This window comes from Ochrobactrum vermis (assembly GCF_002975205.1).
Lineage (GTDB): Bacteria > Pseudomonadota > Alphaproteobacteria > Rhizobiales > Rhizobiaceae > Brucella > Brucella vermis.
This window is the reverse complement of the sequence record NZ_PCOC01000003.1, coordinates 55844-113514: the sequence shown is the minus strand read 5'-3', so window position 1 is coordinate 113514 and position 57671 is coordinate 55844. Positions and strand designations below refer to the sequence as shown.

Here is a 57671-nt window from a genome sequence, read left to right as displayed (position 1 = left end):
TCAGAAGATTCGAGATCGTCGTCTGACGGTTATCCAGGCGACTGCATTGCTGGATCTCAGCCGCAGCCAGATCCATCGTCTTTTACAGGCTTACGACAAGCTTGGGCATTCGGGCCTGATTTCGGGACGACGCGGACGCCCGAGCAATCGTCGTTACAGCGAGGATTTCCGGAATGCGGTGCTTGATTTGATACGGGCTTATTATCGGGATTTTGGGCCGACACTGGCCTGTGAGAAACTTGTCGAACGCCACCAGCTTTCGGTCAGCAAGGAGACGCTGCGGCAATGGATGACGGTGGCGGGTTTGTGGACGTCACGGCGCGAACGCAAGCGACAACTGCATCAGCCGCGCGGTCGGCGTGATTGCTTTGGTGAACTGGTACAGATCGATGGTTCGCATCATTGGTGGTTTGAGGAGCGGGGTCCCAAATGCGCCCTCCTCGTTTATATTGACGATGCCACGGGCAAGCTCCTGCATTTGCGCTTCGCTGGATCAGAGAACACGTTTGATTATTTTCATGCGACGAAGGCCTACCTGCGGCAATGGGGCAAGCCGCTGGCCTTTTACAGTGACAAGCATGGTGTGTTTCGCACGACCCATGGTTCGCAGAAAGATCGCACGAGCGGTCTGACCCAGTTTGGCCGGGCGCTTTATGAACTCAACATCGACATTATCTGTGCCAATACCCCGCAGGCCAAAGGCCGTGTCGAGCGGGCAAACAGAACTTTGCAGGATCGTTTGGTCAAGGAATTGCGACTGCGCGGCATTGATACGATCGAAGCAGCCAATGCATATGCGCCGGAATATATTGCAGACTTCAATGCCCGTTTTGGCAAGGAGCCGCGCAATCCGAAGGATATGCATCGACCGCTGGCCGCGCATGAGAACATCGATGGTGCGATGTGCCGGAAGGAAGTACGGACACTGTCGCAAACACTGACGCTGCGTTACGACAAGGTGCTGTTCATCCTGGAGCCGACGGAGCTTGCAAAGCGGCTGGCTCGACAAAAGGTGATTGTCTGCGACTATCCGGATGGCCGTCTGGAGATCATGCATGGTACGGACACCCTGCCCTACAGAACATTCGACAAGCTTCGTTCTGTTCATCGCTCGCCTGTTGTCGAGAACAAGCGACTGGATGACATGCTTTCGATTGTGGCCGAGATGCAGGCAGGCCGGGAATTGCAACGCAGCAAGAGCGGTCCCCGTCGCACAGGTCAGACGAACCATCTGTTTGGCGTGCCTGATGGCAGTGTCGGGAACGGGTATCAGAAGCGTGAGCGCAAATCGCGCACCGCTTACATGAACGATCCTGAAGTTATCGCGCGTCGGGAAAAAGCGTTGGCTCGGTTGGCTGCGACCGAGTGAAATGGCCAGATCAATGACATTTGGCACTCTCAAAGCTAAAGCCGAAGGGCACCTATCGACCCGCCCCCATTCCTCGCTTGCAACCCTGACCAGCCTCTTATGGCGGTCTGGCGGCGCAAACCGAAAGACAAGGTGCTGATCCACTCGGATCAGGGCTCACAATTCACCAGCATGGACTGGGCTTTGTTCCTCAAGCACCACAATCTGGTTCACTCGATGAGCCGCCGGGGCAACTGCCATGACAACGCGGTGGCTGAGAGCTTCTTCAACCTGCTGAAGCGAGAGCGGATACGCCGCAAGGTCTACCGTTCACGCGATGAAGCTCGTCAGGACGTGTTCGACTACATCGAAATGTTCTACAAGCCAAAACGCAAACACGTCAGGAACGGGATGCTGTCGCCAGTCGAGTTCGAGAAGCAGCAGAAAATATAACCCGAGGGTGTCTACGAAACTCGGGGCTATTCAGCTGCCGAGTTTCCAGCGTGAGTATCAGAAACGGATCTGGAAACCGTACCTTAGAGTGCATGGTGTTCGATATCGTGTGCTTCAGATTGCGGGTCAACAAACTCAACGTGACTACCCAATCGCCTTCAAACCGAGTCTAATTGCAATAATTAATTACAAAACTTAACCCGAGAAGCGCGTCAGAGACGATAAACTACGCTTGAGGTAAGTTCCGTAGTTCTTATGCCCCGAGAGCGTTCTATCCTTTACTATGGTTATTCCCCTTACCATCGTCCGCACGGGCCAGCCGCTAATTGTCATACCCTCGTAAGGGGTATAGTCAGCACCGTGCTGAAGCATCTTGTTCGTGAGTGTCACGATCCGGTGTGGATCCCATAGCGTGATATCCGCATCTGCGCCAATGGCGATTGTTCCCTTCTGGGGATAAAGGCCGTAGAGCTTGGCATGGTTGGTCGAGGTTATTGCGACAAATTGGTTGAGATCGATCCGGCCTTTCATCACTCCTTCAGAAAAAAGAATGGGGAGGCGAGTGGCAACCCCAGGGATGCCATTCGGGATCCACCGGAAGTGTCGCCTACCGTCGTCGTTGAGCTTGCCCTCCGGGTCATTAAAACGGAACGGGCAATGGTCGGACGAAAACAGGTCAAAAACTCCCTGTTCGATTCCCTCCCAACAGGCTTCTTGACTTTCTTGATCACGTGGAGGAGGCGAACAGACATATTTGGCACCTTCGAGTGCCTCAGCGTCAAGATCATCTGCCGTTAGCATCAAGTACTGTGGGCAGGTTTCGCCCACAATCTTTTGTCCGCGCTTTCGGGCCTGTCGGATTTCTTCCATCGCCTGCCGGTTTGAGACGTGAACAATGACAATTGGGGTTTCTGCGATTTCAGCTAGTGACAACGCCCGATGTGTTGCTTCGCGTTCGACAGCGATTGGGCGGGTTGTCGCATGGTACTTAGGTTCGAGTTTCCCCTCCGCTTCGTGCCTGTCTATAAGGTATTTGATTGCGTCTTCGTTCTCACAATGCACCATCACGAGTGCACCGGTCCGCCGCGCCGCATCAAGGGTAGACAGAATCTCATCGTCTCGAAGTCGTAGCGCTTCGTAGGTCATGAATACCTTGATCGAGGTATAACCATCCGCAACAATTGCCGGCAGCTCTTGACCAAGAACCTGAGGTGAAGGATCGGTGATCACCATGTGGAAGGAAACGTCGATATGACATCGGCCCTCGGCTTTAGCGTGATAGACGCGCAGCGCATCCCGTAAGCTCTGCCCCTTCTCCTGCATGCAGAAGGTAATGACCGTGGTATTGCCGCCGATCGCCGCGGACCTGGTCCCGCTTTCGAAATCGTCAGCCATAACGATGTCGGGGCCTGATGGCTGGTCAAGATGGACATGGCTGTCTATCCCGCCTGGCATGACATACATGCCTGTGGCATCGATAGTCTCGTCGGCGTCGGGCAAGCTTGAGGCAAGAGCGGCAATACGGCCGTCAATGATGCCGACATCACTCCTGAAGAGATCGCTTGCCGTCACAACAGTTCCATTGCGTATGACCGTATCGAAATGCATATATCAATTCTCCTAACAGGGTTTCAGCGCGCGGACTGCTCGTCGTTGATGGTTTCCCCGCGATTTGAGAGCACATTGTCGAGAGCGGATATTAGATGATCGACTTCCTCAATGGTGTTGTAGTGGACCATCGAGACGCGTAGCATCCCGTTATGATCGGTAACATTGAGATATTCCGCCAGTCTTCTGGAATGGAAATCACCAAAGCGGATGGCGATGTTCTCCTTGTCAATGGCCTTGCATATCTCGGCCGCATCGGATCCATCAATGCGGAAGGATATCGTTGGGACCCGCCTGCTGTCGCGATTAACGAGCTCGCCAATGATTTCGCAATCATTGCGCGATCGCAAATAGTCAAGAAAACGGTCCGTTAGGGCATCTTCGTGTTGCGTAATAGCTTCGAAGGCTTTCTCGATCCGTTCCCGCGTTGAGCCCATCGCGCCAGCCCGACTACCGAGTTCGCAGAGATAGTCGACAATGCCGCAGGTCGCATAGGCCAATTCGTAATTGGGATTGCCGGGTTCGAGTTTGCCGGGAACTTTGTCCTTACCATAGAAATAATGGTACAGAGGATCCAGCTCCAGCAGCAGATCATATTTCCCGTACATAATCGCGTAATGCGGCCCGTAAGTCTTGTAGAGACTGAACACATAATAGTCAGCGTCCAGCGCCTGGACATCCACAGCGCGATGCGGAGCATAAGCTACTGCATCAACGCACAATTTCGCGTTCCGCGCATGAACGAAGTCGGCAATTGACCGAATGGGATTAATCCATCCCAGGATGTTCGAGGCGTGAGTGACGCAAACAAGCTTCGTGCGCGCACTCATCAACGGCTCGAGATCGGCGAGTTCCAGCGTAAGGGTCTTCTTGTCGAGCGGCCAGAACTTCACAACAATGCCTGCCGCCTGCAACCGGTCCCAGGGACCGATGTTAGACTCATGGTCACTGACGGTGACGACTATCTCGTCACCTGGTTTGAACTGGCCCGTCATGGCTCGGGCCAAGTTCTGCAGCAGCACAGTGGTTGAGCTGCCGAACACAATCTCTTCCGGCCGATTGGCGTTGACGAGGTGCATAGCAGCGGTGCGTGCTTCGTAGAGTGCTTTTGCAGCATCCTGGGAAACAGCGTATGAGCCGCCGATCTGAACGTTCTTCTCGATCAGAAATGTGTTTATCCGGTCTAGTGCGCCTTGGACAATCTGTGATCCTCCGGCATTATCGAAAAAAGTCCAGCCACGTCCCAGACCGGGAAACTGACTGCGTGCAAAATCCAGGTCGAGTGGCGTTGTATTAGCCATTCCTTTGTTCCTTAAACGAGTGATGTTTCAATGATTGAGAACGGCGCGCAGGAAAGAGCGTGTTCGATCTTCGCGGGGCGTATCAAATATTTCCGAAGGCGTTCCCGCCTCGACGATGAGCCCACCGTCCATGAAAATGACGCGGTCGGCAACCTGCCGGGCAAAGCCCATTTCGTGGGTCACAACGATCATGGTAACGCCTGTTCCGGCGAGCCTGCGCATCACATCGAGCACTTCCCCCACCATTTCTGGATCAAGGGCAGAGGTTGGTTCATCGAACAAAAGCACCTTCGGCTCCATGGCAAGGGCGCGAGCAATGGCCACACGCTGCTGCTGTCCCCCTGAAAGCTGAGAAGGATATTTGTCCGCTTGCTCGGCGATACCGACACGCATCAGCAGATCCCGTGCCTTGCGCTCCGCCTCCGAAGGAGCCGTGCCGCGCACCCGGATCGGAGCCAGCATGACGTTGCGCAACACCGTCATGTGCGGAAAGAGATTGAATGACTGGAATACCATGCCGACTTCAGCGCGTACTTTGGCAAGTCCAGCGCCCTCGCCCACCGCGATGCCGTCGACGGTGACAATGCTCTGAGGGTCGAAAGATTCCAGATGATTGATGCATCGGATCAAAGTCGATTTGCCGGAACCCGAAGGACCGATGACACAGACGACCTCTCCTTCGACGATATCAAAGTCGATGCCGTGGAGAACCGTGAAGTGGCCGAAAGCCTTCTTCAGTCCGCGGATGGAAATGAGAGCAGTCATCAGCGCCTCCCCCGGCTGAAATATACTTCAAACTTGGCAACCACGCTTACCAGTGGCCAAAGCAACGCAACGTAAATGGCGGCCGCACCAATGAGAGGCGTGGGATTGGCGGCCAGCGATTGCGCCTGGGTTGCCTGCTTCAGGAGATCTGGCATCGCAACAACAGAAGCAAGCGCAGTATCCTTCAGAACATTGATGCAATTATTGGTGAGCGGTGGAATAACAACGCGGATCGCCTGGGGTAGAATAACGTCGACCATCATGTATCTGTTTGAAAGGCCCAGTGCCGCCGATGCCTCAAACTGCCCTTTGGGAATTGCCTCGATACCCGCGCGGAAGATTTCCGCGGTATAGGCAGCCGAAACAAGGCTAAGCGCGGTAACTGCAGACAGAAATGGAGATAACTTTATCCCGATGAAGGGAAGCGCGTAGTAGACGATGATCAAAAGTACCAGCAGCGGTATTGATCGGAAGAAGTCAATATAGATCCGGATCAATGACTTAAAAAAGGCCGACAAATAAAGACGGCCGACAGCGAGGCAAAGCCCCCCAGCTAATCCGCAGAGTATGCTCGTGACGCCAATTTTGAGCGTAACGAGCAGTCCCCATAATAATTGCGGCAAGCTATCGAGCAACACTCTGACGTTAAAGAAGGTATCGATGAGATTCATGCCGATTGGCTCCCTCAGAAAACCGGCGGGGCTGAAACCCCGCGGAATTGTCAGTTCACTTGGAACCCGGTATGTCGAACACTGCAACCGTTGAGGTAGCGTCCTCGGCTTTTGCACCGAACCAGTTTTCGTGCAGTTTTGCGATGAAGCCCTCACCCTTAAGCGTTGTGATGACGGCGTTCACTTCTGCGGCGAGAGGGTCGCCTTTCTTGAACATCATCGAGTATTTCTCGCCAGTGGGGATCCGCTCAACTACCTTCAAGTCAGGCTTGTCCTTGACGTAATAGAGGAGCGCAGGGATATCGCTAATATAACCATCAATCCGTCCTGCAACGAGATCCAGCATCGCTGGCGAAAGTCCCTCGAAACGACGTACTTCACCGAACTTGTAATCTGATTTGTTCTTTTCGACCCACATATCACCGGTTGAACCGGTATCAACCCCAATAACTTTGCCCTCCATCTCCTTGAGACCCGTTATACCTGTCGATGCTGTAACGGTGAGGGATTGGTCGCTGTCATAATAAGGCTGCGCAAAAGCGACAGACTCCAGTCGCTTGTCGGTGATGGTAATCGACGAAATACCAATATTGATCCGGCCCGATTGAACGGCCGAGAATAGACCGTTGAACGGCGTGTTTACGAACTCAACGGACTTTCCCAGCCGCTTGCCGATTTCGTTGACGAGATCAACCTCGAAACCAGTAATCTTGCCGTCTGCGTCCTGGAATTCCCACGGTACATTGCCGATATTGGCTCCTACCGTCAGATCAGCAGCATGACCGGCACCGACACTAACTGCAAAAATGGCTGCCGATAGCAGCATGGACTTGAATTTCGTTCTCTGCGTCATTTGGTTCCCCTTGCTTTTCTGTGGAAAGCTCTTTTACATGGTCATACCGGTCTGACCAGTTCGACCAGATGAGCATATCTATTTGCGCTTTGCAAGTCGATCAATGAGAAATAGATATTTGAAACCCGCTTTGCCGGGCAGGAAAGAGGTACAAATGCTCAACAAAACACTCGTTCCGCAATCGGTAGCGCGCGAGATTCAGTCGATGATCACGGACGGTGTGTTGCAACCTGGCGAGAAAATTCCGTCCCAACGCGAATTCTCGCAAAAGTTCGGCATCAGCCGCGCTTCTCTGCGCGAAGCATTGCTAACATTGGAAACGCTCGGTCTTTTGAAGACGGAACCGGGCCGCGGAACATTCGTTGCCGGTCCGGCATCCGACCAGTCAGGCAATATGGCGCCTTGGCGCTATTCGGAGAGTTATTCCGTATTTGATGTCTTTCAAACACGCATCATGCTTGAAGGAGAAATCGCACGTTTAGCTGCGGGCCGATTGACCCAGCTCCAGCTTCATCAGATGGAAGAAACAACACGCGCGATGGAAGAGGGATGGGCTTTGCAGGATCGCTTATCGAACGTGGAAGCGGATCTGGAGTTTCATGGCCTCATAGTTTCTGCCTGTTCCAACGCAGTACTGCGTACACTTTACGATACCATGCGCGATCAGTTGGCTGAAACACAGCGCCAACCCATTCCTAGAACTCTTCCAGAGCGGATGAAAGAATCTATAGCCGAACACCGGCGTATTATTGCAGCACTCGCTGCTAATGACCCCATGGGTGCGAAGAAGGAAATGCAGGCACATATTCGAAATACCGCGCAATGTGCGGGGCTTGCACCATGAAGCCAAGGTTTGTTGATTATCGTCTATTTCAAAACATATTCCCAAACCTGCAGCGTAGCTAGACCCCCTCGCCCATACCGGCACGAATGTAGCCCGCTTATCCGATGCTGGCTATCGCTGGCGACAAAAACACAGAGACAATGCCACCTGGAATCTGCGAGGATTGAGGTCGTAGCGTACCAATAATATTTTGAGCTCCAGTCCTTCCTTTCCCGGTCTTCCCAGGGCAGAAATGCCCCATTGGCCACGCCGCTATTGGGTGTGCTTGTCGATTGCAGAATACCGAAGCCCGCACGGATCATTCCCAGATTGCCAGTCCGAAGTTTTACGCTTTGCATGGTATCATGGCTTCAAAAGGGACTTAACGCGCTGTCGCACAAGATTTTCGTTTCAAGTCGCCTCAAGAGTTAGCGCCCTAAGTCGGCTGCCGCTCCTCGCGCCGAGATCTACGAGTCACATCGCGCTATTCCATGAGCACAGAGAACGGCGGCAACCTCGCTCTTACCTATGGAAATTCGCAAGAATCCCCATTTGCGCGATAAACTGTAGATCGTTCATTGCAAAACGCAAAAATTTATATATCATTTCCTTTATCACGAAAGGGAATCGCATGATCGACGTTCGCCAAATCATCCTTGATGCAGTGCCAAAGGATCTTCTTCTCGACCTAGAGGATCGGCTTCGTGCAGAAGCATTGAAGGCCAACGACGTTGTGCGGCGTGAGCTCTCGTTAAATTCAAAGCGCAGTCGAGAAGCCGAGGGGCAGATCCGCTTTCGTTTGCAGGAGCAAGGCTACGAAGAAGTAGTCCAGCTTCACGGTGGGCACCTGCTGACTGACGGCGTGATGGTGGGGACAAACTTAAAGGTTTTCCAGCCCTTTGCCAGGTTTGTTGGCTCTAAAACCGGGGTGATTCTTGGCTTCGCCTCCATGCCCGAGCGTAAGAAGATCCCCCCGAAAAACATGTCCCGCGCGGCTGGTGTAACGTTGAATGTTAGCCTTCAATCCAGCCTCTTCTCCGATGAGCGCAGCCCGCAACCAACTGACATCTTCGCATTGTTTCTGACGGCGCGAGATCGCGAGCGCGCAGGGATGATCGAAGAGATCGCGATTGGTGTCATTGGCTCAGACTACGAAGACTTTGTCTTTTATGAATCGCTTGAGAGTTTCCTGGGTGGATATGGCGCACAAACACCATCGACTGGCCCGCAGGATTCGCAAAGTGGAGGTAGCGTAGTCAAACTTCGTGAGGCACGTAAATTGTTTGTTGCTCCAGAAAAACGACAAGACGAAGATTCTGAAGACGGCACGGGTGAATAAAGTCACCCATTAGTTTAAAGCATGCAAAACGTTTGATGCTCCGTACCGTCAAGTACGGAGCTTGTTGGATTCAAGGCTATGAGAATTGGCACTCCGGGATTCATCCCCGCCCGTTTAACCGAAGCGCGTGACGCAAGGCGCGTGACGACAAAATCTGCACTTGCAAGGCGTTTGGGTGTGAGCCCTACCTCCGTCTCCCGCTGGGAAGACGAAGGCGCTGATCAAAGTCCAGATTATGCGACACTCCTCCGCCTCGCGAACGAGCTTCAAGTGCGGCCTGAATTCTTCCTACGCCCGCCTTTTGCTAGCGAAAGGCCAACATTTTTGCGATCGCTCGCAAGTACCCTGGTTCGAGACTTGAATTACCAGAAGGCGCAGATGCACTGGCTTCAGGAAACCAGTTTCGTCCTCGGCCACTACGTTGATCTTCCCGAGGTAGATATTCCCGATGTGCTTTCAGGAGGCAGTTATAGCGAATTGCGCGACGACGACATCGAGCGGATCGCTTTACAACTCCGGCGGCATTGGAACCTGGGAGAAGGTCCTTGCGGCGATGTTGTGGCCTTGATGGAGCGCATAGGTATCGTTGTGGCAACCATTACAATGAACACTACAAAGCTTGACGGCCTGTGCAGTTGGTCTCCCGTCGATGAGCGCCCCCATGTTCTGCTCGCGACTGACAAGATGTCGTTCCCTCGTCGACAGATGGATGCCGCGCATGAACTGGCCCATGCGGTATTGCATAAAAATGTTTCGGAATCTGAGTTCGAAGAAAACCTTCGTCTTATCGAGAACCAAGCATTCCGACTGGCAAGCGCTCTGCTTTTACCCTCGACGAGCTACCCTCACGAAGTGAGACATCCTTCACTTGCAATGCTTACGACGCTCAAGGAGCGCTGGAGGGTTTCCATCAAAGCACAGATCAAGAGGCTCTCCGATCTCGAAATTATACCGGAGGACCATTCCCGCCAACTGTATAAGCTTTACTCCGCCAAGGGTTGGGCTAAAGGCGAGCCCCTTGATCAGCAGTGGCCAATTCCGGCTCCCAAGGCGTTGCGTGACAGTCTGACCCTGATCGTCGACAATGGTATCAGGGGGAAAGCCGATCTTCTGGCGACGGAGTTTACCGTTTCAGCGGCGGACATTGAGGCCCTTTGCGGTCTACCGAAAGGTTGGTTCGAAAGAGAGGTGGCTGAGGTAGTTACGCTGAGGGCTGGCAGTGATCATTCATCACGAGCGTCAACTGGCACTGGTGAAATCGTACCCTTTCCTTTCGGAAAGGGCTGATATATGCCTGCTTATATTCGACCTTTTACCGGTGGCTTGTTAAGGTAAGCCTGCGGCCGGTAATGCGAACGTGTTAGCGGGCTAGAACGGCTGAACGGCTTTCGCTAGATTTGTATGATCGTCATATGAATCAAACGAAATGCATACCACGCCTCCTCCAAAAGATGCTCTTGCAGACGGGATGAACGATGATTGATCGGAAGCTACGATCACCAGGGAGCATCTTGGATTCTTATTGAGATTACCACCGTCCTTTTCGCGGCTCGGGCAAATGGCAAACTAGTCAAGACAATCGAGCGCGCGGTATCTTGAAAGCTGGCATTAATAGTGTCATCAACAGCGACTTCCGCGTTCGCACGGTCTTATGATGGTGTATGAATGATGTCAGGATTCGCCAACTTGCTGCATAATGACATCCGCTACACTATCGGAGGCCGCCTTTACGTCCTCCTCCCGCCAAATCTTCATTGTCTTGGGCATGGATAGTGCGCGGTCTAGCAAAACCGCTTCAGCCAGGTTCGCTCGATCAGTCTGAGCAAAGGCATTCACGGCATCCCTGGGCACCAACCACGCAATCAGGTCGGCCGCCTGAAGGCCAGGCACGTCGTCATCCGGCATGAACGAGGGCGAGTTCACTAAGAGGCTGCGTATTTCACTGAACACGGACAGTGATTTCATTAAATCGCGTGTTGCGATTTCACTAAAGTGCGGACAGTTTTTGGCGTCTCGTTTTCAGGCCTGTCCTTTGATCATTGTCAGTTGTTTTCGTGATTGAAGCCTGGCGCGGCGTCAATGCCGGATTTTGCCTTTCGCATGCTATCCCCCTCTAAATTGATGCGATGAGCATTGTGGACGACGCGGTCCAATATCGCATCGGCGACCGTCGCATCCCCAATCAGGTCGTGCCAGGTATTCACAGGAACTTGAGCGGTGATGAGTGTCGACCTTCGTTGGTATCGCTCTTCGATGATTTCAAAGAGATGGAAACGCTGCTGATCGTTGAGCGTGTGGGTGGCGAAGTGGTCAAGTATCAGCAACTGGACCTTCATCAGACGGTTCATGAGCCTTGGATAGCGACCGTCCAGCTTGGCCATGGCGAGGTCTTCGAAGAGACGGGGCGCACGAACATAGAGAACCGTGTGGTCGTGTCGGGCAGCCTGACGTCCCAGCGCACAGGCCAGCCACGACTTGCCAGTGCCAGTCTTCCCTGTAACGATCAAATTCTCATGGTTCTTAAGCCATTGTCCCTGCGCCAGCGCCATTGTCGCCCGTCGGTCGAGATTACGGGCCGCATGGAAGTCGATATCTTCAACACTGGCTTCCGGAAAGCGCAGCTTTGCCGCCACCAGACGCGCCGTCAGCCGTTTATCGGCGCGCACGGCGATCTCCCGGTCGAGCATGAGGCCCAGCCACTCTTCCTTCTCCATCGCCCGGGCTTCGGGTTGCTCCGCCAATTCTCGCCAGGCGGCTGCCATGCCTGACAAACCGAGCGTGTACATGTGGTCAAGCGTTGGATTGGTCAACATTGTCATTCCTTCTTTCTGTGGGTTGGCGATGCTGACAGACTTCGTTTCGTGCTGTCAGCTCGATCGATGAAGCCTGAGGCCCCTGGGGCGAGAAGCTTTCCACATTGCGTAGCGCCTCAGGGGCTTCAGGCAGGACGCCAGCGTTATTGCCAGCGATTTCAATGGTAATAGCCGCGACCGCGAATGTTGGAATGAGTGGGCAGCGGCTTGCCGGTTTCCATGACCGTGCCCGCCCGGTCGAGCCCGGACTGAAGAATGGAACGAACCGACGTATACGTCAGCGCATTGATGACAAGCGCCCGCTCGCAGGCGGCATCAAGGCGGTCGTGTTCATAGCGTCGGGCAAGGGAGAGGATGCCAAGCGCTGCGCGATATCCCTGTTCCGGATGTGGTTTGTCGCGGATGACCCGTTCGACAAAAATTCCTGTATTGGTGCTGATGCCGTTGGCCTGCCGGATCAGGCTTGCCGCGCTCATTCCGGCATGCCGCTGATGGGATTTGGGCATATGTTCTTTCACCGTGACGTGTCCGTTGCGCTCGGAACGGCGGCGATGGGACGCGACGCGCTTATGGTTGAAGAATATTTCGACCATCCGATGCGTCAGGCGCACGGTGATCATTTTGCCGATCAACTGATGCGGCACGGAATAGAAGGTCTTTGCCACCTCGACGTGGTAGTCGGGATGGACCTTGGCTGATTTCCACTCCGCATATTCGAAGTCTGTCGCCGGTAGCGGCTTTAGAGCCTCGCGCTCTATCTCTTCGAACAACTGACGGCGGGTTTTGTCGTAATGACGCATGACGCGACCATTGAGGTCTTCAAGAAGACCGGCAATGGCGATATTCAGATCCTCCAGCGAGAAGAAGGTCTGGTTGCGAAGCCGTGCCAGAATCCAGCGTTCTGCGATTAAAACCGCGCCCTCAATTTTGGCCTTGTCCCGGGGCTTTTTTACCCGCGTTGGCAAGATTGTCGTGCCGTAATGTTCACTAAAGGCTTCAAATGTCGCGGTGATCGTCGGCTCAAACCACAGGGCAACCGCGACACCTGACTTGAGATTGTCGCAGACAATGGCCTTCGTAACACCACCAAAATAGTTCAGCGCCCGTTTTTGCCCTTCGATCCAGTCCGGCAACTTCTGGCTCAGGCTGGCATAGGAGAAGGTCAGATTGGATGCCGGAAGAACGGCGACAAAAATCTGCACCTGACGGACCTCTCCGGTCTGTGGATTAACGATCGGTACCGTCTGGCCCGCATAGTCGGTCTGCATCGTCGCTCCGGCCTCATGCCGGTTGCGATAGGTTGCAGATGTCTTGCGTTCAAAAGCTGCAAACCGGGTCGCAAACCACGTAAAGCCGTAACCGTTCGGATGAACTGCGCGATATTCCTGCCATAACAGCGTCAGCGTCACACCCTTGCGCTTCAATTCTCGCGCAACGTAGGCAAAATCTGGAGCCTGCGTGTCCCGAGGTGGCCGACCCGTTCGTTTGAACACCACTTTCTCGAGATGCGCGTCATCGTCATAGGCCACAGGCAAAGGCCAGCTGCAGAGACCCGCTTCACGGGCCCTGTACAAATAGGTGGAAACAGTGGTCTTCCCCATTCGAAGACGTTCTGAAACCTCTCGAACAGATAAGCCCTGTTCAAAGGTCAATCGCAAAATAGATCGAATATCCCTCATCGTAATTGTCCCGGATCAACGCCCATGAGACCAAATTGGATTAATTGAGAAGAGAGGGTTTTCGGCTCATCATAGCTTATTCAAAGGAAGCGAAGATGAGACAGAAAACCGTACCTCAGACATCTGCGTCCGAGAAAACGATCAAAGACATCCGGCGTGCCACGCGTAAACATTATTCGGCAGAGGATAAAATCCGCATTGTTCTGGAAGGACTGCGCGGGGAAGACAGCATTGCTGCGATCTGCCGCCGCGAGGGGATCGCCGAGAGCCTTTATTATAGCTGGTCGAAGGAATTCCTTGAAGCTGGCAAGAAGCGCCTTGCAGGTGACACTGCCCGTTCTGCGACCAGTGACGAGGTAAAGGCGCTACGTCGTGAAAGCCGTGACCTTAAGGAAGCATTGGCCGACGTCACGCTGGAAAACCGCCTGCTCAAAAAAAGCATGATCGGGGATGGGGGCGACGACGAATGAGATATCCCGCCACCGAGAAGCTTGAGATCATCAGGTTGGTCGAGCAATCGCACCTGTCGGCCAGACAAACCCTCGACCGGCTCGGCATTCCAAGGCCGACTTTCTATCGCTGGTATGACCGGTTCCAGACCCAGGGTGTCGAAGGGCTGGAAGACCGGACGTCTGCGCCGTCACGGGTTTGGAACCGTATCCCCGACGATATCCGGGATCGTATCATCGAAATGGCGCTGGATCATGCCGATCTGTCGCCGCGCGAGCTGGCGGTGAAGTTCACTGATACGGAAAGTTATTTTGTATCAGAGGCTTCTGTCTATCGTCTGCTCAAAGCCCATGACCTTATCACGTCGCCAGCTTATATCGTCATCAATGCCAATGACGAGTTCAAGGACAAGACCACACGGCCGAACGAGATGTGGCAGACCGACTTTACCTATTTGAAGGTTATCGGCTGGGGCTGGTTCTATCTATCGACCATCCTAGACGATTATTCCCGTTACATCATCGCCTGGAAGCTGTGCACCAGCATGAAAGTCGATGACGTCACCGACACGCTCGATCTGGCACTGGCCGCTTCAGGCTGCGATAAGATCAAGGTCGAGCACCGGCCACGCCTGCTGTCGGACAACGTCCTAAGTGCGGAAGAAAATGGGCTTGGCAGGCAAAGTTTCTCTGTTCGTCAGCATGCTCACGCTGCATGACGCTCGTCAAGTCACATCGTCGAACCAGGCGGCTTCCACTGGCATGGGAAAAGGTCTCGTCCATAGCAAACACAGGGTCCATCATTTTGGCCCTCACCGTCCTTAACACGAGCTTCTGATCCAGGTGGAAGACCCAAGCATTGTCTACAGGGTCATCCGAAGGATGCCCTCACGGCTCTAACTGACAGAGGTTCTTCCACCTGGTACCCGCCCTTCAACGAAGGGCCGGTAATCTGAACCATTTTTGATGACAGCGTGTACGACACGCGCCATCTTGGCGGTAATAGCGGTCATTGCCTTGCGGCGGAGATCGGGATTGTCACGATCTCTCGCGATGTAGCGTTCGAATTTATGTCGGAAGCCGTTCTCACGCTGGCGGATGGCAACTTGCCCAGCAATCCACAGGGTTCGCCGCAGCCGCGCGTTGCCGAATTTGGAAAGCCGGGTCTGGCCGCGATACTGGCCCGATTGCTGTGTCGACAGATCCAGCCCGCAGAATTTGAGAAACTGACGGTGATGATGAAAGCGGCGTAGGTCCCCAGCCTCCGCAATGATCGTTAGCGCGTTGATCGGACCGATCCCGGGAATCTGCCGCAGTATCTGATAATCACGGCTGTGTCGCAGCAGATCATCGGCCTGTGCTTCGATCTCGTTGCGTTGGCGGATCAGGCTGCGGGCTTCGGCGACAACCATCCGAAACATGCGAATTGCAGGCGCATCCGGCGGCAATGGCAAGCCAATAGAGGTGCGGGCAGTCTCATAAATATCCATTAAAATCTGTGACTTGCTCACTTTCCTGCCGACAACATCCCATGCTGCTTCGACGAACTTCTCCTTCGTCAGTGTCGTGATGCTCGATGGTGTGGGGAAGGCATCGAGGAACGCGAAGAACCAGTCGCTGCGACTGTTACCCCGGAAACGCTCGATCTCTGGAAAATACAGCGGCAGGTAATGCGTCAGGATGCGATGTTGGATCTCGGTCTTGGCGTTAGCAATGGCTTCGTGTGTCTTCGACAATTCCTGAACGTCGTTGATGCCAGCACGCAAGGGATCATGATAGACCTGAGTCGAGTGGATCCTCAACATGTGCAGGATCACCTGCGCATCCTTGGGGTCGTTTTTGTCCCAACTGTTGTGCAAGGCTTCTCGCGTGCGGGCAAGCGCCAGCGACGACACCAACCGCGTTTCGAAGCCGGCTTCCACCAACCGCCAGGCGATCGGACGATGATAGTTACCCGTTGCCTCAAAGGCGCAGACCACCGGTCGGTCATATGATTGCAAAATCTCGATCAGATGGTCATGTTCTGCACGCGTATTGAGAACAGACAACCGACGGCGGCGTTTATGGCCGGGTGCTTCGATCAACACTTCATTGCGAACCTTGGCGATGTCGATGGCTACCAACACGGCATCGGCAGGTATAGAATTCTGACTGGTCATGGTCGGTCTCTCCGGAATGAGTTGCGAACACTCACATTCTAGAGTTACTTCGACTGGCCATGGCCACCTCAAACGATGCGCGCTTGCAGCAAAAAAGCTGCGCGCATCGTTCTCTCGGTGGCTCCAATTCTTCCTTCCGTAGGTGCTACGGTTCGTGTTACGTCGCTTCCGACCTTGGTGATTGGCTGGACAAATACAAGATAGACCAAGTCCACGGCGCTCCCGGTCACCCGCAAACGCAGGGTAAGATCGAACGTTGGCACCAGACGTTGAAGAACCGCATCCTGCTCGAAAACTACTTCTTCAAGGAAGACCTTGAAGCCCAGATCGCGGACTTCGTCGAACATTACAATCACCGACGATACCACGAGAGCCTCGACAACCTCACGCCCGCCGACGTTTACTTCGGACGCGGCCAGACCATCTTGCTCGAACGTGAAAGGATCAAACGAGATACCATCAAAAAACGCCGCTTGAACCACCAAACCAAAGCAGCTTAAATCAAACCGAAAACCGAGCCGGAAACTCCAATCTCCAAAAACACAAATAGTGTCAAATCATTCGACGACGGACAGATTTTGTGTTTCTGGAGATCATGGCTGGATTCACATCAAGGATAAATTCGTGATATCAGTTTTCTCATAACCGATCCCGACCGTTCATTCTTCTCCGGGTCAAATGCCACCGATCTTCTTTCACGGCCGTCTATCGTCAGTCAGACACTCACCTTCGACTGCGATTTCGATCGCCCGACGCACCGCCTCCTCTGCGGCAAAGGTGGCGATTTCGACTTCGTGTGCGGAACAAGGACGAATTCCGAAACCCCACACTGTGTACATCTCATTTCGAGCCAGCGTCGTGTTACCTGGATCCACCACTTTTAGTGCGTATTTGGTTGCAGGTGGGGTCATGGGGGCGGCTCCATAGAAGCTCCCGCTACTGACTTCGAGCTGACCAACCTGGCAGCGCACGCCGTCGAATTTTTTGAGCGCCGGCGGCAAGCTACCAGCAAGGGCGATCGCATTAATTTTCGAAAAATGACCGTACAGCGAATAGCAGTATTCGGTATCCAGATCGAAAATGCGCAGCCGTGAGATCAGCCGATCGACACCTTCATATTGCAAGATACAAAAGTACGCACACCCGTCACTAACCGGAATGTCCGCTTCATCAAGCACCTGCGCGTTCTCGCCGAATATGTCCCATGGAATTTCTTTTAACATTTCATCATCTCTAACAAGCCAATAGATATATTGTGAGACCAATCAGCCACCGGCGCAAACGGATCATGAACGCCGATGAGAATTTTTAACGTGGCACGTTGAACGGTATTGTGTAACTGGATGAATACGACCGTTGCGACGAGCACAACTGGCAGGTTTGGGACGGTACGGTTTGACAAACAGCCAAGAGCGCAGAACCTGAGGCAATGGGCCGATCGTCCAGATCGCACTCAAAGAAGCCTGCCGTCACATCCGCCAGGTCCGCGACGACCGTGCTGAATGGCTGATTCCGGGTTTCACCAGGCGTGACGAATTGAGGCCGGCAACCCAAATAAGAAAACCGGGAGCACGTATGACGCGTGCTCCCGGCTTTATATTTCGATAGACTATGGGTTGCCAAATGGCCGCTTACGCGAGTGCCATTCTCATTTCACCAATATATTCTCCGCGCTCCCAGAAATGGCCCCATGCGGTGTTTTCGTAGTTGGCCCGGGGAAATCTGTAGAGCGTCAACCGGACAGAACCTTGCTTTCCAAGTGCGAGCAACCGCTCGCGATAGGTTGTGGCTACACGGATTGCGAATTCATTCGCGAAATCGAATTGATACTCACCATTGATATCAACGCTTTCGACAAAACACTCGTTGGTGTCGTCAACAATCACCACACATCCATTGAGCGTGGAATAAGCGCGACAGGCTCGTCTGAAATCGTGCCAGACCGAACCTTGTCCTGATTGATTATAGCGTTTTTCGACGGTGGCCTCATCGGCGAGGAACGAAAAATGTCCCTCCTCAAAATCCTTGAGCATGCGCGCTGCAATACCGTTGCTCGTTTTGTCGATACCGTAGTCTAAAGGCGAAGTTCCAATCATTGAAAAATCCTTTCCTGAAAATGATTGTCTGTCAGCTTCAAAAAGCGCTGACTTCTATAGTAAAGCACATTATTACAATAATATCAAATGCTTACGCTTTTGCAACTGGTCCAATGGCGCCCAAACGTCCCCAAAATGGCTTCATTTCGATGCGTTTTAATACCTGTTTCATGACATAATGTCGCATGTTGGGACGCGTCGGTGGCATCCGCAATCAAATCGCGGATTTTAATATCTGGACGATCTGAAAGCGCTATTGATCCGGGCAATGCCAGAAAGCCCCTGACCAAACCATCGGGCTTGATGGACCTCGGCTTAGATCTGGATAGCAGACACGACGTTTGCCCCTGTCCACCAATCACCATTTTTCCTTCCCGCTCGGCAACCACGACGAAAAAGCGGCCTGGAGATCGGAATGCTACCGTATCACGGACAAATCCGTAATAGCACAAACCAGAGTGTTCATGTCATGGGTTGCGGTCCAGATTTTACTACCGACATCGTTGTCGCCACCCCCTACCTATTAGATCAGCCCCGTGTCAGTTAGGCTCCCGTGCAGTGCATAGTGGGTTATTCGATAGCTATCACCCAGTCCCACCGAAATCCGTTTCTGTCCTGTTCCCACCTGTAACCGTAAGGGTTGCAGACAATGCGGCTTCGGCCGATCTGAACGTCAAAGGCATGATGCGTATGGCCACAGATCCATAAATCCGGAGCCTGTTCGGAATGCAGGATGTCATTGAAAGCCTCTGCGCCAGAGGCAAACAGAAAATTTGCCTCTTGCCCCGCATAGGCGGGCGGCGTGCAATCGGGATGCGGCATGTGATGGGTCAATACCACAGTGGAGCCGTCAAATGGTTCTGCCAGCTTTTGTCGGATGTAAGCTGCATCTGAACGATGCAGCTCCAGCATATCCTCCGGCGTGAACCGTTTGCCATCCTGCATGGAGATTGCATGAAAATCATTGAGCATCTGACGCGCCATCCACATTCGCTGCGGCAAATCAGACTTCGCGACGAGTTTCATCAGGAAATCGACCCATAGGCTTGCGCCAATGAAGCGCGTATTGCCGATAATCACCTCATCCGCATCGAGGCAATAAAACCGCTGCGGCCATTGCAGAGAAAGCGCCTCGATTGCCTTGATGGTCTGCCTGTCGCTTTCAAGCGAACGGTCCCGGTCGTTCATAATCCATTTGTTCTGATAAAATTCGTGATTGCCAGGGACATAGATAATCGGCTTTTCGTAGCTCCTGATTAGGAATTCTAGCGTTATGTGGAGATCTGGCGCCGCATTGAGATCGCCGGCAATCATGATCACATCGCAGTCCGGTGCTTCTTTACGGGATGGATAGACAACATCCTGTAGTTCATTATGCACGTCAGACCAGATCCAGAGTTTCATGCCATTCTCCCCTTATTCCTATCCGTATTATCGAAGCCGTTTTCGTGTCAGGTTTTCCAAGAAAGGCCGCCGCGTTTCTGACAGACATGGAGAAACTTCCACATCGGCTGTCCTGCCGATTGATGTGCGCAGCCTGATCAGTTTCATTCTTTCTCATTGCCCGATGTCTTTTTGGCCAAGCCGGTAAAAGCGGCTGAATGTGCGCGCGTAGTTTCGGTCGAGATCGAGAAGCCAGAGCTCTGACGTGATACCGCTGGGCACAATGGGGCCGAGCCGGGGATGCTCGAATAACACGCCTTCAAGACATGTTGCCGGTCGTTTGCTCAGCTTCCAGCTTGTGATTGCTGGCGAATTTGCCAATATCCGTTCATCCGGATAATCACCCTGGAATATCCGCTCGAGATCCATGACCAGAGATTTCAGCATCCTGATTTCAAGCTCGAGCTGTTCGCGATTGTATTTTCCGTTTTTGATTGTGACCGTCATGATGTGTTCCTGATGAATGAAGAAAATAAGGGATCGTTTGGGCGCGCAATAACGCGCCCGGGAATAGGCGTATCCTGACGTTCAACGCCTCTGATCTGTGTCGAACGACAAAGCTGGCCATTCAGCGGGAATGAGATGCCCGTTGACTATTCGCCATGTAGCAGATCCTCTGTTGTCGACACCCGACTATTTTCGCGATGGCACCCGCTCTCACCGGTTTGACGTTAACCGATAATTGAAAAGGCTGATGTCCCTGTTCGACGGTGCCGCAGCAATTATCCTGTGCCAGGCCAACGAATAACGGAGAAGTCCGTGATAGCTGCTTCCGTCGGCTTTACACGCGGCCAGTGCCCCGCTTGCCCCAGCGCGTCAGTGCGACACGGCACCAGGCGTCAGCACGCGAACTTGCGGTAAAGACATGCGATCGAGTGCTTCGATGGCAATCTTCGCAATCTCTTCATCGATCAGACGCGCTTGTTCTGCTTCAGTTTTTGCGAATGTGTCGCCAAGCCAGATGACAAGCTCTTCCCTGAGAGCTTCCTGCACGCCCATCACTTGTTCCGCAATTCCGACTTTGCCGACCAAGCTATCTAGGTCAGCCAGTGCCCACACCCCATCCTTCCTCTGACTTTCCGATAGTAGCGGGTCGATCAGCGCGAATTCACACTGTGCTATTTCTATGCCGTAGTATTGTGATGCCAGACGCGCCAGAGTAGGTGCTACAGTCGATGCTTCAACACGCCGTTGATCCAACGCGACTTTATGCGTGCTAACGCCGTAGACCATACTCAACATAAGTAGTTGTGCGTTCTCAGCATCATAGTGCACGAGATCAAAAGCATATGGTCCTGTCGGGAGTGCTGATGTAATAGTCTCGACATCAGTTTTAGCCGGAGCAGATTTGGACGCAACGGCCTCGACCACATGATTAAATGTATCACGCGTGATTGGCATCGAGCGTCTCGGTTCCTTATCGTCAGAAACCTTCACGCGCGCCAATGCTTCTTCAATCAGACCTATAATCTTTTCTCCTTTGTTCCAAAGTGCCCAGCGGCAGATTTGCGCTGATAAAGTGCGCTTCTGGCTAGCTCTGTCAGGGGCTTGGTCAATCTGGTGAAAGAGCCATGACAGATGCAACGCCGCGTTTAATTCACGTGTGTAGCTGCGCTGCGGGATTTTGTTTTCGATCAAGTCGATGTAGCCAACGACGGTTTCTGCAAACATAAGTCCTCCTTCCCCAGAGCGATGCAATCGCCCGAGCTGAATGGTGTGAAGTGTTGGTCGCGCTTGCCATTGCAAGCGGCGTCAGTTTTTGAAGACAGCAAAGCCGTGACGTTGCGCGCAAACGCACACGACCGGAGTGTCAAAATGGAAAATTGGGGAGTTCGACTTTAAAGAGCGCCGAACGCGTCAGAAGCGGAAATTATTCCCGCTGTGAAGCCGCCATGCCGATGTGGAATTCAGGGTGCAGATCTTTTAATCCGCGACGAATGTCGATAATAACCAGCATAGCTTGGCTCCTGTTGTTGGCAGGCTAAGTCAGTCTCCATTCTGGTGTTACCAGCACCGGATGGAGACGCCTGATCGATCAGGCAAGGTGACTATTGCAGGATCTGAATTGCGCTGCAAGGATCCGGAACAAAAAAAGATCTCCGGACTGAATTTTTATCTAAGTCCCGGATATTACCGGCTTTTTTGGCTTCACCAAAACAGTGATAAAACGTAGTGGCCATCAGGCTTTTGCGCTGTGATGAACACCTGAGGAAGCCGTAATGTGGAGCTTGAAAGTTATCCACAGGCTGGGCCGTGGAACCTGTTTCAGGAGCGGAATATCCTGCACATGTGCCATGAATAGCAGTGACGCTACCGCGAACGATCCAGAGCAACCCTGTCGTTTCCCTGCTTAAGCCTCGACGATATTCCGCTTCAACGCCAACGTCGAACAATGCGATTCATCTGCAAACGGCGTTTCATGGAGTAATGGGGGGACGACCGACAAGAGATACAAACTGCGTTTGTAAAATTGTCAGGTTGAAATCAACACGATATGGCTTTGAAAGCGATACTCAATATCCGGTGCCATCAAGAACCTTGTCGGCCCCCAGATGCATCTTGCGACGGAAGCCCCAATTCGTTTTGGTATATTTGGCGATCAGATCATCAAGGACGTCCAGAGAAGCGTCTTCATCGTACCCTTGCTCTTTCAAGGCTTCCAGCACGCGATTGATGAGCTGATCGAGAGAGCGGGGGTCATCAGCTTCTGATGCAAGCAGCACCATGAAATGCAGCACGATCCGTGCAATGTCATCACGCGTCGGCTTGCGATCCGCTTTTAAACGATCGCGATAATTTTTCTGTCGTTCGCGCTGCTTGCGCAAACGTTCCGACTGCTGCCTGCTCGATGCCATGGCTACTCCAGATTACGTACCAATAATCAAAGCTTGAGCTCGAAAACCGTCGGCGCAAAGCATTTTTTCACCACCCCACGCCTACCCGCAAACGGCGTTTACCGCTGAATCGGAGATCCCGGATCTGGCAACACATGTCCGGAACTCTGTAACGCAAATATCGAGTTGAGAATCCAGTTACTGCAAATCGGAAAAAATCTACGTGACTTGCCCACAATCCGGATTGATGTGTCTGCACGTCATTTTGCCAGCCTCACAATTCCAGATGCAGTGCGGGAAAATCATTGCAATCTGTATCGCTCCCAGGGCTAGCCACCGCAAACGCCGTTCGCATCACCATGATCGATTTGAACACCTGATGTTTCCGGAACCCAGGGGGGCTTTTTCTGCAGCCATTCTTAAGTTACGGAAAACAATAGCACTGTTCACAACAGATACAGCGGCTAGAGCTCGCTCACGGTTCTTCGATTATAAGGCCGCAGGCCGTGACCAATGCAGGTTGCGAATCTTGAACAGTGCCATGCGGAAATCGCAGGTTTGGGTAGAAGGGAAACGGACACCCAGTCGGGCATGGAGCCCATCTGCCTATGGCACGGGAACTGATCGTGGAGGCACGTTCGGTAAAGAGGGCAGTGCCTGCTGCGCCTATGGATGGTACGGGATGCAATTACATCGCCGTTCATAAAAACATGGTGCTACCAATATCCCGGCCCGTATCGCAGTTTGTTTGATTCAGGGGCTTGCCTACCCGTTCTTTTGATGGTGTCATTCTACATACGATGACGTGTTACTCATCGGGCCTGTATTACTTAAAAGGATTATTGCATGCAGATTTATAGCGGGGACCTGGCGGGCATCGCCACGCTTCTCAAGAAATACATAACGGATTCTACCAGCACAGAACCGGGTTGGGGCGTGGCAACCACTCTCCTGTCTCGTGGCAAGTTCTGGCGTGTATCGACAAAATCCGAAAACGCCCGATTCTCAATCCCCAAGGCCTGTTTCGCGAATGCACAGGCCGACGTGATTTCACCTCGCAACCATCGCCAGAAGCAGTTCTGCTATGTCGAAGGCTACGCTTGCGATCTCGAATTGCCGATCCCGCTGCACCATGCCTGGCTCGTCAACAGTGAAGGTGAGGTTTTCGATCCAACATGGTCGGACGCAGAGCAATGCGTCTATTTTGGTATGAAATTTAAGACCTCTTATGTGCAGGAGCGGTTCAGCGCTCGTGGTGATCAATTCGATTCCTTGCTTCTGGATGCTCTGAATCGCCACGCTATCCTGCGCGACGACGAATCTTGCCAGCAGGCACTGGATTCGGCCATGATGCCACGTTCAAACACCACTCAGACGGCGGTATCGCCCAGCGTCAATTGATTCAAAAAATGGGCTGAATGCATTTGATCACACCAAATGAAAAAAGCAAAACGTCTACGCTATCGACCTATGGTGAGCTGCGGGGAGAATAGCAATGCCGAACCTTGGTATAGCTCGCTTCCAAAGCTTCTCATTCAGCCCGTATATTTAGACTGTAAGCGGTCAGTCGATAGCTCCAGCGCCTCGCGCCGGGTGATCTGTTCATTGCGCCCAGCTTTGGCTTGCACCTTAATCCTGCTCGTATAGGCACCATATCATCCCACCGCACTAGTTGGGGCTGTCTTCAAGCACGTCGACATCCCCCCTATCACTCCCATTATTTACGCAACCATTCCGTCTTCTACCGGTCTGTCGTCACGGATGCTCCAGTTTATCGGCTCTGTTGGCGGCTATGGTGTGCCGGAAACCAGTTGGCACAAAACGCTTGTCTCCGCGCTTGGCGTAGCTGGTGAACGCCGTTTGTAGCTGAAACGGAAATCTCGAATCTCGCAACGTTTGTGCGGAAACGCGCAACGCTTTTCTGAGGTTTTGAATCGGGTTAATGCAAATTGTCCCGATTTGAAATGCGTTGCGGGCAAATTGGAATGACGTGCAGACACGTTGTGGTGCGTTGCGGGCAACTCATAACGACATGCCCAAGACGTAAATCAATTCTATAAATCCATTAACTCCTACAGGAATGAATATGGCGTCAAACAGCGTTTGAATCTGGAGGACCGTCCTGCCTCGGTTCCCGACTCGCAAACGCCGTTTATCGATGTATCGGATATGTCTGGTTTGGTAACAGTTTTCCGGATGCCCGCAACGTTAATCCAAAAGCTGGAATCGCATGACTACAAATCATCCTGATTTGATACGCTATGCGGGTACCCTGAAACCCGGTAGCGCCACATCACGTTGCCCCACCTGTAAGTCATATCAGCCTATCCCATTGCATCACGACCTGAAATGCCCAGCCTTTACCGCCAGACGAGCGGCAGGAGCGTGACAATGAGCGCTTATGCACCGATCGCTCCATTTCCGGGAGATCGTCCAGCCTACACTCGCTTAATCCGTATCCAGCCCGCACCAGCATTTTGCGCCCATCCGCCCACGCTTCGGAGCGGGCTGCCTGTGGAACGTTTTCCATCACAAACCATTGTGGTCTGGCGAGACAGACGAGCATTGCAAAAGCCCGCGTCAGTGACGCGTTTTCTCCTTCCACACGCTTGCCCGCGACCGAGTAATCCTGGCATGGCGGTCCGCCAGCGATCAGATCCGGGGCCATTCGGGTGATCGTAGGCGCAACGGCGAAAATATCTTTCAGATCGTGTTTGTGGACATGTCGCCCGACATTATGACAGTAGGTTTCCACCGCCGGATCCCAGGCATCATATGCCCCGACCACGTCGATACCCGCACATTTCAATCCAAGGGACATGCCCCCTGCCCCGCAAAACAACTCAACCGCCCGCAATCCGAATACCCCTCGCCCCAAATCCTCACGGACATATCCGTTACAGCAGAGAAAAGCGGATCACATCTGGCTTCTGCTTTATTCCACACCCAAAACATAATCCACCCAAGCAGGCCTATGTTCCGGCATCATCAATAAAGATGCCGAGATGCCATGGCGCAACAAGGCAATTAGCTTGAACGCATCATGCTCAGATCGCGCAATCCACGTGCATTCCCGCGGCTCATTTCGTTTATGGTCTTACGGTAACGGGTCTTGCGACCAGTAAGGAGGACAAATGACTGTCGTACTTCCTAGCAGCGGACGTAGCATAGTGACTGCCGCTATCACGCCGTGCGAACATCTCCGATGAATTCCTCGAGCGTGATCAGATGTGGGCGCACCGCTTCCAGATAGGCGTCATGGATTCCAGCCGGGACGACAAGACGCACGCCTACTTCGGTCATTTCACGGAATTGCGCTTCTGAAACACCTTCCTGAAGGGTCAGACGATGTTTCATTCGAATGCGTTCGACTTCATTTATAATTTGCCGCCATCTGTCCTTGCATGTTGTTTTTGCGGCAAGCATACGTAATCGATGCGCTGGAAATGATGCGTCCTCATAGGCTGGAATGTTCGGGCAACCCATCAGATTCAATATCAGTTGCCTGGTCAATGTTGACATGGACCATAACATGGACCATTTATTATGCTAAGTATGTGCGAAACACAAAGGAACTTGGACGATGCGCGTATCTGTCAGCGACGCGAAAGGCCAGCTCACCGAACTGGTAAAGCGAGCGGAAGCCGGGGATGAAGTCATTTTGACCCGTCGCGGCCATGAGATCGCACGGCTTATAGCCGTTGCGGCAGCGCCCGGCCCCAAGGGCCGACGCGCACTGATGGAAAGGGTGAGGGCAACGGCGGCGGCGAAAGCATTACCCGGAGCTAATGCTGCGCGTAGTCAGGACTTTCTTTATGACGACGATGGGATGCCCATATGATCGCCGTCGATACATCCGCGCTCATGGCGATCGTGCTCAATGAGCCCAAAGGCGAAGCTTGCATGACGGCAATCGAACAGTCTGATGAGCTATTGATTTCCGCAGGAACAGTTACTGAAGCCCTCATTGTTGCTACGCGACGGAATGTCGGCGAAGAGGTTGACGCGTTGATTTCCGGGCTCGGCTTCGAAATCGTATCCGTGACAGCCGCTTCCGCACGCCGGGTCGCTAACGCTTACGCCAGATGGGGCAAAGGCATTCACCCAGCTTCGCTCAACTATGGTGACTGCTTTTCCTATGAAGTTGCTCACGAGCATGGCTGTCCCTTGCTCTATGTAGGAGACGACTTCGTTCAAACAGACGTGCGCTCGGTTCTATAATGGTTGACTCCAGCCAAAGCGATATCCGGTTAACCGGCGATGCAATGTATCTCACCGCTATGACTTCTTCGAGAAAGCAGCTTCGGTATCGTTCCACCAAATGAAGTAAGCTGGTTGCACACCCAGGCTGCATCATTTTCCCGTCGGTTCCAGAATAAAGCGCGTGCTAATAACAGCATTTCGCCACCAGAGCCCCTCCCATTCCATCCAATTCCTGGACGTGCTGTCCCGGATGCTTTCCTAATTCCTGATGCGTGTTTCCAGATATTGCTCAATCCGCACTTCAAAAAGGCTCAACCTTCCAGATCCGCCGAAAAACGAGAAACTGTTCGCGCCCCTCGCGTGAAAAAGACATTGATTAAACATCAGACAGACGTTCATGGCGGGTTACGGCCTCAAGAGCTTCCTGATCGCGCAGTCGCTGAACCAGATCGAGAAAGCGTATGGCCCGAACAACTCAATCCTCGACAACTGCCACGTCAGGGTCAGCTTCGCCACCAATGACGAGCGCACCGCTAAGCGCGTATCGGACGCCCTCGGCACCGCGACCGAAATGAAGGCTATGCGCAACTACGCCGGGCACAGATTGGCGCCGTGGCTTGGCCACTTGATGGTCTCGCGATCCGAGACTGCCCGGCCGCTTCTGACGCCTGGAGAAATCATGCAGCTTCCGCCGGCCGACGAGATCGTCATGGTCGCAGGCACGCCGCCGATCCGGGCGAAAAAGGCGCGCTATTTCGAAGATCCGCGCTTCACCGAGCGCGTCCTGCCGCCACCCGCACTCGCAACGCCGGCTGAAGGTCGCGCGAACGATTGGACCGCCTTGCCATTGCCGGCGACACCGACGTTCGAACCTCTCGAATCCGCAGCCGGCGACCATGACGACCCGACGGGCTCGGAAAAGCGCAAGCAGCCCGAGCTGGCCCGTGCGGGGCCAGTCGAGAAGAAGGCGCCGATCGCCAACGAGTTCGATTTCGATGCCGGAGCCGACGAAGCCGATGACGACGCCGTACAGAACCGCCGTCTCGTCCGGGTCATGCAGGGCGTCGCCCGGCAGGTCTCCATGAACCCCAAGGATGGAATGGAGCTTTGAGCGCTATGGCCACAAGAAAGAAGGACCAAATTTCCGTCTATCTCGATCCCGAAGTCAGAAACAATCTCGGCGATTATGCTGCGCGACGGGACCAGTCGATGTCGCTGATCGCCGAAGCGGCGATCGCTTCCTTCCTTTCCCCGGATACGGCAGAGCGACGGGAAGCCGTCATCGCCCGACGGCTCGATCAGCTCGACCGACGCATCGCCCGTCTCGAGCGCGACACCGGCATCGCGGTCGAAACGCTCGCTGTCTTCGTTCGCTTCTGGCTGACGACGACGCCCGCTCTGCCGGAGCCGGCCGCCCAAGCCGCACGAGCCAAGGCCGCCGAACGCTATGAGACCTTCGTCACCGCGCTCGGCCGCCGGCTGGCGAAGGGTCCGGCATTGCGACAGGAGATTGCAGAAGACGTCGCCGCTCGAGAAGACCGAATCGACCAGCCCGCAGACGACGGCGGCGAGACTATTTAGGTCGCCCTTTACCCCGGCCCAAGGTCAAACGATTCCGCCGTTCTCCTGTATTTACACCCTACACTACTACGACGGCCGAAACTTGTTGAACCGGCCGGATTTGAGGCTCTTTTAATCGACCCCGATGCGGGGGGCACCATTTGCGCCCCTTAAGAAATCGGGGCCGACATGACTTCCAACCAGCACAAACCGGAAGCGATCGCACGTGGCGCGCGGATGCTCCGCACCGCCCTCGGCGCGTCTATAGCCCGGTTTCTGGAAGACCCCGCGGTCGTCGAAGTCATGCTGAATCCTGACGGGCGGTTGTGGATCGACCGCTTGTCTGAAGGATTGTCCGATACGGGCGAGCGCCTGACAGCGGCCGATGGCGAACGCATCGTCAGGCTTGTCGCCCACCATGTCGGCACGGAGGTGTATCCGCGCAGCCCGCGCGTCTCGGCCGAACTGCCGGAAACCGGAGAGCGGTTCGAGGGCCTGCTCCCGCCCGTGGTCGCCGCCCCGACCTTCGCCATCCGCAAGCCCGCCGTCGCCGTGTTCACGCTCGACGACTATGTGGCGGCCGGGATCATGGCCGCGGACCAGGCGCAAACATTGCGCGACGCCGTGGCGGCCCGCGCCAATATCCTGGTGGCCGGCGGCACCAGTACGGGCAAGACCACGCTGACCAACGCGCTCCTCGCCGAGGTTGCGAAGACGGACGATCGCGTCGTCATCATCGAGGACACGCGCGAGCTGCAATGCAAGGCGCCCAATCTTGTTGCCATGCGTACGAAGGACGGCGTCGCCACGCTTTCCGATCTGGTCCGGTCCTCTCTGCGCCTCCGTCCCGACCGCATCCCCATCGGCGAGGTGCGCGGTTCGGAAGCCCTTGATCTGCTCAAAGCGTGGGGCACCGGCCACCCTGGCGGTATCGGCACCATCCATGCGGGCACCGGCATTGGCGCACTGCGCCGGCTCGAACAGCTCATCCAGGAAGCCGTGGTCACTGTCCCCCGCGCCCTGATCGCCGAGACCATCGACCTTGTTGCCGTCCTGTCTGGCCGCGGATCCGCGCGCCGGCTCGCCGAACTCGCCCGTGTCGAGGGGCTGGGGCCGGATGGAGACTACCGCATCACTCGCGCAATCGAAACCAGACCAGGAGAACCCGAATGATCCGCACCCTCGCGCGCGGCCATCGCTTCGCCGCGACCGCTGCATCCACCCTTGCCATCAGCCTCATGCTCGCCCCGACCGCCCATGCGTCCGGTTCCTCGATGCCGTGGGAACAGCCCCTACAGCAAATCCTCCAATCCATCGAGGGCCCGGTCGCCAAGATCATCGCCGTCATCATCATCATCGTGACCGGCCTAACCCTTGCGTTCGGCGATACGGGGGGCGGTTTCCGAAAGCTGATCCAGATCGTCTTCGGCCTCTCCATCGCGTTCGCCGCATCGAGCTTCTTCCTGTCGTTCTTCTCGTTCGGCGGCGGGACGCTCGTTTGATGGCGGGAGGTCTTGAACAGCTCGACGCAGTCGCAGGCTTCAGCACCCCGGTCCACCGCGCGTTGACCGAGCATATCCTGCTGGGCGGCGCACCGCGCTCCATCGCGATTCTGAACGGGACGCTGGCCGGGGCCGTGGGCTTGGGCTTGCGGCTCTGGCTGGTTGGTCTCGCCATATGGGCAATCGGTCATTTCGCGGCCGTATGGGCGGCCAAGCGCGATCCCCTCTTTGTCGAGGTCGGCCGCAGGCATCTGCGCATCCCGGCCTTTCTCAACGTTTGAGGGTGCGGCCATGATGAACCTTGCCGAATACCGACGCACTTCCGCCCGTCTGGCGGATTACCTGCCCTGGGCCGCATTGGTCGGCCGCGGCGTCGTCTTGAACAAGGACGGCTCGTTCCAGCGCTCGGCCAAGTTTCGCGGTCCCGACCTCGATTCCGCTGTCGCCGCCGAGCTGGTCGCAGTCGCCGGGCGCATCAATAATGCCGTCCGCCGGCTCGGCTCCGGTTGGAGCATCTTCGTAGAGGCGCAGCGAAGCGAAGCGGCGACCTATCCTGACAGCACCTTTCCCGATGCTGCGTCGGCTTTGGTCGACGCCGAGCGCAAGGCGGCCTTTGAGGAAGCCGGTACGCACTTCGTGTCCGGCTATTTTCTGACCTTCCTCTATCTGCCCCCAGCCGAGGAAGCCGCCCGCGCCGAAACATGGCTTTACGAGGGTCGAGAAAAGACCGGCGTCGATCCGTGGGAAATCCTTCGCGGCTTCGTCGACCGCACCGATCGCGTTCTGGCGCTGCTCGACGGCTTCATGCCGGAGTGCCGCTGGTTGGACGACGGCGAAACGCTGACTTACCTGCATTCCACCATCTCGACCAACCGTCATCGTGTGCGCGTGCCCGAAACGCCGATGCACCTGGACGCGCTGCTCGCCGACCAGCCATTGACCGGAGGGCTGGAGCCGCGTCTCGGGGCGCAACATCTGCGCATCCTGACGATCGTGGGCTTCCCGAACGCAACGACCCCGGGCCTTCTCGATGAGATGAACCGCCTGCCGTTCCCGTACCGGTGGAGCACGCGCGCCATCCTCATGGACAAGACGGACGCGACCCGGCTGCTGACCAAGATCAGGCGCCAATGGTTCGCCAAGCGCAAATCCATCGCCGCGATCTTGAAAGAGGTCATGACGAACGAAGCATCAGCGCTTGTCGACACCGACGCCGCCAACAAGGCGCTCGACGCAGACATGGCCTTGCAAGAGCTCGGCGCGGACGTGGCGGGCATGGCCTACGTCACGGCGACCGTCACTGTTTGGGATACCGATCCGCGCATCGCCGACGAGAAGTTGCGGCTTGTTGAGAAGATCGTTCAGGGGCGTGACTTCACCGCCATGCCCGAAACGGTCAACGCAGTCGATGCCTGGCTTGGCTCATTGCCCGGCCATGCCTACGCCAACGTGCGCCAGTCACCCATCAGCACCTTGAATCTCGCCCATATGATCCCGCTTTCAGCGGTATGGGCGGGGCCGGAACGGGACGAGCATTTCGGTGCGCCCCCCTTGCTTTATGGCAAGACCGAAGGCTCGACCCCGTTCCGGTTATCCATTCACGTCGGCGACGTGGGCCATACCCTTGTCGTCGGCCCGACCGGCGCAGGCAAATCGGTGCTGCTCGCCTGTTGGTTTCCACGCAGAACTGAGCCAGTTAGGCAGATAATTTCCATTGAGAACTGAGCCATGTGAACCTTCCCCCCAACGCGGTGAGCGACGGGGGCAGCGGAGTGATCCACATGGGACTTTTAAACATCATCCGGCGCATGGCGCTGCGAGAGAAGCAGTCGATCCGCGAGATCAGCCGGCGCACCGGTCTGTCGCGCAACACGATCGCGAAGTATTTGAGCGCGGGTACGATAGAGCCGACGTTCACGGTACCGGAACGACCGAGCAAGCTTGATCCTTTTGCCGACAAACTCGCGGCCTGGCTGAAGACCGAGACCGGAAAGTCGCGCAAGCAGCGCCGAACACTGAAGCAGCTTCATTCCGATCTGGTGGTTCTCGGCTTTACCGGCTCCTATGGTCGGGTCGCCGCATTCGCTCGTGATTGGCGGGCTGATCGGCAACGTGAGCAGCAGACGACGGGCCGCGGCATATTCGTTCCGCTGTCTTTCCGACCAGGCGAAGCATTCCAGTTCGATTGGAGTGAGGACTATGCCGTGATAGGCGGCGAGCGCACGAAGCTTCAGGTCGCGCATATCAAGCTATCGCACAGTCGCGCGTTTTTTGTCAGGGCCTACCTGTTGCAGACGCATGAGATGCTGTTTGACGCCCATTGGCACGGCTTCCGCGTGTTTGGCGGCGTGCCTGGTCGTGGCATCTACGATAACATGAAGACAGCGGTCGATCGTGTGGGCCGCGGCAAGGAGCGACAGGTCAACATCCGTTTCCTTGCGATGACGAACCATTACGTCTTTGCGCCAGAGTTCTGCAATCCCGCCGCGGGCTGGGAGAAGGGGCAGGTCGAGAAGAACGTCCAGGATGCCCGACCGCGGCTGTGGCAACAGATGCCCGACTTTCCAGATTTGGGGGCATTGAATATCTGGCTGGAACAGCATTGCCAGGACCTGTGGCGGGAGACAGCGCATGGCACCTTGTCCGGCTCGATCGCGGATGTTTGGGCTGATGAGCGGGCAGCATTGATGGCGCTCCCCGCCATGTTTGACGGCTTCGTCGAGCAGAGCAAGCGCGTCTCGCCGACATGCCTGATCACCTTCGAGCGCAATCGTTACAGCGTGCCTGCGTCTTTTGCGAACCGGCCCGTCAGCCTGAGGATTTATCCCGAGCGACTGGTCGTTGCGGCCGAGGGCAATATCCTTTGCGAACATCCGCGGATCATAGAACGCAGCCACGACAAACCGCCGAGGACGATTTACGACTGGCGCCATTACCTTGCGGTCATCCAGCGCAAGCCTGGAGCACTGCGCAATGGCGCACCCTTCCTGGAATTGCCGCTGGCCTTTCGACAGCTGCAGGAGCAGATGCTGCGCCGCCCTGGTGGTGATCGTGAGATGGCCGATATCCTTGCCCTCGTCCTTCATCACAACGAACAGGCCGTCATCAGTGCTGTGGAATTGGCTTTGGATCAAGGCGTGGCAACCAAAATGCATGTGCTAAACCTGCTGCATATGCTGATCGACGATAAGACGACTGACGGTCCCGACGTCGATACGCCACAGGCACTGACTTTGCTGCGCGAACCCAAGGCCAATGTCGAACGCTATGATGGCCTGCGTGTCCGGATCGTTGGAGGTCGCCATGCGTCATGATCCAGCCAGTGCCGCCGTCGTCATCATGCTGCGAAGCCTGAAGATGTATGGCATGTCCCAAGCCGTCAGTGACCTGATCGAGCAAGGTGCTCCAGCCTTTGATGCAGCCGTGCCGATCCTGTCCCAGTTGCTGAAAGCCGAGATGGCCGAGCGCGAGGTCCGGTCCATCGCCTATCACATGAAGGCTGCCCGCTTTCCAGCCTACAAGGACCTCTCCGGATACGACTTCGCCGCCAGCGAAATCAACGAAGCGACGGTGCGCCAATTGCATAGATGCGAGTTCATCGACGGCGCGCAGAATATCGTGCTTGTCGGCGGACCGGGCACAGGAAAAACACATGTCGCCACCGCCCTCGGCATCCAGGCGATCGAGCATCACCGTCGAAAGGTCCGATTCTTCTCGACCATCGAATTGGTCAACGCGCTTGAGCAGGAGAAGGCTAAAGGCAAGGCGGGGCAGATCGCAGAGACCTTGGTCCGCCTTGATCTGCTCATCCTCGACGAGTTGGGATACCTGCCGTTCAGCGCCTCAGGGGGAGCACTGCTCTTCCACCTTCTGAGCAAGCTCTATGAACGGACGAGCGTTGTGATTACCACCAACCTCAGCTTCAGCGAATGGGCAACCGTCTTCGGCGACGCCAAGATGACAACCGCATTGCTCGATCGTTTGACCCATCGCTGCCATATCCTGGAAACAGGGAACGACAGCTTCCGCTTCAAGGCCAGCTCGGCAGCCGCAGCACAGAAGAGAGGACAAAACGCCAATCCCTTGACTAAACCCTGATCAGAAAACCATACTTAGAGGTGGCTCACTTCTCGGTGGAAAAACTGGCTCAGTTCCGCGTGCAAACCAACAACCCGAGATCTAATATTCGACCCGGCAGGCGGTTGACCATGACCAAACTCAAACTCGGCCCGCTCCCCGACGACAAGCCCGTCAAGGTGACACTGGAGCTGCCGGCGCCGCTTCACCGCGATCTCGTCGCCTATGCCGAAGTGCTGGCCCGTGAAAACGGCCAGCCCGCCGCCGATCCCGTCAGGCTGATCGTGCCGATGCTGGAGCGGTTCATCGGGACAGATCGCGGTTTTGCAAAAGCAAGACGCGCGTCGGGTTTCCCGACGCGACCGGCGTGACGCGTCCTCTGGTCTCCGGCCGAGACATCGCACGCGCGAGACTCAACAACTGCCGAAACGCGGGGTTATCATTCCGCCGCGACCAAACGGCACTGAAGGGCAGGCTCTCGCCAGCCATCTGCCGATACACGACTCCGGGAAATCGCGCGGCCGTCGTCGCTTCGCTCGTCAGCGTCAAGCCACGGCCCAGCGCCACCAACGTCAGCAGATTGTCCCTGCCAACCTTTTGCGGTTCGATCACCGGACTGCGCCCGAGCTCCGCCAGCCGCTGGACCAGATAGTCGCGGATCTCCGGCCCGCCTGCGGCTTCGCTGACGATGAAGCATTCCTCGGCCAGGTCCCTCCAGCCGAGCTCCTCCTTTGCGGAGAGAGGATGCTTGTCCGGCAAGACCGCGAACACGCCTTCCGACCATAGCTGCGTCGTTTCACAATCCTGCCACGCCGCCGTTCCGGTTATGAACGCAACATCAGGGCGCAGCTGCCGCACCGCCGCCACATGTTCCGCTGGATTGCCGTCGACAAAATCCACCCGAACGTCGCCATGTCTCTCGTCATAGGCATGCAGCAGATTGGCCAGAAAACCAGACGCCAGCGATGAGAAAATTCCCACACGCAAGACGCCGGCCTCGCCGCGCCCGATCAAGCCGATACTTTGGGCGCCCTCCTGGATCGTGCGCAGCCCCTGTCTCGCCCTGCGCAGGAAGTTCTGGCCAGCATAGGTCAGCGACACACCATTTGTGCGACGATGGAACAGCGACACCCCGACATGGTCTTCAAGATCGCGAATGCGCCGGCTGATCGCAGATGCGCCAACGCCGATAGCGGCTCCAGCTTTTCGGAAACTGCCGTGCTCGGCGGCGGCCACGAAGTAGCTCAGATGGCGAAGCTCGATTGGACAAGGCCGCTTCGCCATCAGCTAGCTCATTGCAGGCCGGCGTATGTAGCGACACGCGTATTCAAAGCGGGTACGGCCAACCGCTCCCAAACCGAGACCAGCGCCTCGATGAGGTGTTCCTCGTCTGCCGGCGTATGGTGTGGATGAGGGGTTATGCGCAGCCGCTCGGTGCCTCGCGGAACCGTAGGGAAGTTGATCGGCTGCACGTAGATTCCGGATCTCTCCATCAAGTCGTCGGTGACGAGCTTGGCGAGGCCGGCATCGCCGACCATGAGCGGCAGGATGTGGCTGGGGCTGTCAAGAACCGGCAGGCCCGTCGCGGCGAGCCTGTTCTTCACCGACACGACGCGCTCCTGCAGCGCCCTACGCTCGGTTCCGTCGCTCTTGAGGTGTTGCACAGCCGCCCGAACACCCGCCACCGTGGCGGGCGGCAGAGCCGTCGAGAAGATGAAACCCGGTGCATGGCTGCGAACGAAGTCCACCAGTTCCACACTGCCGGAGATATATCCGCCGACACCGCCGAAACCCTTGCTCAACGTGCCCTGAATGACATCGATCCGGTGCATCACGCCGGCCGCCTCTGCGACGCCGCCGCCTCGCGGGCCGTAAAGCCCGACGCTGTGCACCTCGTCGAGATAGGTCAGCGCGCCATAGCGATCCGCCAGATCGCAGATCGCCGCGATCGGAGAATAGTCGCCGTCCATCGAATAGCAGCTTTCGAAGCAGATGATCTTCGGACGTCCGGGAGCGATGCTGCGCAATTGCAGCTCCAGATCCTCGACGTCGTTGTGCCGGAACAGCCGCTTCTCCGCGCCCGAGCGCCGCATGCCCTCGATCATGGAGGCGTGGTTGAGGGTGTCGGACACGAAGACACACTCGGGAAGGATCTTCCCCAGCGTCGACAGCGCCGCGTCGTTGGCCGCATAGCCTGAGGTGAAGACGAGGGCCGCCGCCTTGCCGTGAAGGTCAGCGAGTTCCTCCTCGAGCTTCACATGCTCGCTGCTGGTGCCCGAAATGTTACGCGTGCCGCCAGCTCCCGCGCCGGAGGCGTAAAGCGCCTCGGACGCGGCGGCCACGACATTCGGATGGACGCTCATGCCCAGATAGTCGTTCGAACACCAGATCGTGACATCGCGCCCGGTCCGATGATCGAAAGCACGCACCGGATTGCCGGGTTGGCGTTCAAGATTGGCGAAGATCCGGTAGCGTTCCTCGCGCTTGAGCGCGTCCAAAGTCGATTTGAAGAAATTCGCGTAGTCGAAATCCATTTGTCGTCGTCTTTCGCCTGTGACGTCCGGTTCTTCACAGTGTTTCGCTAGACCAACACTGTTGGCGGCCGTCCATGCTTTGAGGGACGACAGCAGTTTCCATTGACTACCGGTTGGGTCGCGCGGTTGGATGTGCCGGTTACCGGAAATGGGATGGGCCGGCGGTTTGACCTATGCCGTCACCGGATGGGCCTCGACCAGGCGCCGGATGTCATCGCGCACCGCGCCCTCGTCGAAGGCCTGGCCCTGCACTCCCTTCAGCACAGTCAGAATGAGTTCGCCGACCCGACGGAAATCATCCGCATCGAAGCCTCGCGAGGTTCCGGCCGGCGTGCCGAAGCGGATGCCGGATGTGATCGTCGGCGGTTTCGGATCGTAAGGTACGGCATTCTTGTTGGCCGTCAGGCCGAACCGCTCCAACGCCTCCACGGCCTCCTTGCCCGTTATACCGAACGGCTGCAGGTCGACCAGGAGGAGATGGCAATCGGTGCCGTCCGTCACGAGACGCAAACCGCCAGCCGTCAGTGTCTCGGCGAATGCCTTGGCGTTCGCGACGACGGCCTTGGAATAATCGATGAAACCCGGCTGCAACGCCTCGTGGAAGGCCGCGGCCTTACCGGCGATCACATGCATCAGCGGCCCGCCCTGCGTGCCTGGAAAGACCGCTTTATCCACCAGCTTGGCGATCTCGGCGTCATTGGTCAGGACCAGCCCTCCGCGCGGACCGCGCAGCGTCTTGTGCGTGGTAGAGGTGATGACATGGGCATGCGGCACAGGGTCCGGATAGAGCCCGGTGGCGATCAGGCCCGCATAATGCGCGACGTCGGCGACGAGATAGGCGCCGACGTCATCGGCGATCGAGCGCATGCGCGCGAAATCGATGGACCGCGGATAAGCGGAACCGCCGGCGAATATCAGGCGCGGGCGCGCCTTCTGCACGCCGCGCTCCAGCTCGTCATAATCGATCAGCTCATCTTCGCGGCGGACCCCGTAGGCGGAGACGTTGAACCAGCGGCCGGAGAGGCTAACGGGCGAACCGTGAGTCAGATGGCCGCCGCAGGACAGGTCCAGTCCCATGATCGGGTCGCCGGGCTTCAGCAGCGCAAAGAGGACGGCGATGTTCGCGATCGCCCCGGAATGGGGCTGGACGTTCGCGAAGGACGCGCCAAAGAGCTCGCGAACCCGATCGATGGCCACTTGCTCGACCTTGTCGACCGCCTCGCACCCGCCATAGTAGCGCCGGCCCGGATAGCCTTCGGCGTATTTGTTGGTCAGGTGAGAGCCCTGGGCCGCGCGGACGGCCGGGCTGACGATGTTTTCGGATGCGATCAACTCGATATGGTCGTGCTGACGCTGAGCTTCTTCATCAATGGCGGCCGACAGCTCGGCGTCGAGGGCGTTGTTCATTCAGTTAAGTCCTTGTAGCCATTCTGCGAGCATCTTGCGGGCAGCGTCACGCAACGCCGGCCCTAGACGCTCGGCGTCCTTCCGAAGAGTTCCTGGATCGATGCCGGCCGCGGCGAGTTCCACGGCATGTCCGACAAGCCAGCGTTCAATGCCCGCGCAGGCGTTGACCTCGGGATGGAATTGCAGGCCGAGAACATTCCGGCCGAGCGCAAATCCCTGGGTCGCGCACAGCGCGGTCGAGGCGAGATTTTCGGCGCCCTCGGGGATTTCGAAGGCGTCGCCATGCCAATGCAGCACGGAGACGCCCTCCAGGTGACGCAGCGGACCATCACGGCCGGCTTGCGTCAGGGTCAGTTCGGAAAAGCCGATCTCCTTGACGCCGCTCGGCGCGACTTTCGCCCCCAGCGTCGCCGCGATCTGCTGGGCGCCCAGGCAGATGCCGAGCGTCGGCATGTTCGAGGCCAGGCGGGATTCGAGAATCCGCTGCTCGTCCTCAAGAAACGGATAGCTGTCGCCTTCATAGACGCCGACCGGCCCGCCCAGGATTACCAGAAGGCTGGGAAGCAGGGGATCGAGGGTCCACAGCTCGTTCACGCCCAGATCGTAGTAGTGAATTCGGTAGCCGGCGGCAGTCAGCACGGCCTCAAAGGTGCCGAGATCCTCGAAGTCGAGATGTCGAATGGCCACAGCTGTCTTGAGCGTGGCGGGAGGACCTTTCGTCATCGAACAGTCACCCGACCGCCGTGATGTTGGCGCCATGGTTGATGTGAAAGACGGCGCCGCCGATCACGAACGCCGGAACGGATATGACTCCTGCGGCCATCGCCTCGTCGATGCGGTCCTCCTGCTCGCCGAGATGGACGATCTCAACGTCGTACTGGAGGGGATTCAACACGCCCGCAAAGCGTTGCTCGGCATCAACACAAACAGAGCAACCAGCATGATAGAAGACAGCTTTCTCGGCCATGGTCATGGTCTCCGCTCGGGGCCTGCACGAGATCGCGTCAGGCTCCCAAGAAGTCATACAGTCCACGAGTGATCCCAAGGCGTGCCAGTTTGTCGAAGCGGGCTGGGCCGGTTGACGCGACGGCCAACCCGTTCGTCATGGGCCCACGGCATAGGAATGGGCTTCAGCTTTTCCGGAACGCTCGCTCGACGTTGGAGGCGCCAAGGCTGGCGAGAGGCGTCTCGCTCGCAATCGCCCGCTGGCCGACCGCGACCAGCACATCGCTCCCGACTGGCATATAGACGTCCAGGCGCGAGCCGAACCGGATGAGACCGAACCGATCGCCCACGGCGAGACTGTCGCCCAATCTCACCCAATGCACGATTCGGCGGGCGATCAGGCCCGCGATCTGCACAACCGCGATCGGACCTTGCGCAGCGGCGATAACCATGCCGTTGCGCTCATTGTGCTCGCTGGCCTTGTCGAGATCGGCGTTGACGAAACGGCCCGGCGTATAGGCGATGTGGCCCACCGTTCCCGCGATCGGCATACGGTTCACATGGCAGTCGAAAATGCTCATGAACACCGAAATCCTCAGCATTCGCTCCGCCGATAGCTGAAGTTCGGGCGGCGGCGCCACCTCGGCGATCATGCTGATGCGGCCATCGGCCGGAGAGACGATGAGCTCCGGCGACTGCGGGGTGGTGCGCTGAGGATCGCGGAAGAAATAGACGATCCAGGCCGTGACGATCGCGCCGATCCATGCCAGCGGCCCCCAGACGAAGCCGAGGACTAGGGTGACGACCGCGCCGGCGGCGATGAAAGGGTAGCCTGCCCGATGGACGGGAACGAGACTGTCGCGGATCGAGGCGACGATACTCATGAGCCAAGCCTTGCGCCCGAGGCGCGGCTGTTCTTGAGCGAAGAGACCGGACCCGAAGCAGAAAGGTCTCGCGATAGCATCAGGGATCCCATTTTGTCGTCCTTTTGAATGTCACGACGAGCACGTCCCGGTGCCCGTTCGTCGTCTTGTCTCGCGGATAGATCGGCGTGACGCCATGCAGAAGCCGTCGGTCATCGAGCAGCACGGCCTCGAAAGGCTCCTCAAGCGTGAAGGAGGCGATCTCGGCGCCGTCCGGCGCATGGATGCTCGAAACGCCGCCGATCACCTCGCGGCGATCGACCGCCATCATGAAAACCCAGTCGACGCCATCGCGATGCAACCCCTCCGGCGTCGGCAATCCCGCGTGGTCGGAACTGGCTTCGATGCGGAACTGGTGCATGTCCGCGTACCAAAGCCGCTTGTCGCGCGCGCGGTCGAAGAAGCTGTGCGCAGCCCGCAGAACCGCATTGAGAAGGAAGCTGTTGGTCACTGCGCTCTCGACGGGCGCAAACCAGCGCTCGACGCCGCCGTTGAGGGAATTGTGCTCGCGCGCCTGGTAATGCGGCCGGTGCGGCTTGCGCCAGATGAAGTTCGGGCCGATCAGAAAGACCGCAAACCTGCGCCGCCAATAGTCGCCGCCATCGGCCATGTATTCATCCGTCGGCAGCGCATTCCAACTCGCCTTGAAACCTGGCCACTCCACGATGGCCTCGGCATCGAGCATCTGATGCATCACCGCTTGGCTGAGCCGCACGTAGCCATGATCATCCAGAGCTTGTGTAAGATGCGGCGGGATCTGAGGACGGGTCATCCTGCGGCCCTCATTGACCAACGCGCCGGCGCAAGCCATGCGCCCTGGCCGAACGACGACTGAAGACACGCTCCGACACAGGAACGGGGTGCTTCACCAGCGACCGCGCTTCCCCGCAACGGGGCGGCAGCACCCCTGTCATGGGGAATGCGGATCTCATTCAACGTCAGCGATCTCCGTTGGCTATGCGAGACTTCCGACCGCCAATTCTTCCATCGTTCCGCGCACAGGTCCGGATTGGAGAATCCCAATGTGCCGGTTGACGCGGGCTCGACTGGATCGCGGCTGTTTCATCCGGCCTAGCGGTATCGTCGCATCCGGCGCTTCAAATCGAACCCAGCAACACCGAGTTTGCCGCCACAGAGACGCGGAAATCGATCGAATGCCTCCTTGGTGGATTGCAAGATCCCAAGGCTGATCGAACGCATCGGCGACCTGCTGCCCGGAGTGATGAAGTGTCCAACAAGCCGATCAAGCCGTCCCAGCGTCCGCGCAACCCCCATTTTTCGTCCGGGCCCTCGGCGAAACGTCCCGGCTGGTCCACCTCCGCCTTGGACGGCGCCGTCGTCGGGCGATCGCATCGGTCCAAACCCGGCAAGGCGCGGTTGCGCGAGGTGATAGACCGGACCCGGTCGATCCTGGACATCCCGGAGGACTATCGCATCGCCATCGTCCCGGCATCGGATACCGGAGCGGTCGAGATGGCGCTCTGGTCCCTGCTCGGGCCGCGCGGAGTGGATGTGCTTGCATGGGAAAGCTTCGGGCAGGAATGGGTGACTGACATCACCAAGCAGCTTCGGATCGACGATGTGCGCACGATGATCGCCGAGTACGGAGATCTACCGGACCTGTCGCAGGTCGATGGATCGCGCGACCTTGTCTTCACCTGGAACGGAACGACGTCCGGCGTCCGTGTTCCCGACGGCGACTGGATCGCCGAGGATCGATCGGGCCTTGCCATCTGCGACGCGACATCGGCCGCCTTCGCCATGGCGCTGCCGTGGCACAAGCTCGATGTCGTGACCTGGTCCTGGCAGAAGGTGCTCGGCGGCGAAGGCGCTCACGGCATGCTGGTGCTCAGCCCGCGTGCGGTCGAGTGGCTGGAGTCGCATGTACCCGCCTGGCCGATGGCAAAAATCTTTCGCATGACCAAGGGCGCAAAGCTGATCGAGGGCCTCTTCGAGGGTGAGACGATCAACACCCCGTCTATGCTGGCCGTCGAGGACGCGATCGACGGGCTCGCCTGGGCCGCCTCGATCGGAGGGCTGCCCGAGCTTGTCGCAAGATGCGAGGCCAATCTCGAGATCGTCACCGCCTGGGTCAGCCGCAGCCGCTGGGCCGGGTTTCTTGCGCAGCGGGAGGTAACCCGCTCCTGCACCGCGCTCTGCCTTCAGATCGTCGCACCGGAGATCAAGGCGCTCGACGCAGCCGATCAGAACCGGTTCGTCGGCGAGATCGTGCGTCTCCTCAACCTGGAGGGCGTCGCGCACGACATCGGATCCTATCGCGCGGCTCCCCCGGGCCTGAGATTCTGGGGCGGCGCCACGGTGGAGATCGAGGACATGGCGGCCGTCCTGCCCTGGCTGGACTGGGCCTTCGACGCGACGCGCCTCGCCTGGGGCCTGAAAGAGGAAGCCCCGCGCCGGGCGCTTGCGTGATCCGGTGCCCGCCTTGCCCGCCCGTCAGCCCGGCCTCGACAACGTCGCAACGTTCCAGATCGCGGGCGCGGAAGGCGCCGGCAACGGGGTGCTCCGGATCTCGCTTTCCGCCATCCGCGCCAATTACCGCACGATCGCCGCTCATGTCGCGCCCAGCCGTTGCGGTGCGGTGCTCAAGGCAGATGCCTATCGGCTGGGCATCAACCGCGTGGCCCCGGCGCTTTATGCCGCCGGGTGCCGGGACTTCTTCGTCGCCTTGCTGTCCGAGGCGCTCGCCCTCAAGCCTCTTCTTCCAGACGATGCAGCGATCCATGTCCTCCACGGCATCATGCCCGGCAGCGAGAGCCTGTGCGCGGCGGCGGGCATTCGTCCGGCGCTCAACAGTCTCGATCAGGCTGTCGCCTGGGCAGAACGATCCGGCGCGGCAGCAACCGGCATCGGCGCCGCCTTGCAGATCGACACGGGCATGTCCCGGATGGGCCTCCCCGCCGACGAATTGCAGGTGCTCAAGGCGAACCCGGAACTCATCGCGCGACTGGACATCAAGCTGGTGATGAGCCATCTCGCCGTCGCCGACGAGCCCGAACATCCAGGCAACGCCTTGCAGCTCGCCGCGTTCAGGGCAGCAGCACAGGACCTGCCTGAGGCCCCGCGATCGCTGGCGAATTCCGCTGGCATCTTCCTCAGCCCCTCCTACCATTTCGATCTTTGCCGACCGGGCGCCGCACTTTACGGCCTTGTCGTCTCGCCCAAGATGCCGCGGCTCAGACCGGCAGTCGGAGTTTATGGACGGATCGTCCAGCTCCGAACCGTCAGCCCCGGTGCTATGGTCGGCTATGGCTGGACCTTCCGCGCCCGGCGCAACACACGCGTCGCGACCGTCTCGGTCGGTTACGCCGACGGCTTTCTGCGATTTGCCAGCGATCGCAGCGCGATCTGGCTCGGCGAGCACCGGCTGCGCGTCATCGGACGCGTCTCGATGGACAGCCTCACCGTCGACGCCACCGACGTGCCGCCCGACAAGATCAGGCCCGGCGCCTATGTCGAAATTCTCGGGCCACACCAGTCGGCCGAAGACCTCGCCAGCGACGCAGGCACCATCAACTACGAGATCTTGACCAGTCTCGGCATGCGCTATCGGCGCATTTATGTCGATTAGCGATTCGTCCGAAACACTGAAGAATTCGGCGCGCGGTTACACATCGACACCAAGGATGATTTCAAGAAATGCAGGAGCTTCGCGAATAGTCGCTCCTTACCGCGATTGGACGGAAGACCATGCATGCCATTCCCCTGTTCGATGTGAAAAAACAGCTTTCCCTACTGCGCCCGGAGATCGACCGTCGCATCGCCGCCGTCATCGATTCCGGGGTCTTCATCAACGGTCCGGCGGTGAGCGAGCTTGAAGGAAAGCTCGCCGACTTCGCCGGGTGCGCCCATGCTGTCGGCGTCTCGTCGGGCACCCACGCCTTGCAGATCGCGCTGATGGCCGAAGGAATCGGAGCGGGTGACGCCGTGTTCCTTCCCGCCTTCACCTATACGGCCACGGCCGAGGTGCCGCTAGTTCTGGGGGCGACGCCGGTCTTTGTCGATGTCGAGATCAAGACCTTTAATCTCAGTGTCGAAGATCTCGAACGCCGCCTGGATCTCGTCAAGAAGGAGGGGCGGCTGCGACCGCGGGCCGTCATCGGCGCGGATCTGTTCGGTCTGCCGCTCAATTGGCCGGCGATCGAGGCGATCTGCGCGCGCGAGCAGATGTTCGCGCTCGACGATGCCGCGCAGGCTTTTGGCGCCGAGCTCGACGGACGCAGGATCGGTCGCCACGCCCATGCGACCACCCTCTCGTTCTTTCCCACCAAGACCCTGGGCGCGTTCGGAGATGCCGGCGCCATCCTCACCGAGGATGCGGCCCGTGCCGATCTCTACCGCAAGATCCGGTCCCACGGCGAAGGGAATACCCGCTACGAAGTCGAGCGAACCGGCGTCAACGGGCGCATCGACACGATCCAGGCGACGATCCTCGCCGCCAAGATGGACCTGCTCGAAGACGAGTTGCTGCAACGACGCCGCGTCGCCGCCGTGTATGATGCGGCCTTGAGAGGCAAAGTGGGGCTCCAGCAGGCGCAGCCCGGCGCCGTCAACGCCTACGGGCTCTATACCATCCACCTGCCAGACACCGTGGCTCGGACCCGGGTGCAGGAGGCGCTCTCGGCGCAGGGCATCGGCTTTGGGGTCTATTACCCCAAGCCTCTCCACCGACAACCGGCCTATCGTGCCACGCATCAGCGCTCCATAGACGGCGGTCCGCCGCCGCTCGCCGTCAGCGAAGCCTTGTGTAGCCAGGTCCTCTCCCTGCCGATGAACCCCTATATGAGCGAAGCGGACGCCGAGCGGGTCGCCGCGACCGTCATCGCGGCCCTCTGACGATCGTCGCAGCCGAATTCCGCACGGATCGCACCGAGCGGCCCAGCCGACTTCGCGAAACCGGTTCTGCGCGTACTGGCGGCGATCGGCTAGGTGTGTTCGATAACCCCAATTGCTGCGGCCGTGGCCCGGGCGCCCCGCGACCGACGAACGCCGGGCGAAGGACACCATGAAGCACACCGCCGCACCTTATGACATCGAAGCCGTCAGAGCCGATTTCCCCATTCTGAAGCGCGAGGTCAACGGCCTGCCTCTCGTCTATCTGGATTCGGCCGCCTCGGCGCAGAAGCCGCGATCGGTGACGCGCGCGATGGTCGATCTGATCGAGAACGACTACGCCAACGTCCACCGCGGGCTGCATTTCCTCGCCAATCGTTCCACCGAGATCTATGAAGGTGCGCGCGAGACGGCGCGTCGCTACCTCAATGTAGCCTCGCCGCAGGAAGTCATCTTCACCCGTTCGGTGACCGGTGCGCTCAACCTCGTCGCGTCGTCCCTCGGACGCTACCTGCAGCTCGGCGAAGGCGACGAGATCATCCTCTCTGAAATGGAGCACCATTCCAACATCGTGCCATGGCATTTCTGGCGCGAGCGGCACGGTGCGGTGATCCGTTGGGCGCCGGTGGACGATGACGGCAACCTGATCGTCGAGGCGCTGGAGGCGCTGCTGTCGCCGCGCACCAAGGTGGTGTCGATTACCCATATGTCGAACGTGCTCGGCACGGTGACGCCGATCGAGCAGATCGCGGCCCTGTGCCGGGCCCGTGACATCCCCCTTGTCGTCGACGGCGCCCAGGGCGCGGTCCACCTGCCGCTCGACGTGCAGGAACTCGGCGCCGACTTCTATTGCTTCACCGGCCACAAGGTCTACGGCCCGACCGGCATCGGCGTGCTTTATGGACGCATGGAGTGGCTCGAAAGGCTGCCGCCCTTCGAGGGCGGTGGCGAGATGATCGAAACCGTCACCAAGGAGGGCGTCTCCTATAATCACGCCCCGCATCGCTTCGAGGCAGGCACGCCGCCGATCATCGAGGCGGCCGGTCTCGGCGCCGCCCTCGACTACGTGTCGGCGCTCGGTCGCGAGGCCATTCTGGCCCATGAGACGGCCCTCAAGGACTACGCCCATGCCAGGCTCGACGACTTCGGCGGCATCCAGATTTACGGTCGCGCTGAGCACAAGGGTTCGATCGTCGCCTTCAATCTCGAGGGCGCCCACGCCCATGACGTGGCGACCATCGTCGATCGCGCCGGCGTCGCCATACGCGCCGGTACACACTGCGCCTCGCCGCTGCTCACCCGGCTCGGCACGAGCTCTTCCTGCCGAGCCTCCTTCGGCCTCTACAGCACCCGGGCCGAAATCGACGCACTGATCGAGGCCCTGGCACGGGCGCGGCGGATTCTTCTGTCATGAGTGCGGCCGGACTGAACTCGCTGCGCCATGGTCCCGACGAGAACGGCAAGTTCGGCATATATGGCGGCCGCTTCGTCTCCGAGACGCTGATGCCCCTGATCCACGAGTTGCAACGCGCCTACGAAGAGGCGCGTGGCGATCCCGCGTTTCAGACGGAGATGCAGGCGCATCTCAAGACCTTCGTCGGCCGCCCGTCGCCGCTCTACCTCGCCGAAGGCCTGACCGAGCGGTTCGGCGGCGCGAAGATCTATTTCAAGCGCGAGGACCTCAATCACACCGGCGCGCACAAGGTCAACAACGTGCTCGGACAGATCATGCTCGCGCGCCGAATGGGCAAGCGGCGGGTCATAGCGGAGACCGGCGCCGGCATGCACGGCGTCGCCGCGGCGACGCTTTGCGCCCGCTTCGGGCTCGACTGCGTCGTCTATATGGGCGCGGTCGATGTCGCCCGTCAGGAAGCCAATGTGGCCCGGATGCGAATTCTCGGGGCCGAGATATGTCCGGTGCATTCCGGCTCGGCCACGCTCAAGGACGCCATGAACGAGGCCCTGCGCGACTGGGTGACCAATGTGACGGACACCTTCTACTGCATCGGTACGGTCGCCGGCCCGCACCCCTATCCGATGATGGTGCGCGACTTTCAGGCGGTCATCGGAGACGAGACGCGCCAGCAGGTCCTCGAGGCCGAGGGCCGCCTGCCCAATGCGCTGCTCGCCTGCATCGGTGGCGGCTCGAACGCCATGGGCCTCTTTCATCCGTTCCTGGACGATCCCGACGTCGCCATCTTCGGCGTCGAGGCCGCGGGTCTCGGCCTGGACAGCGCCCATGCGGCGGCGATCGCCGGTGGCCGCCCTGGCGTGCTTCACGGCAACCGCACCTACCTGCTCATGGACGAGGACGGCCAGATCCAGGAGGCCCACTCGATCTCGGCCGGGCTCGACTATCCCGGCATAGGGCCCGAGCACGCCTGGCTGCATGACATCGGCCGCGTTACCTTCCTCTCGGCGACCGATGCCGAGGCGCTGGAGGCCTTCCGTCTATGCTCGCGTGTCGAGGGCATCATACCGGCGCTGGAGGCGGCCCACGCGCTGGCGCGACTGCCCGAGGTCGCAGGGTCGCGGCCGAAGGACCATGTCGTGATCGTCAACATCTCGGGTCGCGGCGACAAGGATCTGGCCTCGGTGCTCTCGCCCGAGAAGGCCCAACACAGCTCGACACGATCGGCCGCATAAGGAACGCAAGGATGAAAGGCAGAGAAGCACCCCAACGCACGATCCTCATCGACGGCAGGCCGCTGCCGGAGACGCTCGATGAAGCGATGATCGAGGACGTGATCCACGCCTTCTACGGCCGCATCCGCGACGATGACCTGGTGGGGCCGATATTCCATCGGGTGATCGCCGCGGATCAATGGCCGCGCCATCTCGCCAGCATGTGCGATTTCTGGTCCGGGATGCTGCTCCACACCGGACGATACGAAGGAAGTCCTCTACCCGCGCATCTGGCCATCCCCGAGCTGGAAGAGGCGCATTTCAGGCGATGGCTGTCCCTCTTCAAGCAGACGGCCGACCACCGGTGCCCGCCGGACGTCGCGGCGCTGTTCATGGACAGGGCCTTGCGTGTGGCCCACTCATTCCGGCTCGCCATCGCCTTCGATCGCAAGCTCGATACCCTGACCATCACGCCGATCACGAGCGACAGCCTGTAGCGCTTCCCCACAGAATTATCGGCTGACGGTGTTTGCGAGCACGGCGTTGAGCGCCTCGACAAACTGCGGCACGTTTGCCTCGGTCAGCCCGGCGACGTTAATCCGTCCCGAACCCGCCATATAGATTCCGTGATCCCGCCGCATGGCCTCGACATGTTGCGGCGACAGCGGCAGCAGAGCGAACAGCCCGTTCTTGGACACAAGATAGGCAAGACGGGCATCCGCGACGGCCAATGCGCGCCGGACGGAATCGAGTATAGCGCGACAATCTTGGAGAGAAGCGCGCGACAATCTGGATGAGAATCTGGTGTCGCGGCGATGGTGATGATTGCGGCATTGATTGCCGCGCGCAAGAGCCTTTCTCAGATTGTTTGTCGCGGAGCGTCAATCAGGAGCGATGTTGGCGGGAGTCGCATATGACGCCGGTCGCCCTGGGCCGCTCCTGCGCTCGACAGCTTCGCGCCGCCTGTAGCTTTCGACGTTCATCTCGAAGATGGTGGCGTGGTGAACGAGGCGGTCGACGGCGGCGAGCGTCAAGGCGGGATCGGGGAAGATCTTCTCCCATGCGCCGAAGGGCTGGTTGGCGGTGATCAGCGTCGACCGCCGCTCATAGCGGGCGCTGATGAGCTCGAACAACACACTGGTCTCGGCCTGGTCCTTGGTGACGTAGGCGAGATCGTCGAGGATCAGCAGGTGGAACTTGTCGAGCTTGGCGAGCGCGCTCTCGAGCGCCAGCTCACGGCGAGCGACCTGCAGCTTCTGGACGAGGTCGGTGGTTCTGGTGAAGAGCACCCTGTAGCCGTTCTCGATGAGCGCCAGGCCGATGGCCGAGGCGAGATGGCTCTTGCCGCCGCCGGGCGGGCCGAACAGGAGCAGGTTGGCTCCTTTCTCCAGCCAGCTGTCGCCGGCGACGATCGCCATGACCTGGGCCTTGGAGATCATCGGCACAGCTTCGAATTCGAAGGTGTCGAGTGTCTTTCCAGGCAAGAGGCGGGCCTCGGCGAGATGACGCTCCATGCGGCGGCGGTCGCGTTCGGCCAGTTCATGCTCGGCGAGTGCGGCCAGGAAGCGGGCGGCAGGCCAGCCCTCCTTATCGGCCTGTTCGGCAAATTGCGGCCAGATCACCTTGCTCGCCGGCAGGCGCAGTTCATTGAGGAGCAGGCTCAGCTTCGCGGCATCGACGATGTTCTCCTTCATGCTGCGTCTCCGGTCTGACGGGTGCCGATCAGCGTCTCGTAGGCATCGAGCGTCCCGAGGCGCACGATGACGTTCGGCAGCTGTGCGGGATCGGGTGCGAACCGTTCCCGCAAGGCGGTCATGTCAGGCAGCAGCCGGGCTTCGATGCATTGGGAGAGCTGATTGGCCAGTTCGCTCTCGCAGCCGCGCTCATGGGCGATGGAGAGTAGCTCGACCATGATGCGACAGGCCTGTCGTTCCGGCAGGCGCTCGATGAGAAGATCGAAGGTTCGCCGGTAGGCCTCGCGCGGAAACAGCTGGTCACGATAGACGAGGTTCAGCAGCGCCATCGGCTTGCGGCGCAGCGAATGAATGACGTGGCGATAATTGACGACCTGGTCGTGCTTGCCGGACCGTGACGCGCGCCCTCGCTGCAGTGTCGTCAGATGCGTGCCGCCGATGAAGACATCCAGCCGATCGTCGTAAAGGCGCACCCTGAGCCGGTGGCCGATCAGGCGCGAGGGCACGGTGTAGAACACCTTGCGCAGCGTGAAACCACCCGCCGACGTGACGCGGACGGTGACTTCCTCATAGTCGGTGGTGCGACGGTCGGGCAGTTCCTTCAGTTCTGAACGTTCAATGTCGATGCGCTTGGAATTGCGGGCATTGCAGCGGCTGACGATCTCGTCGATGAAGCGGCGGTAGGTGGCCAGGTCGTCGAAATCGCGCGAACCTCTTAGCAGCAACGCATCCTCGATCGCCCGTTTGAGATGACCATGCGGCCCCTCGACGGAGCCATTCTCGTGAGCGATGCCGCGATTGTTGCGGGTCGGCGTCATGCCGTAATGGGCACAAAACTCCTCGTAGCGGCGTGTCAGATCCTCGCGCGCCTCCTTGTCGAGATTGCGGAACGCGGCCGACAGGCTGTCGCTGCGATGTTCATGGGGAGCACCACCAAGCAGCCACAGCGCGTTCTGCAGGCCTTCCGCCAACGCCACGAAACTCTCGCCGCCGAGGACGACATGGGCGTGCTCGAAACCGGAATAGGCGAGCCGGAAATGATAGAGCCGGTGATCGAGGGGCTGGCCTGCAACCGTGATGGCGAGACTGGCCATGTCGGTGAAATCCGACAGGCCGACGCGACCCGGCGCATGGGCTTGGCGGAAGATGACCTCCTGTTCTTCGCCGTGGATGGCCCGCCAGGAGCGGACGCGCCGCTCCAATGTTCGGCGGATGCCGCTGCCCAGTTCGGGATGCCGCCGCAGCATCTCCTCGAAGATGGCGACAGGACGGATACCCGGTGCCGCCTTCAACAACGGAACCACCTCCGCGTGGAAAATATCCGCAAGCGGATCGGGACGTCGCCGACCTCGCGGCACCTTCTTCTGCGACGGCAATCTCGGATCGCTCTCGATGCGATAGGCCGTGGCGACACTGATCGACGCCTTCGCTGCCGCGACGGCGGTCGTGCTGGTCTGTCTAAGCTTCATGTAGAGCCTCATCTGGTGATCGGTTACGTGGCAGCCGGGCACAAGGCGATTCCCCCAATCGGAAAAACCACCGGAATACCAGGCCAACCGCGACCACCAGACAAACGCACCCGAAAAGAGCGCGCCGCCGACGGATTGAAACTCCGGTAGGGCTACGCCCTCCCTGCGTTCCAATCCGTCGGCATTCTCATCCTGATTGACGCTGAACTCTCACGTTGTTTGTCGCTCCGCAATCGAGCCGTTTGCGCACACCTGCCAGTTCGTTGCGCCAATCCTCTTCCAGTTCCGGCGTTTGCAGAACGATGCGGACCGCCGCCGCACCGTGGTCCGGTGGCATGGACCACATGTGGCGCGCCAGGGCGTGCAGGTTCGATCGCGCTGCCGCGACAGCATCGCCAGCCTTGACGAACACAGCCCCCGTCCGATCCCGATAGAGCGAGAAATTCTTGTCGCAGCTATAGGCGATCACGGCTTCATCGACAGCCGAGAGGACTTGTCTGGCACCCGCTGCATCCTGATCAAGCCCACGGCCGAGACCCTGGTAGGCGAGGTCCACGAAGGGCAAAACGCCTTTTGCCGCTATCCGCCGAGCCACTTCCCGCCACTGCGATTCATCGGGATCGGCGCCGGACGGATTGTGGCAACAGCCATGCAGGAGAAAAATGTCTCTCGCATCCGCCCCCGCGATAGCGTCCAGGAGGTTGTCAAAGGCGAACGCCCCTGTTGTGGGGTCGAAGTGCCGATAGGTTCGCACCACGAGCCCCTCGGCCGCAAAGATCGGCGCATGGGCGGGCCAGCTCGGCGATCCCAGCCAGATCGTGCTCCCCGGTCGCGCCCTGGCGATAAGACCGGCCGCCATCCTCAGCGCCCCCGCGCCGCCGGGGGTCTGCAGTCCCGCAAGATCCTTCGCCCCGCTCCGGAAGGCAAGCCGGCCGATTAGCCGGACGAATTCGGGGTCACCTTCCGGTCCGAGATAGGCTTTGCTGCATTGATTATCGACCAGCCGTTGCTCGGCTCTCTTGACAGCGCGGTAGATCGGGGTAAGGCCGTTTCCATCCCGATAGACACCCACGCCGAGATCGAGCTTGGTCGGGCGCGGGTCGGCGTTGTAGAGCCCGATCAGCGATAGGAGCGGATCTGCCGGCTCCGGTGTCAATTCCCCGAAAAACCGCCCGCCGATCCGTCTTCAGCCATCATGCAAGCCTCCTGGCGCAGATGAGACCGCCTCGGGCGGCCGGCTCTATTGTCGTCACCAAGGCTAGGCACGCTGTCATTCAACCGCCGCATCACCAGCTTGCTGGATATCGTCTCGGGGCCATCGCCTGGCAGAAGGCCTACGCATTAGGGTTTGAGCGGCGGGTTCGACAGAGGCGGTCCGCGAAAACCTGCGAGGCCGGGAGTGTCCAAGGGCCCGATCGGGTGGCGCTTCGCCACCACATTGGAATGAGTCTAGTTTCGCCGCGCAAAACCGATAACATCGTCGCCGCACCATCTATGGAAATCGCAACAAGCGGTCGGGAGGTTCTCATGGTGGACAGTCCTGATCGGCTGCTGCGCAACTTCGTCAAACTTGCCGAGCTGAAGTCCCTCTCAAAGGCGGCCGACGCGCTCGACCTGACCCAGTCAGGCGTGAGCCGTCAGTTGGCCGCGCTTGAGGACCATCTCGGCAAGCCATTGTTCTTTCGCACGGGGCGCGGCGTCGAACTCACGGCGGCGGGGAACAAGCTGCTGCAAATCGCCCGGACGGCTTACGGCTCGATCGACGAGGTCATAGAGGCCATCCGCGATCGGGAAGGCGTCAGCGAAGGCCAGGTCCGCCTGGCCGTCATTCACACCCTGAGCTACTATTTCATGGGCGACATCGTCGCGAGCTTCGTCAGCAAGCATCAGAATGTGAACCTGTCGCTGATGGGAAGAAGCTCACCCGAGGTCGTAGCGCTGGTGGAGAGCGGTCGAGCGGATCTGCGGCTGGTCTACGACTCGGCCGTGGACACCGACATCTTTTCGGCAACCGAGCTCTTTGAAGACGAGATGTGCTTGATCTGCGCCACCGAAGACACTCTGTCCGATGGATTGGATCTGACAACCACCTGCGTCCGCCTCGTGGCCTTCCCCGCCCACTACGCCCTCGCCAAGATGCTCCAAACCAGCGGGGTCAAGGCCGAGCTCGTCGGGGAAGCCGAAACCATAGACGCCATGCTCCGCATGGTCGCGTCCCGTGTGGGATCGTGCATTCTGCCCAAGCAAATTCCTGACAGGCTGCTGGCCGAGTACGGTCTGCGGAAGCTGACGATCGCTCGGCCGATCATGCGCCGGCGAGTGGTGGCGATCGTGCGGAGGGATCGAAAGCCGTCTCCGCTGGTCAGCGCGCTCATCGAGGTCGCGACAGCTCAGCCGCATTCTAACGGCTGACGACGATTTCCTCATTTCTCCTATGAGCTCAGCGTCATGGCTTGAGGGCCGGCCCGCCCTCATACTCCCCTCGGCACAATATAAATCGAGCCTAGGGAGAATTCTCAATGAACGAACAACTCAGAGCAAAGGAATATTTTGACGATCGCGCAACGCGCGAGATGTCGCAGCACCTCAAGAAGAAAACGCGTAGCGACAAGGAAACACTGGCATACGCCTGCAAGATTCTCGCGATGACTGGACAGGAAGCCGGCCTCGCCGGTCAGATCAGCTTTCGGTCGGAGACGCCGAACGCTTACTGGACGCTTCGATTCGGCCTCGGCTTCGACGAGGCGACCCCTGAGGACTTCATCGAGGTCGACCGCGATCTCAATACACTAACCGGCGAAGGCATGGCGAATCCGGCCACACGCTTTCATCTCTGGGTCTATGATGCGCGCCCCGACGTGAACTCCCTCATCCACACGCATTCTCCCTGGGCCTCGGCACTGGCGGCGGCGCGCCAACCCCTCGTCATCTCCCAGATGGATATGACGCCGCTTCACGATGACTGCGCCTTTCTCGGCGACTGGCCGGGCGTGCCGATCGCCGACCATGAAGGCGTGCTGATATCCGAAGCGCTCGGCGACAAACGGGCCATCATCCTCGCCCATCATGGCTATCTGACTGCCGGAAAATCGGTCGAGGAGGCGACCTATCTTTCGGTCTACCTCGAACGGGCCGCCCGCATGCAGATCCGCGCCCGTGTCTTCGGGCCGCTGACGCCGGTGGACGCTACGCTCGCCAAGGAAGCGCATGACTATCTGCTGAAGCCGTCGATCGTGAACGCCACCTTCGACTACTGGTGCCGGCAGACGCACGCTGCAGTCCCGGCGCCCCTCACGCGCTGAAGAAAAATCAGGCCGGGCGCTCAACGCGCCCGGCTCTGCTTATCCGCGCGCTCGAATCGACGCGGACAATCAACACAAATTGGGAGGATATGACATGAGTTCAGAAAGCCCGACGACAGCGGCTGCCTCGCAGCCGGGGAGAAAAAAGCAGTATGTGACAGCCGGCATCGCCAGCATGATGGGGACCACGATCGAGTGGTATGACTTCTTTCTGTATGGCACCGCCGCGGCACTGGTCTTCAACAAAATCTTCTTTCCGGCGATCGATCCGATCACCGGCACGCTTGCGGCCTTCGCGACCTACGCCGTCGGCTTCTTCGCACGTCCCCTGGGGGGAATTGTGTTCGGCCACTACGGCGACCGGATCGGGCGCAAGTCCATGTTGATCCTGACGCTGCTCCTCATGGGCTTGCCTACCGTCATCATCGGGCTCATCCCGTCCTACGACACGATCGGCTATTGGGCTGCCGTGCTTCTCGTCTTCGCGCGCATCTGCCAGGGCCTTGCCGTCGGCGGCGAATGGGGCGGCGCGATCCTCATGGCGGTGGAGCATGCGCCCGAAGGCAAGAAGGGCTTTTTCGGAAGTCTTCCCCAGGTGGGCGTCGCAGCCGGCCTCATCCTGTCTTCGCTCGCCATGGGCTGGGTGGCCTTGCTGCCAGAGGCTGACATGCTGGCCTGGGGCTGGCGTCTTCCGTTCGTGGCCTGCATCCTGTTGCTGGCGGTCGGCTGGTTCATCCGGATGAAGGTCGCCGAATCTCCCGATTTCGAGCGCATGGAATCCAAGGGCGAGAAGGTGAAAGCCCCGGTTCTCGTGGTTTTGCGCCAGTACCCCAAGGAAGCGCTGCTGCTCGTGGGGGGCAAGCTCGCGGAGACGACCTGGTTTTACACCGTCGTGACCTATTCACTGGCCTATACCACGGTCACGCTCGGCATCAGCCGGACCGTCATGCTCAACGCCACCGTTTGGGCCGCTGTGGTCGCGCTGTTCACCATGCCGCTTTTCGGCGTGCTCGGAGACCGGTTCAGCTTCAAATGGGTCTTTATCGCCGGGGCCATAGGCATCCCGGTCTTCGCACCCTTCTACTTCAGCATGCTCCAGACGCTGGATCCGTTCATGATCACCTTGGCCGTGGTGATCGCGATCGGTGTCGTCTACTCTGCCATGTGGGGACCTGAGGCTGGGCTGTTCTCGGCGCAATTCCCACCGGAGGTGCGCTACACCGGGCTTTCGATGCCCGTCCAGATCGGGGCCGCAATCGGCGCCGGTCTTGCTCCGATCGTCGCGACCTCCTTGCTGGCGCTGGGTGACGGCAACCCGCGCTACATCGTCTGGTATCTCAGCGCGCTCGGTATCATCGCCATTATCAGTGCCCTGTTGATGCATGGTCCCTCGCGTTTCTCGGCGACGAACAGCGCTCCACAAGGAGCACAGACATGACGGGCCCCCGCCACATCGACTATTATTTCTGGCTGAACTCCGATTGGGCCTATCTCGGCGCCGATCGCCTTGTGCGGATCGCCGAGGATCATGAGTTGCGGATCAACTGGATGCCGGTCGATCTGCCGGATGTCTATCGACGAACGGGCGGACAGCTCCTTGGCCAGCGCGCGCCGGAGCGGCAAGCCTACCGGATCATCGAGTTGCAACGCTGGTGCCGCAAGCTTGGGATCGAGGTCAACCCGACGCCCAAATACATGTGCCCGGACGCCGGGGAGGCCTCCCGCATCTTCATAGCGGCGGACCGCATGGGACTTCCGGTCGCTACCCTGCACCAGGCGATTCTTCGGGCCGAATGGTGCGGCGAGCGCGACATCTCCGATCCAGACGAACTTCACCGCATCCTAATCGAATTGGGGTTCAACGCCGAGGCCGTCCTTGCCGAGGCGGCAAAACCGGACGTGGATGCATCATATCGACGCTTTACCGACGCAGCCGTCGGCGCAGGCGTATTCGGCTCGCCCTCCTATGTGTTCGATGGCGAGCTGTTCTGGGGGCAGGACAGGCTCGAGATGTTGGAAGAGAAGATCAGGGACGGCTCATCTCAGAACGCGTGACCGAGATAGGGGGCGCAAACTCCTGCGCCCCCTATGTCAGAAGCCATGATGCGGCGCTTTGTCGGTCCGACGGTCCGCATCGCATGTGAACTCCGGGTGGACAAGAAATTGCAGATCGCAAAGCCGTCAGCCATCAATCCGACTTCCTCTCCGGCAACCTGGTCTGGCCGTCTGGCGCATATCCATATCGCGACTGCGGCCTCCTACGAGATGGAAGAGCTGTCGGAAGCAAGGTTGGTTCCCGACTGTGGAATTGAAGGCGACCGGTACTTTTTCGGGACCGGCACCTATTCGCCGAAGCCGGATATTCGCGAAGTCACATTGATCGAGATGGAGGTGCTCGAGGCGCTGGCCCAGGGCGAGCCGAAAATGCCCGGCATCAAGGCGCAGCTCGCCCCCGAGGACCATCGTCGAAACCTGACCACGATCGGCGTGCCGGTCAACCATCTCGTGGGCCGCCGCTTCCGGGTCGGTGAGACGGTGCTGTACGGCGCCCGCCTCAACTTCCCCTGCAAATATATTGAGGATTTGCTCGGCATTCCCCGTCTCTCCGAGGCCTTGCTGAATCGCTCCGGCCTGAATTGTGCGATCGAGGTCGGCGGGATCATCCGTCCCGGCGATCCCATCGTACCGCTGGAAGGTTGAGATATGGGAAGCCCCGACTGATTGCGTGTTTCACTAATTACGGGACAGGTTTTTCAGTAAAGAGCGATCGCGGATTTCACTAAGTCGCGGACAGCGTTTTCACAAATGTGCGGACAGTTTTGGCGCAAGTTTTGCGGGCGCCGTTTGAGCGTGATTTCTTCTTGATTTTAGTCAGGAGAGGCCATGCCGAAGCGGAAGCAAGCGAGACGCATTACGATGAGGGATATTCGATCTATTTTGCGATTGACCTTTGAACAGGGCTTATCTGTTCGAGAGGTTTCAGAACGTCTTCGAATGGGGAAGACCACTGTTTCCACCTATTTGTACAGGGCCCGTGAAGCGGGTCTCTGCAGCTGGCCTTTGCCTGTGGCCTATGACGATGACGCGCATCTCGAGAAAGTGGTGTTCAAACGAACGGGTCGGCCACCTCGGGACACGCAGGCTCCAGATTTTGCCTACGTTGCGCGAGAATTGAAGCGCAAGGGTGTGACGCTGACGCTGTTATGGCAGGAATATCGCGCAGTTCATCCGAACGGTTACGGCTTTACGTGGTTTGCGACCCGGTTTGCAGCTTTTGAACGCAAGACATCTGCAACCTATCGCAACCGGCATGAGGCCGGAGCGACGATGCAGACCGACTATGCGGGCCAGACGGTACCGATCGTTAATCCACAGACCGGAGAGGTCCGTCAGGTGCAGATTTTTGTCGCCGTTCTTCCGGCATCCAATCTGACCTTCTCCTATGCCAGCCTGAGCCAGAAGTTGCCGGACTGGATCGAAGGGCAAAAACGGGCGCTGAACTATTTTGGTGGTGTTACGAAGGCCATTGTCTGCGACAATCTCAAGTCAGGTGTCGCGGTTGCCCTGTGGTTTGAGCCGACGATCACCGCGACATTTGAAGCCTTTAGTGAACATTACGGCACGACAATCTTGCCAACGCGGGTAAAAAAGCCCCGGGACAAGGCCAAAATTGAGGGCGCGGTTTTAATCGCAGAACGCTGGATTCTGGCACGGCTTCGCAACCAGACCTTCTTCTCGCTGGAGGATCTGAATATCGCCATTGCCGGTCTTCTTGAAGACCTCAATGGTCGCGTCATGCGTCATTACGACAAAACCCGCCGTCAGTTGTTCGAAGAGATAGAGCGCGAGGCTCTAAAGCCGCTACCGGCGACAGACTTCGAATATGCGGAGTGGAAATCAGCCAAGGTCCATCCCGACTACCACGTCGAGGTGGCAAAGACCTTC

General features: G+C 58.3%; 52 protein-coding genes and 7 pseudogenes (2 of these 59 running past the window's edge). 31 read left to right on the top strand and 28 right to left on the bottom strand.

Translation table 11 applies throughout. The features are described from left to right. Positions 1-1369: the 3' portion of an ISNCY family transposase gene (locus CQZ93_RS25435; protein ID WP_105545387.1), read on the top strand. 53 nt of this gene lie to the left of the window's left edge; 1369 of the gene's 1422 nt are visible here — the last part of the coding sequence; its start codon lies beyond the left edge, outside the window; it ends in the stop codon at positions 1367-1369. A 96-nt stretch (positions 1370-1465) separates the two neighbouring features. Continuing rightward, positions 1466-1801 (top strand): annotated as a pseudogene (locus CQZ93_RS25430) (IS3 family transposase); the annotation flags it as partial. A gap of 195 nt (positions 1802-1996) precedes the next feature. Here the strand turns inward: CQZ93_RS25430 and hydA are convergent. From hydA to CQZ93_RS25405, 5 genes are read right to left on the bottom strand one after another with little or no spacing between them, the layout of a single operon-like run. Next, on the bottom strand, positions 1997-3409 hold the full coding sequence (gene hydA / locus CQZ93_RS25425) for a dihydropyrimidinase (RefSeq protein ID WP_105545386.1): 1413 nt from the start codon (positions 3407-3409) through the stop codon (positions 1997-1999). A gap of 23 nt (positions 3410-3432) precedes the next feature. Next, positions 3433-4710, bottom strand: a complete 1278-nt coding sequence (locus CQZ93_RS25420) for a cysteine desulfurase-like protein (protein ID WP_105545385.1) — start codon at positions 4708-4710, stop codon at positions 3433-3435. 27 nt (positions 4711-4737) lie between these two features. Then, on the bottom strand, positions 4738-5475 hold the full coding sequence (locus CQZ93_RS25415; protein ID WP_105545384.1) for an amino acid ABC transporter ATP-binding protein: 738 nt from the start codon (positions 5473-5475) through the stop codon (positions 4738-4740). Beyond that, positions 5475-6146 (bottom strand): amino acid ABC transporter permease, encoded by a 672-nt coding sequence (locus CQZ93_RS25410; RefSeq protein WP_105545383.1) that lies wholly within the window; start codon positions 6144-6146, stop codon positions 5475-5477. The genes CQZ93_RS25415 and CQZ93_RS25410 overlap by 1 nt, the downstream gene beginning before the upstream one ends. Positions 6147-6201: 55 nt before the next feature. Next, entirely contained in the window at positions 6202-6999 is a 798-nt protein-coding gene (locus CQZ93_RS25405; protein ID WP_105545382.1) for a transporter substrate-binding domain-containing protein, read from the bottom strand. Between the two features lie 154 nt (positions 7000-7153). On the opposite strand from CQZ93_RS25405, the gene CQZ93_RS25400 reads away from it, so the two are divergent. The 3 genes from CQZ93_RS25400 (at position 7154) to CQZ93_RS25390 (ending at position 10448) form a co-directional block, all read left to right on the top strand. Further along, the gene (locus CQZ93_RS25400) at positions 7154-7843 is read left to right on the top strand and encodes a FadR/GntR family transcriptional regulator (RefSeq protein ID WP_105545381.1); all 690 of its coding nucleotides are present in this window, start codon (positions 7154-7156) and stop codon (positions 7841-7843) included. A gap of 610 nt (positions 7844-8453) precedes the next feature. After that, positions 8454-9161, top strand: a complete 708-nt coding sequence (locus CQZ93_RS25395) for a hypothetical protein (protein ID WP_105545380.1) — start codon at positions 8454-8456, stop codon at positions 9159-9161. A 78-nt stretch (positions 9162-9239) separates the two neighbouring features. Then, positions 9240-10448, top strand: a complete 1209-nt coding sequence (locus CQZ93_RS25390) for a helix-turn-helix domain-containing protein (protein ID WP_105545379.1) — start codon at positions 9240-9242, stop codon at positions 10446-10448. 384 nt (positions 10449-10832) lie between these two features. Here CQZ93_RS25390 and CQZ93_RS25385 read toward each other — a convergent pair whose 3' ends face one another. The 3 genes from CQZ93_RS25385 to istA (CQZ93_RS25375) form a co-directional block, all read right to left on the bottom strand. Continuing rightward, positions 10833-11126, bottom strand: coding sequence for a DUF3800 domain-containing protein (locus CQZ93_RS25385; RefSeq protein WP_105545378.1), 294 nt, complete (start codon positions 11124-11126; stop codon positions 10833-10835). 77 nt (positions 11127-11203) lie between these two features. Further along, entirely contained in the window at positions 11204-11974 is a 771-nt protein-coding gene (istB, locus tag CQZ93_RS25380) for an IS21-like element helper ATPase IstB (RefSeq protein WP_105545324.1), read from the bottom strand. 158 nt (positions 11975-12132) lie between these two features. Beyond that, positions 12133-13653 carry an IS21 family transposase gene (istA, locus tag CQZ93_RS25375; RefSeq protein WP_105545377.1) on the bottom strand — a complete coding sequence of 507 codons (1521 nt, stop codon included), beginning with the start codon at positions 13651-13653 and terminating at the stop codon, positions 12133-12135. Positions 13654-13748: 95 nt separating this feature from the next. Between istA (CQZ93_RS25375) and CQZ93_RS25370 the strand changes: the two are divergent. Then, positions 13749-14749, top strand: a pseudogene (locus CQZ93_RS25370) (helix-turn-helix domain-containing protein); the annotation flags it as partial. A 224-nt stretch (positions 14750-14973) separates the two neighbouring features. On the opposite strand, the pseudogene CQZ93_RS25365 reads toward CQZ93_RS25370, so the two are convergent. Continuing rightward, a pseudogene (locus CQZ93_RS25365) lies at positions 14974-16261 on the bottom strand (IS110 family RNA-guided transposase). 149 nt (positions 16262-16410) lie between these two features. Here CQZ93_RS25365 and CQZ93_RS25360 point away from each other — a divergent pair. Then, a pseudogene (locus tag CQZ93_RS25360) lies at positions 16411-16761 on the top strand (integrase core domain-containing protein); the annotation flags it as partial. Between the two features lie 195 nt (positions 16762-16956). Here CQZ93_RS25360 and CQZ93_RS25355 read toward each other — a convergent pair. The 6 genes from CQZ93_RS25355 to CQZ93_RS25330 form a co-directional block, all read right to left on the bottom strand. Next, positions 16957-17484: a hypothetical protein gene (locus tag CQZ93_RS25355; RefSeq protein ID WP_105545375.1), complete on the bottom strand. Its 528-nt coding sequence runs from the start codon at positions 17482-17484 to the stop codon at positions 16957-16959. 408 nt (positions 17485-17892) lie between these two features. Then, entirely contained in the window at positions 17893-18357 is a 465-nt protein-coding gene (locus CQZ93_RS25350) for a hypothetical protein (RefSeq protein WP_105545374.1), read from the bottom strand. Positions 18358-18927: 570 nt separating this feature from the next. Beyond that, positions 18928-19761: a metallophosphoesterase gene (locus CQZ93_RS25345; RefSeq protein ID WP_105545373.1), complete on the bottom strand. Its 834-nt coding sequence runs from the start codon at positions 19759-19761 to the stop codon at positions 18928-18930. 153 nt (positions 19762-19914) lie between these two features. Continuing rightward, complete coding sequence (locus tag CQZ93_RS25340) at positions 19915-20247, bottom strand: DUF6634 family protein (protein ID WP_105545372.1); 333 nt, start codon at positions 20245-20247, stop codon at positions 19915-19917. A gap of 369 nt (positions 20248-20616) precedes the next feature. Then, complete coding sequence (locus tag CQZ93_RS25335) at positions 20617-21471, bottom strand: hypothetical protein (protein ID WP_105545371.1); 855 nt, start codon at positions 21469-21471, stop codon at positions 20617-20619. Between the two features lie 842 nt (positions 21472-22313). Next, on the bottom strand, positions 22314-22655 hold the full coding sequence (locus CQZ93_RS25330; protein ID WP_105545370.1) for a hypothetical protein: 342 nt from the start codon (positions 22653-22655) through the stop codon (positions 22314-22316). 825 nt (positions 22656-23480) lie between these two features. Between CQZ93_RS25330 and CQZ93_RS25325 the strand changes: the two genes are divergently transcribed. Next, entirely contained in the window at positions 23481-24035 is a 555-nt protein-coding gene (locus CQZ93_RS25325) for a hypothetical protein (RefSeq protein WP_105545369.1), read from the top strand. Between the two features lie 913 nt (positions 24036-24948). On the opposite strand, the gene CQZ93_RS25320 is transcribed toward CQZ93_RS25325, so the two are convergent. Then, the gene (locus CQZ93_RS25320; protein ID WP_286154308.1) at positions 24949-25455 is read right to left on the bottom strand and encodes a DNA cytosine methyltransferase; all 507 of its coding nucleotides are present in this window, start codon (positions 25453-25455) and stop codon (positions 24949-24951) included. 362 nt (positions 25456-25817) lie between these two features. Continuing rightward, positions 25818-26120, bottom strand: coding sequence for a type II restriction endonuclease (locus CQZ93_RS25315; RefSeq protein ID WP_286154323.1), 303 nt, complete (start codon positions 26118-26120; stop codon positions 25818-25820). Between the two features lie 97 nt (positions 26121-26217). On the opposite strand from CQZ93_RS25315, the gene CQZ93_RS25310 reads away from it, so the two are divergent. The 11 genes and pseudogenes from CQZ93_RS25310 (at position 26218) to CQZ93_RS25260 (ending at position 34347) form a co-directional block, all read left to right on the top strand. Further along, a complete protein-coding gene (locus CQZ93_RS25310; protein WP_105545368.1) occupies positions 26218-26475 on the top strand; it encodes a type II toxin-antitoxin system Phd/YefM family antitoxin in 258 nt (85 codons plus the stop codon). Next, positions 26472-26855, top strand: a complete 384-nt coding sequence (locus CQZ93_RS25305; protein ID WP_105545367.1) for a type II toxin-antitoxin system VapC family toxin — start codon at positions 26472-26474, stop codon at positions 26853-26855. The genes CQZ93_RS25310 and CQZ93_RS25305 overlap by 4 nt, the downstream gene beginning before the upstream one ends. A gap of 376 nt (positions 26856-27231) precedes the next feature. Continuing rightward, positions 27232-27948 (top strand): annotated as a pseudogene (locus CQZ93_RS25300) (type IV secretory system conjugative DNA transfer family protein); the annotation flags it as partial. A gap of 5 nt (positions 27949-27953) precedes the next feature. After that, positions 27954-28418, top strand: a complete 465-nt coding sequence (locus CQZ93_RS25295; protein ID WP_105545366.1) for a CopG family transcriptional regulator — start codon at positions 27954-27956, stop codon at positions 28416-28418. 168 nt (positions 28419-28586) lie between these two features. Further along, a complete protein-coding gene (gene trbB / locus CQZ93_RS25290) occupies positions 28587-29570 on the top strand; it encodes a P-type conjugative transfer ATPase TrbB (RefSeq protein WP_105545365.1) in 984 nt (327 codons plus the stop codon). Next, complete coding sequence (locus tag CQZ93_RS25285) at positions 29567-29899, top strand: TrbC/VirB2 family type IV secretion system protein (protein ID WP_105545364.1); 333 nt, start codon at positions 29567-29569, stop codon at positions 29897-29899. The genes trbB and CQZ93_RS25285 overlap by 4 nt, the downstream gene beginning before the upstream one ends. After that, positions 29899-30180: a VirB3 family type IV secretion system protein gene (locus CQZ93_RS25280; protein ID WP_105545363.1), complete on the top strand. Its 282-nt coding sequence runs from the start codon at positions 29899-29901 to the stop codon at positions 30178-30180. Before CQZ93_RS25285 ends, CQZ93_RS25280 begins: the two co-directional genes overlap by 1 nt. A 10-nt stretch (positions 30181-30190) precedes the next feature. Continuing rightward, positions 30191-31567, top strand: a pseudogene (locus CQZ93_RS25275) (conjugal transfer protein TrbE); the annotation flags it as partial. Between the two features lie 113 nt (positions 31568-31680). Further along, entirely contained in the window at positions 31681-33213 is a 1533-nt protein-coding gene (gene istA, locus CQZ93_RS25270; RefSeq protein WP_032963552.1) for an IS21 family transposase, read from the top strand. Next, positions 33203-33997: an IS21-like element helper ATPase IstB gene (gene istB / locus CQZ93_RS25265; protein WP_036589678.1), complete on the top strand. Its 795-nt coding sequence runs from the start codon at positions 33203-33205 to the stop codon at positions 33995-33997. Before istA (CQZ93_RS25270) ends, istB (CQZ93_RS25265) begins: the two co-directional genes overlap by 11 nt. A 110-nt stretch (positions 33998-34107) precedes the next feature. After that, the gene (locus CQZ93_RS25260; protein ID WP_105545362.1) at positions 34108-34347 is read left to right on the top strand and encodes a DUF2274 domain-containing protein; all 240 of its coding nucleotides are present in this window, start codon (positions 34108-34110) and stop codon (positions 34345-34347) included. Here CQZ93_RS25260 and CQZ93_RS25255 read toward each other — a convergent pair. From CQZ93_RS25255 to CQZ93_RS25225, 7 genes and pseudogenes are all read right to left on the bottom strand, one after another. Beyond that, the gene (locus CQZ93_RS25255; protein WP_105545361.1) at positions 34280-35260 is read right to left on the bottom strand and encodes a LysR family transcriptional regulator; all 981 of its coding nucleotides are present in this window, start codon (positions 35258-35260) and stop codon (positions 34280-34282) included. The two genes, CQZ93_RS25260 and CQZ93_RS25255, sit on opposite strands and share 68 nt — an antisense overlap. Positions 35261-35268: 8 nt before the next feature. Then, positions 35269-36510, bottom strand: a complete 1242-nt coding sequence (gene hemA / locus CQZ93_RS25250) for a 5-aminolevulinate synthase (protein WP_105545360.1) — start codon at positions 36508-36510, stop codon at positions 35269-35271. A 171-nt stretch (positions 36511-36681) separates the two neighbouring features. Further along, the gene (gene glyA, locus CQZ93_RS25245) at positions 36682-37917 is read right to left on the bottom strand and encodes a serine hydroxymethyltransferase (protein WP_105545359.1); all 1236 of its coding nucleotides are present in this window, start codon (positions 37915-37917) and stop codon (positions 36682-36684) included. Then, positions 37918-38640 (bottom strand): glutamine amidotransferase, encoded by a 723-nt coding sequence (locus CQZ93_RS25240; protein WP_105545358.1) that lies wholly within the window; start codon positions 38638-38640, stop codon positions 37918-37920. Positions 38641-38647: 7 nt separating this feature from the next. After that, the gene (locus CQZ93_RS25235) at positions 38648-38884 is read right to left on the bottom strand and encodes a thioredoxin domain-containing protein (protein ID WP_105545357.1); all 237 of its coding nucleotides are present in this window, start codon (positions 38882-38884) and stop codon (positions 38648-38650) included. Positions 38885-39047: 163 nt separating this feature from the next. Then, positions 39048-39749: pseudogene (locus CQZ93_RS25230) on the bottom strand (phosphatidylserine decarboxylase); the annotation flags it as partial. A gap of 76 nt (positions 39750-39825) precedes the next feature. Next, on the bottom strand, positions 39826-40557 hold the full coding sequence (locus CQZ93_RS25225) for a 2OG-Fe dioxygenase family protein (RefSeq protein WP_181153532.1): 732 nt from the start codon (positions 40555-40557) through the stop codon (positions 39826-39828). A gap of 455 nt (positions 40558-41012) precedes the next feature. Between CQZ93_RS25225 and CQZ93_RS25220 the strand changes: the two genes are divergently transcribed. The 6 genes from CQZ93_RS25220 to CQZ93_RS25195 all read left to right on the top strand — a co-directional run bounded on the left by CQZ93_RS25220 (position 41013) and on the right by CQZ93_RS25195 (position 47758). Beyond that, complete coding sequence (locus CQZ93_RS25220; protein WP_105545354.1) at positions 41013-42215, top strand: phosphoserine transaminase; 1203 nt, start codon at positions 41013-41015, stop codon at positions 42213-42215. Positions 42216-42273: 58 nt separating this feature from the next. Then, positions 42274-43374: an alanine racemase gene (gene alr / locus CQZ93_RS25215; RefSeq protein WP_105545524.1), complete on the top strand. Its 1101-nt coding sequence runs from the start codon at positions 42274-42276 to the stop codon at positions 43372-43374. Positions 43375-43493: 119 nt separating this feature from the next. Then, positions 43494-44639 (top strand): DegT/DnrJ/EryC1/StrS family aminotransferase, encoded by a 1146-nt coding sequence (locus CQZ93_RS25210; RefSeq protein WP_105545353.1) that lies wholly within the window; start codon positions 43494-43496, stop codon positions 44637-44639. Between the two features lie 169 nt (positions 44640-44808). After that, positions 44809-46050, top strand: a complete 1242-nt coding sequence (locus tag CQZ93_RS25205) for a cysteine desulfurase (RefSeq protein ID WP_105545352.1) — start codon at positions 44809-44811, stop codon at positions 46048-46050. Further along, positions 46047-47282, top strand: coding sequence for a tryptophan synthase subunit beta (trpB, locus tag CQZ93_RS25200; protein ID WP_105545351.1), 1236 nt, complete (start codon positions 46047-46049; stop codon positions 47280-47282). The genes CQZ93_RS25205 and trpB overlap by 4 nt, the downstream gene beginning before the upstream one ends. 11 nt (positions 47283-47293) lie before the next feature. Further along, positions 47294-47758: a group III truncated hemoglobin gene (locus CQZ93_RS25195; protein WP_105545350.1), complete on the top strand. Its 465-nt coding sequence runs from the start codon at positions 47294-47296 to the stop codon at positions 47756-47758. A 15-nt stretch (positions 47759-47773) separates the two neighbouring features. Here CQZ93_RS25195 and CQZ93_RS26500 read toward each other — a convergent pair whose 3' ends face one another. The 4 genes from CQZ93_RS26500 to CQZ93_RS25175 form a co-directional block, all read right to left on the bottom strand. Continuing rightward, on the bottom strand, positions 47774-48049 hold the full coding sequence (locus CQZ93_RS26500; protein WP_181153531.1) for an aminotransferase class I/II-fold pyridoxal phosphate-dependent enzyme: 276 nt from the start codon (positions 48047-48049) through the stop codon (positions 47774-47776). Positions 48050-48142: 93 nt separating this feature from the next. Beyond that, complete coding sequence (gene istB, locus CQZ93_RS25185) at positions 48143-48955, bottom strand: IS21-like element helper ATPase IstB (protein WP_105545348.1); 813 nt, start codon at positions 48953-48955, stop codon at positions 48143-48145. Then, positions 48952-50466, bottom strand: coding sequence for an IS21 family transposase (gene istA / locus CQZ93_RS25180; RefSeq protein WP_105545523.1), 1515 nt, complete (start codon positions 50464-50466; stop codon positions 48952-48954). Before istA (CQZ93_RS25180) ends, istB (CQZ93_RS25185) begins: the two co-directional genes overlap by 4 nt. A gap of 145 nt (positions 50467-50611) precedes the next feature. After that, positions 50612-51580, bottom strand: a complete 969-nt coding sequence (locus CQZ93_RS25175; RefSeq protein ID WP_181153529.1) for an aminotransferase class I/II-fold pyridoxal phosphate-dependent enzyme — start codon at positions 51578-51580, stop codon at positions 50612-50614. Between the two features lie 371 nt (positions 51581-51951). On the opposite strand from CQZ93_RS25175, the gene CQZ93_RS25170 reads away from it, so the two are divergent. The 6 genes from CQZ93_RS25170 to istA (CQZ93_RS25145) form a co-directional block, all read left to right on the top strand. Continuing rightward, positions 51952-52836 carry a LysR family transcriptional regulator gene (locus CQZ93_RS25170; RefSeq protein WP_286154307.1) on the top strand — a complete coding sequence of 295 codons (885 nt, stop codon included), beginning with the start codon at positions 51952-51954 and terminating at the stop codon, positions 52834-52836. A gap of 107 nt (positions 52837-52943) precedes the next feature. After that, on the top strand, positions 52944-53726 hold the full coding sequence (locus tag CQZ93_RS25165; protein ID WP_105545346.1) for an aldolase: 783 nt from the start codon (positions 52944-52946) through the stop codon (positions 53724-53726). A gap of 94 nt (positions 53727-53820) precedes the next feature. Further along, entirely contained in the window at positions 53821-55164 is a 1344-nt protein-coding gene (locus tag CQZ93_RS25160) for an MFS transporter (protein ID WP_210201135.1), read from the top strand. After that, on the top strand, positions 55161-55781 hold the full coding sequence (locus CQZ93_RS25155) for a 2-hydroxychromene-2-carboxylate isomerase (protein WP_105545345.1): 621 nt from the start codon (positions 55161-55163) through the stop codon (positions 55779-55781). The genes CQZ93_RS25160 and CQZ93_RS25155 overlap by 4 nt, the downstream gene beginning before the upstream one ends. A 210-nt stretch (positions 55782-55991) precedes the next feature. Further along, entirely contained in the window at positions 55992-56426 is a 435-nt protein-coding gene (locus CQZ93_RS25150) for an MOSC domain-containing protein (protein ID WP_105545520.1), read from the top strand. Positions 56427-56609: 183 nt separating this feature from the next. Beyond that, positions 56610-57671 carry the 5' portion of an IS21 family transposase gene (gene istA, locus CQZ93_RS25145; protein WP_105545323.1) on the top strand. The gene runs 492 nt beyond the window's last position, so the window shows 1062 of its 1554 coding nt (coding positions 1-1062); the start codon lies at positions 56610-56612; its stop codon lies off the right edge, out of view.

Excerpts from the sequence above, each read along its gene's own strand:
- hydA (WP_105545386.1), bottom strand. The coding sequence starts at position 3,409 with ATGCATTTCGATACGGTCATACGCAATGGAACTGTTGTGACGGCAAGC.
- CQZ93_RS25420 (WP_105545385.1), bottom strand. The coding sequence starts at position 4,710 with ATGGCTAATACAACGCCACTCGACCTGGATTTTGCACGCAGTCAGTTT.
- CQZ93_RS25415 (WP_105545384.1), bottom strand. The coding sequence starts at position 5,475 with ATGACTGCTCTCATTTCCATCCGCGGACTGAAGAAGGCTTTCGGCCAC.
- CQZ93_RS25410 (WP_105545383.1), bottom strand. The coding sequence starts at position 6,146 with ATGAATCTCATCGATACCTTCTTTAACGTCAGAGTGTTGCTCGATAGC.
- CQZ93_RS25405 (WP_105545382.1), bottom strand. The coding sequence starts at position 6,999 with ATGACGCAGAGAACGAAATTCAAGTCCATGCTGCTATCGGCAGCCATT.
- CQZ93_RS25400 (WP_105545381.1), top strand. The coding sequence starts at position 7,154 with ATGCTCAACAAAACACTCGTTCCGCAATCGGTAGCGCGCGAGATTCAG.
- CQZ93_RS25395 (WP_105545380.1), top strand. The coding sequence starts at position 8,454 with ATGATCGACGTTCGCCAAATCATCCTTGATGCAGTGCCAAAGGATCTT.
- CQZ93_RS25390 (WP_105545379.1), top strand. The coding sequence starts at position 9,240 with ATGAGAATTGGCACTCCGGGATTCATCCCCGCCCGTTTAACCGAAGCG.
- CQZ93_RS25385 (WP_105545378.1), bottom strand. The coding sequence starts at position 11,126 with ATGAAATCACTGTCCGTGTTCAGTGAAATACGCAGCCTCTTAGTGAAC.
- istB (WP_105545324.1), bottom strand. The coding sequence starts at position 11,974 with ATGTTGACCAATCCAACGCTTGACCACATGTACACGCTCGGTTTGTCA.
- istA (WP_105545377.1), bottom strand. The coding sequence starts at position 13,653 with ATGAGGGATATTCGATCTATTTTGCGATTGACCTTTGAACAGGGCTTA.
- CQZ93_RS25355 (WP_105545375.1), bottom strand. The coding sequence starts at position 17,484 with ATGTTAAAAGAAATTCCATGGGACATATTCGGCGAGAACGCGCAGGTG.
- CQZ93_RS25350 (WP_105545374.1), bottom strand. The coding sequence starts at position 18,357 with ATGATTGGAACTTCGCCTTTAGACTACGGTATCGACAAAACGAGCAAC.
- CQZ93_RS25345 (WP_105545373.1), bottom strand. The coding sequence starts at position 19,761 with ATGAAACTCTGGATCTGGTCTGACGTGCATAATGAACTACAGGATGTT.
- CQZ93_RS25340 (WP_105545372.1), bottom strand. The coding sequence starts at position 20,247 with ATGACGGTCACAATCAAAAACGGAAAATACAATCGCGAACAGCTCGAG.
- CQZ93_RS25335 (WP_105545371.1), bottom strand. The coding sequence starts at position 21,471 with ATGTTTGCAGAAACCGTCGTTGGCTACATCGACTTGATCGAAAACAAA.
- CQZ93_RS25330 (WP_105545370.1), bottom strand. The coding sequence starts at position 22,655 with ATGGCATCGAGCAGGCAGCAGTCGGAACGTTTGCGCAAGCAGCGCGAA.
- CQZ93_RS25325 (WP_105545369.1), top strand. The coding sequence starts at position 23,481 with ATGCAGATTTATAGCGGGGACCTGGCGGGCATCGCCACGCTTCTCAAG.
- CQZ93_RS25320 (WP_286154308.1), bottom strand. The coding sequence starts at position 25,455 with ATGTCCCTTGGATTGAAATGTGCGGGTATCGACGTGGTCGGGGCATAT.
- CQZ93_RS25315 (WP_286154323.1), bottom strand. The coding sequence starts at position 26,120 with ATGGGTTGCCCGAACATTCCAGCCTATGAGGACGCATCATTTCCAGCG.
- CQZ93_RS25310 (WP_105545368.1), top strand. The coding sequence starts at position 26,218 with ATGCGCGTATCTGTCAGCGACGCGAAAGGCCAGCTCACCGAACTGGTA.
- CQZ93_RS25305 (WP_105545367.1), top strand. The coding sequence starts at position 26,472 with ATGATCGCCGTCGATACATCCGCGCTCATGGCGATCGTGCTCAATGAG.
- CQZ93_RS25295 (WP_105545366.1), top strand. The coding sequence starts at position 27,954 with ATGGCCACAAGAAAGAAGGACCAAATTTCCGTCTATCTCGATCCCGAA.
- trbB (WP_105545365.1), top strand. The coding sequence starts at position 28,587 with ATGACTTCCAACCAGCACAAACCGGAAGCGATCGCACGTGGCGCGCGG.
- CQZ93_RS25285 (WP_105545364.1), top strand. The coding sequence starts at position 29,567 with ATGATCCGCACCCTCGCGCGCGGCCATCGCTTCGCCGCGACCGCTGCA.
- CQZ93_RS25280 (WP_105545363.1), top strand. The coding sequence starts at position 29,899 with ATGGCGGGAGGTCTTGAACAGCTCGACGCAGTCGCAGGCTTCAGCACC.
- istA (WP_032963552.1), top strand. The coding sequence starts at position 31,681 with ATGGGACTTTTAAACATCATCCGGCGCATGGCGCTGCGAGAGAAGCAG.
- istB (WP_036589678.1), top strand. The coding sequence starts at position 33,203 with ATGCGTCATGATCCAGCCAGTGCCGCCGTCGTCATCATGCTGCGAAGC.
- CQZ93_RS25260 (WP_105545362.1), top strand. The coding sequence starts at position 34,108 with ATGACCAAACTCAAACTCGGCCCGCTCCCCGACGACAAGCCCGTCAAG.
- CQZ93_RS25255 (WP_105545361.1), bottom strand. The coding sequence starts at position 35,260 with ATGGCGAAGCGGCCTTGTCCAATCGAGCTTCGCCATCTGAGCTACTTC.
- hemA (WP_105545360.1), bottom strand. The coding sequence starts at position 36,510 with ATGGATTTCGACTACGCGAATTTCTTCAAATCGACTTTGGACGCGCTC.
- glyA (WP_105545359.1), bottom strand. The coding sequence starts at position 37,917 with ATGAACAACGCCCTCGACGCCGAGCTGTCGGCCGCCATTGATGAAGAA.
- CQZ93_RS25240 (WP_105545358.1), bottom strand. The coding sequence starts at position 38,640 with ATGACGAAAGGTCCTCCCGCCACGCTCAAGACAGCTGTGGCCATTCGA.
- CQZ93_RS25235 (WP_105545357.1), bottom strand. The coding sequence starts at position 38,884 with ATGGCCGAGAAAGCTGTCTTCTATCATGCTGGTTGCTCTGTTTGTGTT.
- CQZ93_RS25225 (WP_181153532.1), bottom strand. The coding sequence starts at position 40,557 with ATGACCCGTCCTCAGATCCCGCCGCATCTTACACAAGCTCTGGATGAT.
- CQZ93_RS25210 (WP_105545353.1), top strand. The coding sequence starts at position 43,494 with ATGCATGCCATTCCCCTGTTCGATGTGAAAAAACAGCTTTCCCTACTG.
- CQZ93_RS25205 (WP_105545352.1), top strand. The coding sequence starts at position 44,809 with ATGAAGCACACCGCCGCACCTTATGACATCGAAGCCGTCAGAGCCGAT.
- trpB (WP_105545351.1), top strand. The coding sequence starts at position 46,047 with ATGAGTGCGGCCGGACTGAACTCGCTGCGCCATGGTCCCGACGAGAAC.
- CQZ93_RS25195 (WP_105545350.1), top strand. The coding sequence starts at position 47,294 with ATGAAAGGCAGAGAAGCACCCCAACGCACGATCCTCATCGACGGCAGG.
- istB (WP_105545348.1), bottom strand. The coding sequence starts at position 48,955 with ATGAAGGAGAACATCGTCGATGCCGCGAAGCTGAGCCTGCTCCTCAAT.
- CQZ93_RS25170 (WP_286154307.1), top strand. The coding sequence starts at position 51,952 with ATGGTGGACAGTCCTGATCGGCTGCTGCGCAACTTCGTCAAACTTGCC.
- CQZ93_RS25165 (WP_105545346.1), top strand. The coding sequence starts at position 52,944 with ATGAACGAACAACTCAGAGCAAAGGAATATTTTGACGATCGCGCAACG.
- CQZ93_RS25160 (WP_210201135.1), top strand. The coding sequence starts at position 53,821 with ATGAGTTCAGAAAGCCCGACGACAGCGGCTGCCTCGCAGCCGGGGAGA.
- CQZ93_RS25155 (WP_105545345.1), top strand. The coding sequence starts at position 55,161 with ATGACGGGCCCCCGCCACATCGACTATTATTTCTGGCTGAACTCCGAT.
- CQZ93_RS25150 (WP_105545520.1), top strand. The coding sequence starts at position 55,992 with ATGGAAGAGCTGTCGGAAGCAAGGTTGGTTCCCGACTGTGGAATTGAA.